We start from the raw sequence: 49,128 nt of genomic DNA on the forward strand, positions 1-49,128 counted from the left end.
ACAGGCATCTCCCAACCAGCAAAATCAACCAACTTACCGCCAAGTTCGACGTGCAAGTCATACAAGGGGGTGCGTTTGAGGGCGTCAGACATGGCAGAGACCTTTCCTAAGTCCTTGGCAATATTGCCGCATGAATTGCAACGTTATCTCGGTAGTGCCGCCAATTGACACCAAGGTTCCTAGGACTGTGCAGCGTGTCAACAGGCTTCGACTGCTGGTGGTCTTTTGGTCCCCCGAGGCTGGCGTTGCAGAGGCATGTATACAGCCGCATGCAGCAGCTTTGTATCCTATAGGAAACTTTTTTCCGTTAGGCAACATCGCATGCGACGTGCCATGGGCAAATTTCTACGGCGAGCAAAAGACAACCGAACCATCAAACTGATTTTTAGCCGCTTTCTGCCAAAGGGCTCTGGCACCGACCCTGAACCTGCCCTAAGACTTCGCGCAAGAGGGGACGTAATGGCACATATCACACTGGTTCGTCACGGGCAGGCCAACACCACCGCACGTGACGAAGTAAACTATGACAAGCTCAGCGATCTGGGCCATCAGCAAGCCCGTTGGCTGGGCGCGCATCTACAGAACACACAAGCGTTCTACCCGCGCGTCTATTGCGGAACCCTGTCGCGCCACGTGGAAACCGCCGCCAGCATGGGACTGCCCGAGCCTTCCCGTGATCCACGCCTCAATGAGGTTGAATACTTCACCATCTCGAAATTGTATGAAGAGCAACATGGCATCCCCGTGCCGACCGACCGGGAAGGGTTTGTCGAACATCTGCCCCGCACTTTTGCCGCCTGGGCCAGAGGTGAGATTGAGGAAACGCCCGAAACCTTTGAGGAGTTCGAAACACGCGTCTCGGACGCTTTGCGCGACATCGGCACCGAAGGCGGTCCGGCGATTGTTGTAACCTCGGGTGGGTTGATCTCGATGGTTGTCAGGCAGGCCATGGGACTGGACATACCTGCGATGGCGCGGGTGGCTCTTGCCATCATGAATACCTCCATGCATCGTCTGCACCCGATTGGCGCGCAGCTAAGCCCGGTTCTGTTCAACGCAGTCCCGCACCTGGAAGCGCCAGACAGGCAGTTTGCCCAAACGCATCTGTAACCCAAGCCCGGAGGTCCCCTGATGCAGCTCTATTATGCCCCCCGCACTATTTCGATCGCCGTTGCCATCGCGTTGGAGGAGGCCGGTCTGGACTATGAAGCGGTCCGTCTGGACTTCGCCGTAGGCGACCAGACCAAACCGGCTTACAAACAGATCAATCCAAAAGGCCGTGTGCCTGCATTGGCGGTTGATGGCGGCATCCTGACTGAAACCGGGGCGTTGCTGGAATATGTCGCTACGGCTGCGCCCGACGCAAATCTTGTCCCCGCCGATCCTGTCATGGCGGCCCGTATGCGCGAAGTGATGTATTATCTGGCCTCGACCATGCATGTAAACCACGCACACAAGCTGCGTGGGGCCCGTTGGGCCGACAAGAAATCCAGCTGGAAAGACATGACCGCCAAGGTCGCCCAGACCATGACCACGTCCTGTGAGTACATCGTATCAAACGGATTGCGCGGGCCCTTTGTGTTGGGCGATACGGTCTCGCTGGCGGACGCCTATCTGTACGTGGTGTGCAGCTGGCTGGAAGGCGACGGCGTGGACGTGTCGGCCTTTCCCAAAATCCTCGCTTTCCGCGAGGCGATGGAGGCGCGCGCCTCGGTTCAGGCGGTGCGCGCCGCAGGGATGATTTGAGTAAAGGACGACGCATGACACATCTCTGGGTCCGGGCAGAGCAACGCCAGAATGAAGAACGGGTCGGATTGACCCCAGAAGGCGCGGCGTCCCTGATTGCGGCAGGCATCCGGGTGACCATCGAGGAAAGCCATGTCCGCGCTATTCCGATAGACGGCTACAAAAACGCAGGCTGCGAGATTGCGCCCGAAAATTCCTGGCCCGATGCCCCCCTTGATGCCATCATCTTTGGTTTGAAGGAATTGCCAGAGGACGGCACCCCCCTGCCCCATCGCCACATCATGTTCGGTCACGCCTATAAGGGTCAGCATTCGGGGCGTTCACTGTTGGATCGGTTCAAGACCGGGGGCGGAACGCTTTATGATCTGGAATACCTTGTGGACGAGAACGGCCGCCGCGTCGCAGCTTTTGGCTACTGGGCTGGTTATGCCGGTGCGGCTGTCACCCTCAAGACGTGGGCGGCACAGCAGCGCGGAGAGGAGTGCGCTCCGGTTGGTGTTTACCCAAGCAAAGACGCCCTGAACCAAGAACTTCTTGCCGAACTGGATGCAACGGGTTCTGATCGACCCCGCGCCATCGTCATCGGTGCCTTGGGACGTGTTGGCGCGGGCGCGGTTGATCTGTGTGAGGCAATGGGTGTCACTGTCACTAAATGGGACATGGCCGAAACCGCCAGCGGTGGGCCTTTCCCCGAAATCCTAGATCACGACCTGTTCCTGAACTGCATCTTTGCGCGCCCCGGCACCCCGGTTTTTGTACCACGGGGTGCGTTGACCGCCCCGCGAAACCTGACAGCCATCGGTGATGTCGCTTGCGACCCGGACAGCGATTACAACCCGGTTCCGGTTTACGACCGTGCCACCACGTGGGACGCCCCTGCCTTGCGTGTTGCGAGTGATCCGGTGATGGATGTCATGGCGATCGACAACCTGCCCTCGATGCTGCCGGTCGAAAGCTCTGACGATTATGCAGCGCAATTGTTGCCATCCCTGTTGACCCTGACCGATTTGGACAGCGGCGTTTGGGGTCGGGCAGCGGCGACCTACAAATCTCATATCGAAGGGATCTGAACGATGACCATCCATTGGTGTGGCACCGGCCTGTCGGCCATCCCCGGCCTGCGTCGCCTGATTGAAGGCGGACACAAGGTCACTGTCTGGAACCGGACCGTTGAAAAGGCCAAGGCCGAAGTCGGAGACCTGACCGACGACATTCGTGCCTTTGACATCGACGCACTGGGCGCAGTGCTGAAAAAAGGCGACGTTATCGTCTCGATGCTGCCGGGCGATTGGCACGTACCGCTGGCGGAACTCGCAATTTCCAAAGAGGCCAATTTTGTCTCATCCTCTTACATCGCGCCCGAGATGCGCGCGCTGGACGACAAGGCGCGCGAGGCCGGTGTGGCGCTGGTGAATGAGGTCGGGCTTGATCCGGGTATTGACCATCTGATGGCGCATGCCCTGATCGCCGACTATCGCGCCTCGGACGCGTTTGATGCGAACAACCACCTGAGCTTTATCTCGTATTGCGGCGGCATTCCGAAAAACGCCAACCCGTTCCGGTACAAGTTCAGCTGGTCGCCTTTGGGTGTGCTCAAGGCCCTGCGTTCGCCGTCGAAATCGATCCGTGATTATGCACCGCTGGACGTCGCCCGCCCGTGGGACGCGATCAGCAGCTATATCGCCCCGCTGCCCACACCGGAAAGCTTCGAGGTCTATCCGAACCGCGACTCTCTGCCTTTCATGGAAGAATATCAGTTCGAGGATCACTGGACCGTCAAGGAATTCGTCCGCGGCACCTTGCGCCTGAATGGCTGGGCCGATGCGTGGTCGGACGTATTCAGCGAGATTGAAACCGTGTCCGGACCCGAGGGCGACGCGCGCCTGAAGGAAATGTCGGACCAGTTCTGGGACGAAAACGCCTATGACGAAGGGGAACCGGACCGCGTGGTTCTGTGCGTGGGACTGAAGGCCGAGAAAGACGGCGCACCCGTCTGGCACAAAACTTATGTCATGGACGCGTGGGGCGACGCGCGCGGGACGGCAATGGCGCGACTGGTATCTATCCCGGTCTCGCTGGCAGTTGAAGCGGTCCTAAACCGTGCGATCGCCGTCGGTGTCCATGCAGCACCCAGCGATCCAAAACTGGTGCAGGGCTGGATGGCCGAGATCGACAAGCTGGCGCAGCATTTGCAGGTCGTCGATCACACCGCCTAAATTCACATCAAAAAAGCCACTCCTGTATGTCGGAGTGGCTTTTATCTTCGTCTCTGTCGCCGGTATCAAACCTGGCTATCGCCACAGCTTCAGATGAACCGTTGGATCGTATCGTCAAGATCGCTGCGGTTTATGCCCAGCTCTGACAATTCCTGATCGGAAAAGCTGTTCAAATACTGTGCGGCCCGCACGATATCGGCGCTGATCGCACGTAGTTGCATGGCGCGGTCGAACAATTGCAGGGCACTGGTCGTGGGCGTCAATTGCTTGCTTGGCGGGATGACATCAAACATTGGTACTACCTCATAACTGGTTACGCGGGTGCTATCTCCGGCACCTGATTACTGCCGATAAGGCGCGCCGTGATAAACGCTTTGATAGGCGCGTTGCTTGATTTCAGCCCGAGGGACGCCGATGTCGCTCAATTGGCGATCGTTCAACGCCTCCAGGTCGTGGACTGTGTTGGCGAAAATCCTGCGGCGGAAATGCTCGGTTCGGGCCTCTGCATAATCCGCAAACAGCGTGGAAAAAACGTTGCCGTTCGGGGTTATTGTCTGTGTCGCTTCCATGGTCTTCTCCTCCTGAATTTGGATTGCGGTTGTGGTCACAATTCAAATAAAGGAACCGGTTCTTAAGGAGAGGACACCGAAGCATTAAGCTCTGTTAACAAAGCTTGCCTGGCGTGATCTTTGCTGGAGGTATTCGGCTTGGAGGATTTTGGCCCAAGATGATCAAAGGGCTGTAGGATGCCGGATACGCGGTATTCAGGCATCTCTTGGTAGTTTCGCGAGGCATGGTGCAAAGCACGGGCCGCTACCATCGCAGCGGCCCGTGGAAATTTTAGACTTCGTCCGGGTTTGGAACGATCAGCGTCGGGATTTTTGATCGACGCAAGACACGTTTTGCCACTGTCCCAAGGAAAGTGTGCGAAAAACCGTGGTCATGCGCGCCGAGCACGATCAGATCGCACCCCATCTCGACCGAGCGGCGCAGGATCACCTCGGCCGGGTGCCCGTCGGTGACCTCGATCGAGGACACCTGTTCACGGATCTTCGCGTCATCGCCTTCGAACTGTGCCCAGAACTTGGCTTGCCGTTCGGCCAGCACCTTGCGCACCATTTCATGGCGACGCTGGGCCGCGGTTTTACGCGTCTCTTCGTTCAGGATGAACATGTCCATCGTGATCTTCGCGTCGTCCGACAGGGGCTCGTTCACGTGCAGGACGTGAATTTCCGCCCCTGTTGCCATGGCAATGCTGGCCGCATTGCGCATGGCGTGACCCGAGTTCTCCGACAAGTCGGTCGCGAACAGGATATTTGTCACCATTTGTTTCATAACATTATCCTTTCAGGTCAGTAGCCCAACAGCCTGGGCAGCCATAGCGACAGCTCAGGGAAGAACGCAATGATGAAGATCGCGATGGTATTGGCCGCCGCAAAGGGCAATGCGCGCAACGAGATCTGCTCGATCGTGATATTCGAAATACCCGATGCGATGAACAGGTTCTCACCCAGTGGCGGTGTCTGGAAACCGATACCCAGCGTACAGACCATCACCACACCAAAGTGGATCGGGTCGATGCCAACCGAATAGGCCACCGGCAGCATCACCGGAACCAGGATCAGGATCGTGGCCAGCGTCTCCATGAACATGCCGACGAACAGCAGGAAGAAGATGATCAGCGCCCAAATCACATAGAGGTTGTCGGTAAAACTGAGCATCGAGTCCGCGATGATCGCAGGGATCTGGTTTTCCACCAGAAGGCGGCCGAACACGGTTGCGGTGAACAGGATCAGCAGAACACGCCCCGTCAGCCAGGTTGTGGCTTCAAGCGACTGGAACAGCGACTGCCAAGTAAGTTCACGGTAGATGACGACGCCAACGACCAGGGTATAGAAGATCGCGACAATCGCAGCTTCGGTCGGGGTGAAGAAGCCGGTATAGATACCGCCCAGGATCACCAGTGGGGCCATCAGCGACCAGAACCCACGGTACATTTCGCAAGCCACGTGACGCATCGACCAGCCTTCGGCAACGCCTTTGTAGCCGCGCTTTTTCGACATGAAGTAGTTCAGGATCAGCAAGCTGGTGGCGATCAGGAAGGCCGGAACGAAACCCGCGATGAACAGTTTCGAGATCGAAACCGACTGAAAGGTCCCGAATTTCTCGACCGCTTCAACAGGCGGCGCCATACCGAGCGCGGCAATGCCGAAGATCACCATCGGGATGGAGGGAGGAATAATAATCCCGAGGCCGCCAGAAGAAGCGGTAATAGCAGAGGCATAGCCGCGCTCATAGCCACGGTCGATCATTGCTGGGATCATCAGCATCCCCACGGCCGCGGTTGTTGCCGGGCCCGAGCCCGAAATGGCGCCAAAGAACAGACAGGCCATAACCGTTGCAGCCGAAATACCGCCGGTGAATGGACCAGCCAGACTTTCCGCAACATTGATTAGGCGTTTTGAGATACCGGCGGCCTCCATAAGAGCCCCCGCCAGAATAAATGCAGGCAGCGCCATCAGTGGGAACGCACCCACCGAGGTAAATGCAATCTGCACGAACTTGATTGGGTTTTCGCCCAGGTAAAGGAACGAGAACAGCGATGCCACACCCAGCGCAACCGTGATCGGAGCGCCGATGAGCAGCAGTAGAAGAAACGATCCAAATAGGATTGTGACGATTTCGGATTCCATGGTTTTTCCTCCCTGCCTCAGTCGTGCTTGGCTGCTTCGGTGGCAGCTTTGATTTCATCAAGGTCGATCTGGTCAGGATCATGGATGTCTTCACCTTTGATCAGGCGGCGATAGTTCACCTGAATGATGCGCACGGTCATCAACGCAAAGGCCAGAGGCAGAACCATGTAGACATACTTCATCTCGATACCCAGGGTCTGGGATTTCCAGAACTTGTTCATCTTGTTGAAGACAAAGTCCGTCGCCAGATACAGGAAGTAGACGTTGAAAAAGAGCCAGAAGAGATCGGCAAAAGCCTCAATATACTTGATGTAGCGTTCGGGCAGGAACTTGAACTGGAAGGTCACCCGGTTATGCGCGCCTTTCAATGCCGCATAGCTGGCGCCAAAGTAGACAAACCAGACGAACATGTAGACTGACAGTTCTTCGATCCAACTGACCGAAAAGCCGAAGACTTCACGCGCTATGATCTGTGCAAACAGCAGACAGACGAAGCCGGATAACAGGATCCGGCAGATGATACTTTCGATATTGTCCAGAAATTTCCAGAACATTTCGGAATTCCCTCCTCCCTGAGATGAAAAGAGCGCCGAAGCGCTCTTTTCCTTTTCGCTCTTTGGCGATTATTGCTGGACGGGCTCGCGACCGATGGCCTCAAGGACCGTGTTCAGTTTTTCGACACCACCGATGGATTCGTAGAACTGCGGCCATACGGCACCGGTTGCCAGTTCGATGAACTCGGCTTCATCGTTCTCAGGATCGATGATTGCCATGCCTTTTTCGGTCAGCTCTTCTTTGATCGCAGCTTCAGAGTCACGCAGGAACTGCGCGGAAATCTGAGTTGCTTCCTGACCGGCTTCCAGAATGATCTTCTGATCTTCTTCGCTCAGACCCTGGAAAACAGATTCCGAAACGATCAGCGGTTCGATCGAGAAGATGTAACGCAGGTTGGTCACGTGGTTCTGGACCTCGTAGAACTTCATTGCGTTGATCGTCAGGTAAGGGTTGTCCTGACCGTCGACGACTTTGGTTTGCAGACCGGTGAAGGTCTCGGACCATGCCATCGGAGTCGGGTTGATGCCCCAGGACTTGTACGTTTCGATCATGATCTCGTTCTTGGGAACGCGGATGATCAGGTCCTGCAGGTCAGCAACCGAGCTGACGGGCTTTTTCGAGTTGGTCAGGCGGCGGAAACCTGTGTAGGTCCAGCCGATGATGCGCACACCTGCGTCACGAATGGTGTTTTCCACCAGTTCCTGACCGATCGGGCCTTGGGTCAGCTTTTCAGCATCTTCCAGGGACAGGATCACATAAGGCAGAGTGAACACACCAACCGAAGGCGAGAACGGCGTGATGTTGTTGATCGCCAGCAGCGACATGTCCAGCGTGCCGATTGCGGCCTCGTTGACGGTGTCCTGCTCGGAACCCAGCTGACCGTTCAGAAACAGTGTAGCTGTGTGTTCGCCACCCGATTTTTCTTCGAGTGCCTTAACGAAAGCCAATCCGAGGGCTTCTTGTGCGCTGCCCGCACTATCGCCAACAGCGATCTTAAAGTTTTTCGCGTCGGCTGCGCCCGCTACCATCAGGGCTGCGACCGAAACGGCAGCAGTCATGGTGCCAAGCTTTTTGATGAATGACATAGATGTCCTCCCAGTTTTATCATGTTTCGAGGTGCGCGCTGACCTGGGGAGAGATGGCCAGTCCGATTCTGCCTCGGCTTTTTCAGAGTAGCTTGTGAAATGTGTTTCTATGTTGCCTTTCTTTGCGCGATAGGTTTCATATATATCAAACCTTACGAATTGGGAGCAAAATGGTTGCCTCACGCATCGGCGACAGCGACATCCGATTGCTGCGCGTTTTCAAGACGGTTGTGGAAAGTGGTGGACTGTCTGCAGCCGAAGTTGAGCTGAATATCGGCAAATCGACGATTTCCAAACATATTACCGACCTGGAACTGCGATTGGGCTTAAAACTGTGCACACGCGGGCCTGCGGGGTTTGCCTTAACAGAAGACGGCGCAAAAGTGCTGCAGGCAGCAGATCACCTGCTTGTGTCCGTGTCGCAATTTCGAAACGAGGTCAGCGAGATCAAGGAACAGTTGGGGGGAACGATCCGCATTTCGCTGTTTGATCAATGTGCATCAAACCCGGATTCCCGGCTTGCCCGCGCCATTCATCGGTTCAACGAAGCCGCCCCCTCGGTTCAGATCGAATTGTCTCTTGAGCCGCCAAACGTGATCGAAACCATGGTTATCAGCGGTCAGCTCGACATCGGAATTATTGCGCTGCATCGCCCTTCGACAAGTCTGAACTATGCGCCGTTATATGGCGAGAACATGTTCCTGTATTGCGGCCGGGAACACCCCCTGTTCGAAATACCGGACCGGGAACTCAGGACCAGTGACCTACTCAGGTACAATTATGTTGGGCTCAGCGTGAACTCTCCGAACCTCATTGTCGGTCAGCAACTGGGCTTTCAACGTTCAGCAAAAGTTCAAAGCGAGCAGGCGCTGGCCATACTTATCCTGTCGGGGCGATACATAGGTTATTTGCCTGATCATCTTGCGCAGGATTTTGTGGACCAGGAAAAAATGCGGATGGTGTTGCCAGGCGAAACGCAATATCGAACCCGGTTTGCTGCAGTGACCAGAAAGCAACCTGAACCGACGCGGGTGACCAAACTGTTTCTGGAAGTATTGCAGAGCGAACATTCGAAACCCTGACAACTTCTCGGTCGACACAATGCATGCCGGTTGTGGTCGAAGCGAAGCTTTTCACTTCCTATCAGCACTGAAACGCAAGGTTGGGGTCGCGTTTTTTGTACCGCCAAATACTTGTGACTTTCCGCCACATCACTAGCGTTCGCCTTCCTCTCACTTACATGTGCGGCATCAAAATGAGGCGGACACATGATAGACGACGACCCCCAACCCGCAGGGTATTATAACACGCACGACATATGGACCTTGGACCCCACGCCTGCGGACCAGTTGGTCTATGACGCCTTTGCCTCGGGCGTTGTCGATCTTTTGCAGGTGTTGGATGACAACAAGACGATGATGTCACGGGACGTTTACGCAAGATTTTTCGCCTCGCTATTGGATCTTTCCCGTACTTTGGGAGAATACGAAGACGGCTGGAAGCCGGACTAAGCGACGTTTTCCCAAAACCCAGTGTTCCAAAGCACCGTATGAGGCGGCGGATCAAGCACCGCCTCGTGCCTGAAGACCAATTAGCTTGCGGTTGCGTTCCCAAGTGTATTCAGCAGAGTGTTCAGATTGTGCTGGAACATCGCAAGGTAGCTGGTGGCAGGGCTACCCCGTTCCGACAAGGCGTCCGAGAACAGCCGTCCACCAATCACGATTCCGGTTTCATCCGAGATCTGCTGAATCAAAGTGGGGCTTGTGATGTTTTCAACAAACAACGCGGCAGCACCATCCGCCTTCAGTTGGTCAATCAGAACAGCAAGATCCTTGGCTGATGGCTCTGCTTCGGTGTCGATGCCAACCGGCGCAAGGAAAGTCAGGCCGTAGGCGTCTGCCAAATATCCAAATGCGTCATGTGCGGTCACAACCGTGCGGCGATTGGCGGGCAGACCTGCCAGCTTTGCCTTGGTTTCTACATCCAGCGCCTCAAGCTGCGCGATATAGACCGCGGCATTGGCAGCGATTTCTTCGGCGTGCTCGGGCATCGCCTCTGTCATCACGTCGGCGACATTGGTCACGTAAATCATGCCATTCGACAGCGAATTCCAGGCGTGGGGGTCGATTTTGCCCTCGACTGTGACAGGCGTGATGCCGTCGGTGGCAACGTGCACGGTTGCGTCAGTGCCCGATTCAGCGATTAGGGTATCGGACCATGTCTCAAAGCCCAGACCGTTGACAAAGATGATATCCGCCCGGGCAACGGCCTTCGCATCTGCAACCGAAGGCTGATACACATGCGCATCCGCATCCGGGCCCACGATTGTCGTAACCGTGGCCAGATCGCCCACGACCTCTTCGACCATGTCGCCGAGGATCGAAAAGCTAGCGACGATCTTGACGTTGTCTTCTGCCGCAACGGCCGGCAATGCAGCCAAAGCAAACGACACAGAGGCAATGCCGGCGTAGAGTGACTTTACAAGAGTCATTGTGCTCTCTCTTCTTGTTGAATTTGGGCAATGGGGATGTCTTTGGAAACAGACGGTTTGCGCATCCGTCTGCCAAAACCAAGGGGACCGAAAATAGCCGAGAACAGAAAGAACCCACCGGCAACCAAAACGATCGCCGGGCCGGACGGCGTGTCCGGGAACAAGTAGGACAGGGTCAGGCCGATCCAGCAACTGGACAAGGCAAACACAAAGCCCAGGACCAGTTGCCCGGTGATCGTACTGGCCCAATAGCGCGCCGCAGTTGCGGGCAGGATCATCAAGCCAACGGCCATCAACGTTCCCAGTGTTTTGAACGCGGCCAGCAGGTTCAGAACCAACAGCAGCATAAAACCCTGATCTACCAACCACGGTCGGCGCGTCTGCGTTTCGAAGAAAACCGGATCACAGGTGCTGACAATCAGCGGACGAAGCAGAACGGCGAATGCCAACAATGTTACCGTCGCCACCCCTCCGACAAGGATCATCGACGCGTCGTCGATCCCAAGGATTGATCCGAACAGGAAGCTTTTTAATGGGACTGCGGACCCTGCTGCAGACAGAATAAAGATACCCACCGCCAGTGCGATCAGATACAGCGAGGCAAGGCTGGCATCGCTGCGCAGGATCGTCCGGCGTGCGAGAAAGGCGGTCAAAATGGCGACGCCAACACCCGCGATAAGCCCTCCGACCAGCAGTGACATGACTGACAAGCCCGCCGTGACAAAGCCGATGACGATGCCCGGGGTAATCGCGTGGGCCATGGCCTCACCAGCCAGCGATAGGCGACGCAGAACAAGAAATGCCCCCACCGGCGCGACCGAAGCCGACAAAACCGTGGTTGCCACAAAAGCGCGACGCATGAAGGCAAAGCTCCACATTTCGACGATCAGGTCATACATTGGCGTGCTCCGCTGTTGAATGGGTGCCACGGAACATCCAGGACGCCTGACTTTCCGAGAGGTATCCTTGTGCAACCAGCCGGTCTGGTGTCAGAACGTCATTCACCGGTCCATGGGTCGCCTCTTGCCCGCCCAAAAGCAGCGCGTGGCTGCAATAGTCCAGTACCGAGGAAAGATCGTGCACCACCAAAACCACCGCGCGCCCCTCATCGCGCCATCGGCGTATAATCGACAGCAGATGCGCCTCAGTACTTTGGTCGACGGCGGCAAACGGTTCATCCAGCAGGATCAGCGGCGCGTCCTGCATGATAACCCGTGCGAACAGCGCGCGCTGCAGTTGCCCGCCCGATAGCATATGCAGAGGCCGGTCAGCGATATCCAGTACCCCGGCCTCATCCAGCGCGGCGGCCATCCGGTCACGTGCCGCGGCGTCCAGCCCGGTACGATAACCAAACCCGCGCCAAGCACCCATCGCGGCAAGATCCCTCACACGGATGGGAAATCGGCGGTCGAACTCGGTCATCTGCGCCAGGTACCCGATGTCACCAGGACGGCCCTGCGGCCAAGTCAAACTGCCCGAAAGCGGATCCATCAAGCCCAGCAGCATCTTTACAAATGTGCTCTTGCCCGACCCGTTCGCACCAAGAACGGCCAGGGTTGTCCCGGACGCGATATCCATGGAGAGGCGGTGAAACAATGTCAGGTCGCGGTAGCCCAACGTCAGATCTCGGATTTGTAAAACGGCCGACATCAAATCACCGCGTAAATCGCGAGCCACAAGATCGCCGACAGCGCCAGAGCCCCCGTGACCAGCACCGGAACACTAAATTCCGTCAAGCACTTACCCCTTTGGGTGTCAGCTTTTTGCAATGACAACGGCAACGCCTCCTGTGTTCGGACAGGGGCAAAGCGAGCGCAAGTTCGTGCACGGTACGGACCGCTTGAAACATTGTCATCTCCCTCTGGGACACCCCGCCCAGGTTCATAAATTTCGGATGGCAGGTCTCCTGACTTGCGGGTCAAAGCTATCCCGATCCTTCCCAGGCTATTGCCCAGTGGACGATCTCGGGTCGCTCGCCGCCTACAGTTGCGGGGGCAGTCACGGAATTGGTCTTTTCACAGAACCGCACCGTATTCCCTTTTATCCCTGACCGCAGAATACAGTCGGGAACCATCACGTGGACCAAATACGAATTGATTTGATTCGACAAGAGCGCGAACCAATCGGTGATGGCAATTTGTACCAGGCTCCAATCAGCCAAAAAAATTCTACGATAAGGGTGCTAGCAATGGCAGTGACTTCGCGGGGCTCACTCAGAAGTTTTCAGCCTGGGTCTTGCAACGACCGGAACGCATAAACCTGCCAATACTTTGTTCGATTGGCTGCGGCGGCTCAAAGTTCCTCGACACACTCTTGACGACAGATGCGCTTCGAAAGCTCACAGGCCCGAGCACAAAATACAAGAGTGGGTTTTGATTAAATGCTGTAACGGAAAGAAATTGATGGCCTTCGCAGCATTGCAGTTTTACCAGTGGTTCTTTTTCATTCCGGCATAAGCCTGTTCAGTGGAGGTTTTTTAGGCGTAGACGTTTTCTTCGTTATCAGCGGATATCTAATAACCTCTATTATCCTTGATGATCTTGGAAAAAATAGCTTCTTTCTTTTGAAGTTCTACGAGCGTCGGGCCCGACGGATCTTGCCTGCCCTGAGTGTCGTCGTACTGGTGTGTATTCCTATCGCTTGGTTTACCATGCTGCCCGATCCACTGGAAAACTTCGGCCAGAGTGTCGTGGCCACGATGTTCTCTCTGAATAATGTTCTTCTCACGCTAACAAGTGGATACTGGGACCTCGCGTCCGAGTTCAAACCTCTGGTTCACGCATGGAGCCTGGCAGTTGAAGAACAGTTTTACATAGTTTTTCCGCTTTTGCTTATGGCCCTGTACCCGGTACTTAAACACAGAACGGATCTGCTGGTTTGGGCTATCATCGGGTCCAGTTTCCTGGCGAGCGTACTGTTGGTTCAAACCCACCCGGAGAGCACATTTTATCTTCTGCATACACGCGCCTGGGAACTCGGATTCGGTGCATTGGGGGCCTGTTGGGAAAATAGGCGCAAGGTTAGAGCGAGCAACAGTCTTTCGCTACTTGGCCTTATTGCGGTGATTGCATCTATGGTGATCTTTGACGGGACCATGCAACACCCGTCATACCTGACAGCCGTTCCGGTCGTCGGGTCTTTGCTCGTTCTCCTCTATGCAAAGGAAGGCACTTTTGTCGCCAAACTGCCGAGCATCAGAATTCTGGTTGGCATTGGCCTGATCAGCTACAGCCTGTATCTCTGGCACCAACCAATTTTCGCATTTGCGCGCATTGCTAGCTTTGAAGAACCCAGCCCGTATTTTCTTGCCAGCTTGATACCATTTGCATTCCTTTTGCCCTATCTGACCTGGCGTTTTGTCGAACAACCGTTCCGCAACAAAAACGCGATCTCTCTTTCACGCCTTGTTGTTTCGTGCACCGCAGTGACCGCAACGCTGTGTGCTGTTGGGCTTTCGCTGTATCTCGGACAAGGCTTCCCTACACGCGTTTTCGACACGGATCGAGAGGTCGCAGCGGGGATGCACATTGGGTATAATCACCGCATCAGCCAGTACGACGCAGAAAAGTTTGATACGAACAGCGGCATCAACATTTTGATTGTCGGGAACAGTCAGGCCCGTGATTTTGCGAATATTCTCATTGAGATGGGCATAATGAAGGATGCAAATCTAATTTATCGCGACGCACTCAATGTTTGCGAGCCCAGGCTTTGGGACGATGACACAAAATCTTTGATACAAAATGCTGACGCGACTTTCTTGCCAATCGTCAACCTTTCCGGCGCTTGCAAACTCTTTCTTGAAAACGGGCTTGCCGCGCAACACAATATCGTCTTCGTCGGCCCCAAACACTTTGGTTATAGTCTCAATGCATTCACCTTACTGCCCAGGTATGGTCGGCCAAACTATACGACTAAGGTATTCGAAGAAATAGTTGAGGCAAACAGGCAGAATGCGTCGGTCATACCGGCTGGTTTGTATGTCGATATCATCAGCTACGCGACCACAAATGGGAATCAGATCCATGTTTTCGATCAAAATGGAGACATTATTTCTGCGGACCGAGTGCATATTACCCAAGCCGGAGCCCAATTCTTTGCTTTATTGATGAAAGACCATCCAGCGTTTGAGATCTTTTTCTAACGCTGGGTCTGCGCATGTTCTGTCCTGATCAAAAGAAACAGATATGTGCGGCTTTAAAGTCTAAAAGGAGAGCGATGGCCTTCTTCCAAATCGAGTTGCCGGGCGGTGCCATTTCCCCAGCCTCCCGACAATAGTCTCGATCCGAGTACCCCCGGCGTTTGCGGTCATCCGAAGTTTAGATCAGGGAAATGCGCACCGGATGTAACAGTACTTCCGTCACGACGGCGGCCCGGCCCCAAAGCAAATGCTGCCCCACCGGAGGCACTTAGGGAGCAAAAGCCCCCACATTCTTCTCCCAAACATCGCCAAACAACCCAGCGGCAGGGCATTGCGTCCTTGAATTTGGCTCTGTGTCCCTAAACGTCACCAGCAAAACCGCCCCTTGACCTGACCGACCGGGTAGCAAGTCAAATCTGGCGATTTGAGATGCGATTGGGCTCTAAGCAACTCCGCAACCGCTTCGAGATGTGAAACTGGCAGGACATGCACGACATCATCGGAGTCGCGTTTACAGACGCGTTGGGCCGCATTCGTTACTTTATACCTACATCCCGCTTTGGGTTTGAGCGGTTCAAGGACAGCCATGCACTGTGAAAAATTCTGGACAATTCGCGTTTCAAATCCCTTTCGGAGGTATACCCACACTCACAACTGTATCCTGTTGCTTCCACAATGCTTCCAGTCAGTTTGGACCTAACGCAAAAAGCCTCGCGTTATGCGAGGCTAAGTATTTGATATCCGACCTTAAAGTTTGGTTGCGGGAGCAGGATACCAACGATGTTTGCAGTCTCTGCTCTTCAGTACCGCATAGGCGCAATTCACATTCTTGCTCAGGTTCTTCTTAGTCGCGTGATATGTGTCGAGACTGTTGCACTTATGCACTATCGTCCGCTTCGCGCTGGCAAACGGACATCCGACAGAAACAGTCAGATGACCGCTTCGAGCCCGAATCGGACGTATTTTCGTGCCTCCAAAAATGTTATTTTGGAACAAAGGGACAAACTGTCTAAGTCACAAGACAGTGTTGATCGAAGTTAAAGCCTAAACTCGACTAAAGGCTTCCTCGATACTCAGGAGTCGCACGGTCAAAAACAAAGCCGCCCACAAAGTGAACGGCCTTGAAGCATTGGCACAGGTCAATTGGTCAGAGAAGCATTGCACTCACGCGCCGCTTCAATCGCCTTCTTGGTACCAGCAAGGCTTATGTCGAAAGCAAAATTGGACTCCGGCATTACAATCATCGTTTCGCGTTCCATCACGTCTGTGACGAAGTCAGGATTGTTAGCAAGGAGATAACCGCCCTTGTACCCGTCTGCCAAGTTGGGTGGAGCTGCTTTCGTATCGCCATAGTACAATTTGTTGTCCATGAGCAGCTCAACTTTATCATCCTTAAATTCGATGTCCGCCTTTGTAAAAACACCCATGTAGCCGAAGTCTTTGTCTGGGGTCAGACCCATTTGAACAACGTTGGTATTCTCATCTACCCGTTCGATCAGGCAAGTATTTCGGCTCTTATCCACAAAAATATTCCAGCCGGATTCCTCGCCGTAGTTTACGAACTCTGCGTTGTCTTTTGGCAGAATGTTTTTGTCCTTGGCGTGTCCTACGGTTGCTCCGCATGCAAGAACAGCAGCGGCAACAAGCATCATGGCTGTCATTTTCATAGGAACACTCCCATTAAAATATCGCATAGTGAAGATATGAGAATAAACCGTTAACGCGAGTCTTCAAACCAAAAAAATGGCTGCGTCTTTTCCAAAGGCTTGAAAAGCGTTTGATAGAGCGACCACCTTATGCAACAGGACCGAACCAGATCTAGAAGGTCCGGTCGGTCGCTCTGCCAACGGAAACTCATTACAACCCAATCCCCAAGAAAACCTGCATCGTTCGGAGGGAAACCGAGTGAACAACGCGGGCAGTAGTTTAGGGGTGTTGTTTTTACGGTACTGACCGAAAGATGGATCAATGTGCCCCGCGTCACCTTTATCTGGGATGATAGGCGACGCGGGGATTTAGTCTGGTCATGGGACTGGCCAGACTATCTCGAATGTGTGGTTCATCGTGGGTCTAAGCTGAGTTGGCATGAACACTAGATCTGTACACTATTGTTCAAATTCGAAACCCTACGATTGCAAGGCGCGACTACAATTCTGACGCGTACCTGTATGCATATATGTACATGCACGTTTAAATCACGCGAGAGCAAACTTCTTGGCGCGCGTAAAATTATTTGAATTGTTGCTTTTTAGATTCAAGTATTCGAATGCGTAGCAAATTTGTATTACCTCTGTTGCTCGCGCATTCGCCAGACTTGTCTGGTTGCCTCCTGGAGACGCAAGTGAGTGGTGTCGCCAGGAGGCCATTATTTTCGGTTTAATGGGTCTAATAGACAAAGCCTTAAATTCGACGTGCACAGCAAATCTATGACCCCTCCACGCAAACTTTAGTTTCGTTCGCAAAACCGTGGTTCCTCCATTTTGAGAGGTTCTCTATATCGACAGCGGCCCAAAGATCTGTGGTGTTCGTCACAGTGAAATATTCAAATATAAACATAAATCTGGATTTGTTGCGTCTGAGTGTGCTCTCTTCGACCGTTAAAGAAGTAGGGGACAGATAGATGAGACGAGCACTGAGAACGTTGACGATCTGGTCATTCATTTGGTTCACGGCATTAGCGAGCGCTTTTCCTGCCGGCGCGCAAGAGACTGAGGCGGACCAAGAGGCTGTGGAAGTCGAGAATGACAATCTTATAAATGCAGTCGTAGATGAGATGATTGTTGCCGACGATCTCGAGATCCTACTTGTTCCCTTAACCGCGGAAGAGCTTTCCCAGATCGCTGGTACTTGGCAGAGTTATGTGCGCTCGCGGCTCGAAGAAGTCGCGCAGGTAAACTTGCAACTTCGGTCGGCGAGCGGAACTCGGGAAGACAGCTTGCGATCTCAGTTGTCCTCCTTGAACGACACTGGATCAGACATTCTCAACAACTATCGCCTGGTGCTCGACGCATGGACCCTGAAAGGCGCAAAGGCGGAAGAACTAGAACCCCATACTGACTATATTCTCGCATTGAAAACAGGAGCCCTAAAAACAACCGATCTTCAAACACTTTTTCAGAACGCTTGGGCGTGGTTGTTCTCGTGGGATGGGGGCGTTGGCCTGCTGATGGCTGGTTTGGGCGTTTTATTGGCAGTTTGGGCCATGATGTTCATTGCTCGAATGGTGCGTCGGGTCACTGAACGGGGTCTGAATAAAATTCCAACTATCTCCAGAATGCTGAAACGCTTCATTGCCACCGCCGTGTACTGGGCCGTTTTCGTCCTTGGTATACTCGTCGTTTTAGCTTTGTTCGGAGTTAACGTTACACCGCTTTTTGCCGTGCTCGGCGGTTTGTCGTTCATCCTAGGTTTTGCATTGCAGGAAACGCTGGGAAACCTCGCAAGCGGTCTGATGATCATGGTTCTCAAGCCATTCGACACTGGCGACTATATCCAAGTAGGCGGCTCTTCTGGGTTTGTGGATGAGATGTCGGTGGTTTCAACCAAGATCAGAACATTCGACAACCAGATTATTATAGTTCCCAACAGCAAGATTTGGGGGGATGTCATTACCAACGTAAGCGCATCCGAAGAACGTCGGGTCGATCTGGTCTTTGGTATCGCCTATTCGGACAACGCTGCCCAAGCAATTGAAGTGCTCAAAGACTTAGTTGCGCGTCACCAGCTTTGTCTGAAGACACCAGAACCAGAAATTTTCGTGGGTGAGTTGGGAGACAACTCCGTCAACATCTTTTGCCGTCCATGGTCCAAGTCAGATGACTATTGGACCGTCTATTGGGACCTAACCGGTCAAGCAAAAGAGAGGTTTGATGAAGAAGGTATATCTATACCATTCCCGCAACGCGATGTGCACATAATCCCCGCAGAAGGAGCAAAATAATGAGGGCTCTTACACTTTGGTTACTGCCACTTCTATTCGTCTGCGGTGTCGCGTTTGCTCAGTCTGAAGAAATCCTCGCACCAACTGAAGAGAGAGATGATCCCGAGTTTATTGCGCCGGTAATAGTGGATGGTGAAGAATTGTTCTTGGTACGCGGGTCGAGTGCGTTGCCCGCAACCGAACGAGCGAGAAAGATTGAGGAGCGGATCGCTCAAGTCGCCGATGCATCCACGAAAGCTTCAGTTCAGCTTGAGATTTCGGACGCCGAATTTGGGAAAATGATACGCGTTGACGGGCAGATGGTTACGATAACCACCCAAGCTGATGCTGAGCACGAACAAATGGCTATTGAAGTTCTGGCTGGGCTTCAAGCTGAGGCGATTGAGCTTGCAATTCTTCAATACCGAGATGCTAGGTCCAATGAAGGCAGAGTAGATAGTGCGATGGCTGCATTTGCTTGGACGGCAGTCTTTGCCCTCGTTTCGTATGCGTTTTTTGCGAAGCGACGGAAGCTATTGGACTACATCAGAAACAACTTGGAAAAGAGAGCTGAAGGCGTCGAGGAAGCCACCAAATCAATCTTGAGAAGCCGGGCAATCGCGTCGATTATAGTCTATTCGATCCACATATTGATGTGGGTCCTGTTTCTGTTCTTTTTCTACTACTACCTTTCATTGGTGCTACTCTCCTTTGCTGAAACACAGGGCATAGCCCAGATCCTCTTGAAGTACGTCAGCGAGCCGCTCGTAACTGTCGTTTTGGCAATTGTTGGATACGTCCCGAACCTGATCATGCTCGCAATCATCGCAGCTGTGACACGGTTGGCAATTCGCGGCCTCGACTTGTTCTTTGAAAACCTTGAAAATGGTGCTTTCGAACTCAAAGACTTTGAAGATCATTGGATCGCTCCAACCAAGATGTTGTTCAGAGCTTTGGTCATCGTCATCGCGCTGGTGTTTGCCTACCCGTATATCCCTGGTTCCAATTCCCGAGCCTTTCAGGGCTTGACGATTTTGGCGGGTATCATGGTTTCGCTCGGTTCGAACACGGTTGTTTCAAACATGATGGCCGGCCTTTTTGTCATCTACAGGCGCAGTACCAACGTCGGTGATCGCATTCAGGTTGGCGACAAGATTGGGGATGTAACCGAGATCAAGTTAATGGAAACACTCATTAAATCGATAAAGAACGAGATGATAAGCATTCCAAATGCACAGCTGCTCAATTCCGAGGTCGTAAATTATTCGCGCAAAGTGGATGGCCGAGGGCTGTTGGTCCACACGACAGTAGGTATCGGATACGAGGAGCCACCAAAGAAGATAAAAGCGATGCTGATAGAGGCAGCTCATCGAACTCGAGGGTTAAGAAAGGCTCCTGAACCTTTTGTGCTTTGGACGCAGCTGGCTGATTATGCAATAAATTATGAGATCAACGCATACACTTCGCGCGGATCGAGCCTGCCCAAGATTTTGTCCGATTTGCGCGAAAACATTGTCGATGTGTTTAATGAAAACGGAACACAGATCATGACACCGTCTTACATTGCAGACCCGCTGGAACCCAAAGTTTCGACAGAAGAATGGGACGGCAAGCTTGCTCATCACGTTGAATAAACCGCATTCAGCCCTAAGCGGACGTTCGCATGAACGCATTAGCCTACTGTTGCTGCGACAGGAACTGCCGGGCTTTTACCGCAACAACGTCGGATTAGGTATTTTTCAGTTCTCGGGCGTATACCAAATTGGCGAAGTGTACGCGCGTTCCTGCGTTGACGTGGGAACCTCCGCGGGAAGTTCGTCTCCGAACCGAACAGCATCGTAAATTGTCCACCTCGGTGTGGGAATTTCCAAGACTCGGGCATAGAAGAAAGCCCGTACTGAAGGATCGAACTCAGGGTCTGTCCAAACAGTGATCAGCTCTGGAGACCCTATGGAATTGGTAAACGTGCCCGTTGCAACATCCACGGTGTTCCCCACCGCTGGCAGGTTGCCGTCCGCATCGGGTTCTCGGTCTCCCGACCAAGCCACGTCATAGACCCGCTCTACAGTTTCGCCGCTGGAATTTAGCCAACCTTTCACAATCTGAACACGGTCGAGATTGCCGGAGAACGGATCTTTCAGCGCAGCAACCAAGAAGGTTGGGGCGTCCGCGCCTTCTGTCGCGTCTGCGAGGTCCCCACCCATCGGAACGCCTTTTTCATATCCTATTTCTGCGGGCAAACGAGACCTTGCATCAGCTTCCGTAAAGTCCCAACCACCAAAGAAACGGACCGCGATGCGACTACCGGTTGTCCCGTAAACCTCTTTCCGTTCCATGGCGTCGAATATGGCTTCGCGTGTGTTGTCTTCAGCCCAAACTGCTGCGTAGCCAGAGGCCGCCATTTCCCACCCGAGAATCCTCAAGGCATCGAACTCGCCAACGACATGTTGCCAACGGCCGGGTTCTGGTTCGACGCCAGAGTGTTTGCCAAAGAAATTGTCTTCTTCCGCTGTTGCCAAAGCCGTATGGCTGTCGGTAGAGCCCACCACGCCAAATTTATACGGATTAGTACCCAGCTGAGCCTCTAGTTTAAGACCGTTCTTCAAGGCCTCACGGGCATACTCGTATTGGAGCATCCAGTCTTCCTTGGGCGTTGGGCCGAGGTTGGATTTATCCCAAGTTTCATAGTCTGCGAATTCATCGTTTGGGCTTAAAAACGGGTGCGTTTCTCCGTCACCTTTGATTTGGGTGATCTCATACATCGGCTCCCACTTGGCACGCCGCTCTGCGTAATCCGCCGTCAACGGTTCACCCGTTTCAGGGTTTGTCTCAACCGGAAACATCAGGCCGTTGGAAACGTTGCCGTTGTGGGCAAGGGCCAGTACACGACCGCCAGTCTCTTGCTCATATGTTTCCATCCAGTCCCATAGCCGTTCTGGATTGAAGGTTTCCGCGGTTGTGAAGGGCAGCATTTGCCGAGCGCGAATGGCATCATCCCGGTAGATCACGTTACGATGGAGGTTGTTTCCAGCTTCGGTGGACGTCCACTCGTATCCGATGAACGCAGTGAATGTGCCGGGCGCGTTGTGATGATCCGCAGTTTGCGTGAACTCGTCCCACACGGATTGTACAAACCTGCGATCTGAAACAGCCTCGGGAAGTGCCTCGCCGGTGATGCCAGCAAAGGTTTCAATGACTTCCATAGTCGCTCCAAGTGCAACGTCTCCGCCCGCATTAAGCCGTTCGCTCCAGTCTCTGAGCGTTGCATCGCGCATCAGCGTAGAGTTTCCCGCGATGATTTCATTCATTGCACCCATGGCATCAGAATGATCGGATACAACAAGCCAGTCGAGCGGACGCGATAACTTCACACGGAGGCCATGCGATGTGGTGACTTCCTCACCACGTGCAAACCTATAGGCATCGTCGGGGTTCAGAATGACGCCAAATCCGCGCGCATCGAGCGAATTTGACGTGTGCAGGTGAGTGTCACCCCACAGAGGTCGTGTAGGAAAGTCTCGACCTGCATAAGGTGAGAAATCAGCAGGCGCGGGTTCGCGCATATCATCAACCGATATGGTCATCTCTCCGACTTGCCCGCCTTGTGCGGCCTCTTGAGCATTTGAAGAACTTGATATGAATGCTGCAGAAACTATTGCTGTCGATGTCGTCAGAAAAAACTTCATTTGAACCTCCCAGCCGCGCTGAATGCCAGCCTATGCCAACATCTGATCTGACTGTTCGTCAAGGAAAACAACGGTTTTTCTTAGATGAGCTCAGAAGATCTCAGGAGAGGCTCGACTAGCCCGGGGCCGCAGCTTCACCCTTACCTCTGGCGCTCAGCCACGGTGAAAAAGCACCGCAATGAGACGACGTTATTGACGACTGGTGACTTGGTTCGTCAGTCTTGAGCTCGTGATCTTGATTGGAGGCGATATCATGAAGTGGTTATTGCGAACATTCCTACTGTCCTTATCTCTTCTATTTTCCTCAGCTGCTTCAGCACAGGACAAACCCAACATCGTATTCATATTTCTTGATAATTTTGGCTGGGGTGAACCCGGATTCAACGGTGGGGGCATTATCCGCGGTACAGCGACTCCCGAGATGGACGCCCTGGCAGCGGAAGGATTACGACTCACGAACTTCAACGTGGAAAGCCAGTGCACGCCGTCCCGTGCAGCGACCATGACAGGACGGTACGGCGTTCGCAGTGGCAACCATACAGTCCCTCTTGGAGGTGGCGTCTACGGTCTGACTCAGTGGGAAATCACGATGGCCGAGATGCTGAAGGAGGTAGGATACAACACGACCATGTACGGCAAGTGGCATCTTGGATGAACCGAAGGGCGCTATCCAACGAATCAAGGATTCGACGAGTTTTACGGCGTTGAGACCACTGACGTTACAGTCTGGCGCACGCTTCCGGGTTTTGCCGATGCCAACATGGAAGAGCCTGTAGTGATGCAGGGTGTTGCAGGCGAGCCAGCAACCATCGCTCAAGACTACGATCTGGACTATCGCGGCGAAATAGATGGCGACCTGACGAAAAAGGCCATCGAGTTTATCGAAGCGAAGAGTGCCGAAGACGCGCCGTTTTTCATCTATCTTGCTTATACTCAGACCCACTATCCAAACATCGCGTCCGAGGAGTTCGAAGGCGCCACTGGAAACGGCGTCTGGGCCGACATTCTGCTTCAAACAGATAGCTATATCGGACGTATTGTTGATGCGATTGAGGCGGCAGGCGTTTCCGACGACACCGTGGTGATATTTACTGCTGACAACGGCCCCGAAGCTCTTCCGGTTGGGAACGCCAACGTCTCGCCAGTTCCTGCGGTACATGGTACGGCCGGGCCTTGGCGCGGTACTCTGTTCACCAGCCTCGAAGGAAGCATGCGTGTACCCTTTGCAATCAAGTGGCCGGGGAAGATCCCTGCCGGTTCTGAAAGCAACGATGTTGTCCACTCAATGGATCTCTATCCGACACTTGCGACTTTCGCAGGAGGCAAGGTGCCTGATGACAGGGCTTTTGATGGTGTCGACCAGTCAAAGTTCTTTCTTGGTGACCAACCAAACTCAAACCGAGAAGGCGTGATCGTCTACATGGGTAAGCAGATATTCGGCGTAAAATGGAAGGATTGGAAAGTTCTTTTCAAAGAGAATACGACGGCTTTTGGTGCAACGGAGTCTTACGACACACCAAGGATCTACAACCTTTTGAATGACCCACACGAGCGTGAAAGCGTACTCTTCCCGCACACATGGGCGGCCGAAAAGGCGCTGCCGCAGTTGCAGGAGCACATTGCAACCTTCGAGGAATACCCGCCAATCCCACCAGGAACGCCTGATCCGTACGAACCAACCAAAAACTGAACGGCGGCTTTGTCCGCAACTCGGCCGTAGGTCCTGTTCAAACCGATGGCCGGTTCCAGTCGCATTCTGGGCATTCGACAATGGCGCTCTGATGGCCGCGTCGACCCGGCGCGCCTCTGGGTTTGAAATCGGAACTCTGCTAAGTCGCTGAGAGAAGCGCATCGAAGGAGCACATCATGGAGATTCACCGCGCCGGGGACCGGCCCTCTCAATTTCCCGGCAATGAGTATTTCACCGGTACGGTTCGCTTTGATCCCGTTGTGACAGGGAATGATCCCTCGCCGGTCAAGATTCTTACGGTGACTTTTGAACCCGGCGCACGGACAGCTTGGCACACGCACCCTGCCGGTCAAACGCTGCATGTTTTGTCGGGCTTGGGCCTGGCTGGGTCTGAGGGGCAGCCAGTGCAGGTGTTGCGCCCTGGCGATACGGTGTGGTTCGCGCCAGGAGAGCGACATTGGCACGGCGCGTCGCCAGACTGTGCGATGACCCATCTGGCTGTGCAGACGTCTGTCGAGGGCAAGACTGCGGATTGGATGGAGCATGTCTCGGACGAGGATTACAGCACAGCCCGCGCAGAATGAAGCGTTTGAGCCCTACCGAGCAAGTCGCAGCATAGTAACCCTTTCTACGCCCATTCAAAAAGGGGTTAACGAATTTTTTCATCTCGTGACAGGCGCGGCCCTCGTTTCGTCCCTGAGGGGTCCGCACAGCGCGTTTTCACTCTTCTGGATTTCTGGCCCCCTCAGCCACCCATTTACCCTGCAAAATCCCCTCGCTGCAGAACGTCTCTCGCCCGTGCCATTTTCTGCGCGTTGGCCACAACCTCATGCGCTCCGTCGCGCACCGCCTCATCGAACAGAGAAGGCTCCTCGTACCCACATGCATTGCAGGCAGCCTTCTCACCCGTAACCACCGCATCCAGCGATCCGCATTCCGGGCATCGTGCCTGGACGTCATCGTTGAACATATCGCGACCTCTCCTTCCTTTACCTATTGCCAGAACCGGGTCCCCCCGCCATCATCGCTGATTGGCGCATCCGCTTGAACTCGTCTGGGGTGACAGTTCCGCTGCTGACATCGATACCTTTTGGGATCCGCGCTCTCTTGTGTCCGATCGCGCGAACGCTGCCTCTTGTGATCTCCAGACAGGTCGACCCGTAGCATGTCAGCCCGCTTGTGTTGATTTGGATGGCAGTCTGACCGTTCGCGTCAGTGACCAATGGAGCCTGTGTAGGTGGGCTGCACGCTGAAACCAGCAACGCAAACCCAAAATAGATCCATCCGTTCATACGAAATTCCCTTTTTCTCTAAAATAGGCTGGCAGCTGTTCAGTCAAATCTGTCGGGTATCAGCTTCGAGCGCATCGAAGACGCTCTTGAAATATCATCGCATGATCGCATCGAGTCCAAAGCGGACCAGCACCGAAACCCGTAATGTTCTCGCACGGACGAAAATCTCAAACGTCGGTCAATTTTACCATAGTAGCAGGCTTGCTTTTTGCGCCTCGAAACCTTTTGGCGTCGGAAAAAGCGAGCGCATCCTGGCAACAAGTTCGATCTCACCATCCAGCATCTTTCGGACAGTGTTCAACCAGTTATTGAAGGTTTCAGATTCCCAATGATCTTGGACCGCGGCTTCGTTTCTGAACACTTCGTAGAAATAGAAACGATTTGGGTTTGTCTCATCCACCATAATATGAAACTGGAAAACATCGGGTTCTTCACTGACAACATTTTGCGCTTGGAAGATGCTGGCGTCCAAAAATGGCTGCCGATACTCAGGTTTTACGTTGATCACGAAGAACCCACCAAACATTGCATCGTCCATATTTGTCTCCCTCATTGACCTAAAAGCGGCGAAGGTCGCAAAACACACCTGTCCTGCTGGATAGCGTTAACCTACAGCACTGCGATACCCACGAACCTAAGCGGGTATCCTTTCTTTATCTGCTTCACCCCATCCTAGCGCGCGTGCAAGTTCGTGTGACATTGTGGTAAGTGTATGGCCAATCTTTTCTCGCTTCGAAGGTGTAAACACCCGAAGAGACGCCGTAGCGCCGATTGAAAGCGTCGCACCAACACCTGTCTTGGTCAGCGTTGTTGCGACAGAACTGATCCCGTGCTCGAGCTCTTCAACACATACGGCATACCCTTTGGCTCGAATGACATCGAGTTCCGCGGCCAGATCCTTAGGGTCTGTAATCGTCCGATCTGTGTACCGCTTAAGCTGCCCATCCAATCGGTCTTGAGACAGCAGCTCAGGCGACACGGCGGCGATTGCCTTGGCGCAAGAGCAAGCGTGCATTGGTCGTTTGCCCATACCTGGATGAAGAAAAGACACGCCCGTCTGCGGTGTCTCCACATGAATAATCTCAACCCAATGGCCCCGTAGCCGAGACAAGAAAAACGCAGCGCCATAGTCATTAGCGGCGCCAGAGAGGACAGGCGCAATCACCTGCAAAAGAGCGGGATCAGAGTGATCGCTCAACGTGATACGCTTTAGCCTAATCCCAATCGCGAACTCACCGCGGGTTGGTGATTCAAGTAGGCCGGACAAAACAAGGTCTTGAACCAGCCTGTAGGCCGTCGGTTTAGGTATATCGGACTGGGCACAGATATCCGCTACGGACGCACGTCCTTTTTGACCCACGATTTCCAAAATCAGCGCTAATCGTTCGAGATGCATTTTTCTCACTTTATGATAACTAAGTTTTCGATATACGATACAATTTAGGGAATCAAGGGAGGAGCATACGATGGATGGACAATGCTGTGGACCGGGCTTCAAGAGTCCGCAAGAAGCCATCAAAGCCCCCCGAGAAAAGCTACTCTACACGATCGCCATCTACACCGGGACAGGGATTCAGAAACCTGATTACCTTGCTACAGTGGATGTCGACCCTGACAGCTCGACCTATTCTCAGGTAATCCATAGGCTGGAAATGCCGGGGATTGGGGACGAGCTTCACCACATGGGGTGGAACGCCTGTTCGTCCTGTCACGACGACGGCTCGATGTCCCGCAAATACCTGATCCTGCCGGGCGTACGCTCTAACAACCTTCATATCGTTGATACAGCCACTGACCCGCGTGCGCCGCGGTTGCATAAGGTCATCGACGGGGCCGAAATCAAGGCCAAGACAGATTTATCGGGCCCGCATACGGTGCATTGTTTGGGCTCGGAAATCATCATTTCCTTCCTTGGAAATGCCAAGGGTGAAGCTCCTGGAGGCTATCTGCATCTCGATAAAGAGTTCAACATCGTCGGTCGCTGGGAAACCTCGATGGGCGAGATCAAATTCGGCTATGACTTCTGGTACCAACCACGCCACAACGTGATGGTCAGTTCCGAATGGGCTGCGCCCAATACCTTCATGCCGGGCTTCGATCTGGAAGAAGTGGGCCATCTGAAATATGGGCGCGAGCTGCATTTTTGGGATTTCGAAAAGCGCGAACCGGTCGAAAGCTTCTATCTGGGTGAAGACGGGCTGTTGCCACTGGAAGTCAAGTTCCACCATGACCCCGACAGCACGCATGGGTTCTGTGGCGCAGCTCTTTCGACCAATGTGATCCATTGGTGGCAAGACGATGCAAAAAAGTGGCAGTGGGAAAAGATCATCGACGTGGGAAACGAGATGCACCCCGAATGGCCGATCCCGTTGCCGGGGGTTATGTCGGCGATCCTGATTTCGATGGACGACAAATACTTGTACCTGAACAATTGGCTGCATGGAGATATGCGCCAGTATGACATCACCGACCCGCATAATCCCAAGCTGACCGGCCAAGTGTTTATGGGGGGCCTTTTGGGTAAAGCTCCGATCGTTAACGGGGTCGAGGTCGCGGGTGGTCCGCAAATGTTCCAACTCTCTCTCGACGGGCGAAGGCTTTATGTCACGACCTCGCTGTTCTCGACTTGGGATAACCAGTTCTATCCCGAGATCCGCGAAAAGGGCGGGGTTATGGTGATGATCGATTGCGACCCTGAAAACGGTGGTATGAAGATCAACGAGGATTTCATTGTGGACTTTGGCAAAGAACCGAATGGTCCATCGCGCTGTCACGAGAGCCGGTATCCGGGCGGTGATTGCACAAGCGACATCTGGCTATGACTATGTATACCGTGACGATCGCGAACAGAGATGGCGCGCAATACTGTGTGGATGCGCGGCGTCCACTTCTTGAAACGCTGAGAGAACAGGGCGTCGACTTGCCTTTTGGGTGCAAGTATGGCGGCTGCATTACCTGCGCGGCAAAACTAAAGACTGGCGCGATCGATCAACGCCGACAGGTTGCGCTGAATAATCGGCAAATCGCGAACGGCTATGTGATCCTTTGCGTGGCACGTCCGACATCCGACATCACGCTTGAGATCGGGGTCGAGAGCCATGACAAGCTGTACCGCAATCCGTTTCTCGACCCTCTCAAACCCCACGAACTCAAGGCTGACATTGCGACGCCGAAGGAAGGTTAACCGATGCCCGAAGCAGATATCGACCACATCTACGACTACGACCCCAAATACCTCGCCGACATCCTGCAGTCGGTTAAAACCATTGCAATGGTGGGGGCTAGCGCGGACAAAACGAAATTCAGCTATGGCGTTCTGCGACAGCTGAGTGAAATCGGCTATGATATTCTACCGGTGAATCCTAACCCGAATGTTTCGGAAATTAGAGGGCTCAAAGTCTACCACTCACTGGAAGAGATCGACAAACATGTTGATATGGTAGACGTTTTCCGCCCGAAGGAAGAATTATATGCCTTTGCCGAGAAGGCTATCGCAATCGGGGCAAAAGTTCTTTGGGGTCAAATCGGTGTGTACGACGACAAAGCAGCGCAACTCGCCGAAGCGGCGGGCCTTAAAGTCGTGATGAACCGATGCCCCAAGATTGAACTCTTCCGCCCATTTTGGAAGCCGCGCTTGGACCTAAAGATATGATGGAAATTCGATTGGTAGCGGCCTCCTCAGCATCCAATGAGGGTGCCAATTGAGATATTGTGCTTACGGAAGAGAAGACAAGTAATCCTGTCACTCTACACAACCGCCTAGTCAAAAACCAAAAATGTCCGATTTGTTTGGAGAACTAAAGGCCGCTTTGTCCGCAGAGTGGTCATTCGTCGCAACTCTCTCCAATATCTGCTTCGCGGACAAAGCTGCCTTTCGTGTCGATGTTGTCAATCACAGCAAACAGACCCATTCCAGACGTTGACCGCAACCCGGGGTGCTGGAACGAAGACTGCAAGGGCGTCAAAATGCGCTTGAATTGCGACTTTTTAATCCCTTGGCGGTGGATGTTTGCTAGCAACCAAAGGACAATTCTCTCTTACGCTGCGCGTCTCTGATCAAAGCTGCAAGTCGATAGAAGCCATGAGCCATCTTGGTGTATGGTACGAGCAGGAAGAACGTCAGAACCGAGCCAAGGTGGATGGCAAGCAGCGCGGGCATCAGAGCAGTTGAACCGAGGACGTAAAGGACCAGCCCGCTCAGCCCGACAAAGCCGAGCAATTGGACGAAGCCGATTTCGCCGCCCCATGCAGACGGGTCGCCAAGCTCGCGATCCGACTTTTGCTTGAGCAGAACCATGGCTGCACAACCTAATGTCAGCAAAACACCACCGGAAACGCCGAAGAGTTTTGGCAGAGACCAGAACCCGTAGGGCGCGTGCAACCCGAACCCGTAGTGCATAACCGTCGCCACCGAGGTCGACGCAAAGCACAGCAGGAAGCCGTACATGATGGCGTGGTGAATGTGGCGTCGGGCCTGACTGAAGCGGTCTTCGTCCTCGAAATTGCAACCCTCGCCGTGGCCTGCGGCCAAGTCTTGCATATTGCCAGCGCGTTTGAACGCAGCTGTCAGATCAGACATTTGGATGGGTTTGCCACCGACCTCCGCCCAATAGCGCCTCAGGCTGATAGCCAAGCTAAAGAGTGGCAACAAGAATGCCGGCGCAAAGATTGCAACCATCACATTGTGGGACAGGACTGCATAGAACCCCTCTCCTCCGCTGGAACCGATAACGCGAATTGCCCCGAACAGCAGGGCAAAACCGATGACCAGGGCCAGCGCGATCGCGCCACCATGCGTATGGAACCGCCGCGCCAAAGGCTGCGGCCAAGCAAAGCTCTCCCAACTGTCCCGCCGCACTTCAGCCAGAACTTTCGGCAGGTTTAGGTCAAACTCGTGCGGTGCCGTATACTGACAAGCGTAGTAACACCCTCTGCAGTTGTGGCACAGGTTGGCCAGTTGCGTGATGTCTCCATCCGAGAACGCGCGTTCCGCGTGCAGCGACGGGAAGACCGAACAATAGCCCTCGCAATAGCGGCAAGCGTTACAAATCTCGGCCTGACGGCGGGCTTCTTGGATAAGTTCAGTTTGCATAAGCAGCGGCCTCACGTCCTGCGATGCGTCCAAAAACGGTTCCGATGGTCATACCGAAACCGGCCAGATACCCCTGCCCCAGGATCGACCCGGCCATGGTCTCGCCGGCGGCCCAAAGGTTTTTGATCTTTCCGTTGGCGGTCGAACATTGCGCTGTGTCGTCGACCTTCAGGCCCAGATAGGTGAAGGTCACACCCGTGCGCAGCGAGTAGCCATAAAACGGAGGCTCGGTGATCGGACGCGCCCAGTTCGTCTTGGGCGGCGTCAGACCCGAGGTCGTGACCCCGTCCAACTCAGTTGGATGAAATCCACTGGTATCGCCGCATGCATCGTTGAATTCAGCAACGGTCGCCTTTAGCTTGTCGGCGGGCAGATCCATCATTCCAGCCAGTTCTTCCAGGGTGTCCGCCTTCAGCGGTGGAAAGACCGAGGGCATAAACAGGTTCAGTGACTTGGCATCGATGATCACGTAGCCAACTTGACTCGGCTGCGCCGCCACCAAACGTCCCCAGATCGCATAGCGCTTGGGCCAAACGTCTTCGCCCTCGTCATAAAACCGCTCGGCATCCTTGTTCACGACGATTGAAAACGGCACGCAGTCCAGTCGGGTAACGATGCCGCCGTCGAACTTCGGCGCGCGCCCGTCAATGGCGACGGCGTGGCACTGGGTCGGATCGCCGACGCTGTCCACACCTTGCTCCAGCAGATCGGACAGAACCACGCCACGGTTATAGGGTGTGCCCCGGATCAGGAAATTCTTGGCAGGCTCACCCCATGCACGGGTCAGCCAATCGGTATCAGCCTGAAATCCACCTGAGGCAACGATGACAGCTTTGGGCGTGATGCGATGTGATTGGCCTTCATAGGTGTAATCGACCCACTCGATCCGATCATCGTTCAACTCCAGATGCGTGACAGCAGCTTCGTACAGAACATCGACACCCAGACCCGCCGCAGTTCGGTAATAGGCGTTCACCAGAGACTTCCCGCCCCCCATGAAGAAGGCGTTGGTCCGCGCCAGTGACAGTGTCCCGGACAGGGATGGTTGGAACCTGACGCCGTGTTCTTCCATCCACGGAAGGCATTCCTCGGAGGTTCGGATCGCGAGGCGAGCAAGATGTTCGTCGGTTTTGCCGCCAGTGACCTTGAGCAGATCTTCAAGATACTCATCTTCACTGTATTCTTCGATCAGCGGGCCCAGAGGAGCGCTATGCATACAACGAAAATTGCGTGTATGGCGCGAGTTTCCACCACGATAGGGTTTTGGCGCTGTCTCGAGAATCAGAACACGGGCGCCTGCCTCGGCAGCAGTCATCGCGGCGCAGAGGGCAGCATTCCCACCGCCGATCACAGCGATATCATAAGCTTCCTTTTGGGTGGCCATATCCTGTCTACCTATTGATTTTTGTCGGTTGTCCGGTCGCGTTCTTGCAACGCCCGAATACGCATCCGTTGTGCAGCCTGAATATGCGCGCGCATTTCTGTTTCAGCCGCTGCGCCATCACGGGCCTTCAAGGCCGCCATGACGCGCTTATGCTCTGCCACTGCTGTCTCGGCCCGATCACCGTCCAGCAATTGCGATGGCCCAAGGATCAATAGCGCTTTTTGCAAAGACAACATAGACTTGGCAAGAAACCGGTTCTTTGCTGCGTCCAAAAGTGTGGCGTGGAAAATCCGGTTTATCCGAGCCGCTTCCGAGCCTGTGCCAGCCTCAGCCAAGCGATCATTCAAAACGCCCAGCTCGTCCAACTCGACATCCGACGCTGCACGTGCCGCTAGTCGTGCCGCCGTTCCCTCGAGCACCGCGCGCATCTCATAGAGCTCCATTACTTCGGCATAATCGAGACTGCGTACAGTTGCGCCCTGCCGTGGCACATGAGTTACTAGCCCGTCGGACTCCAACTGCCGGATAGCTTCGCGCACAGGGGTGCGACTGACGCCCAATCGTTCTGACAACTCAATCTCGCGTAGGCGTTCGCCAGGCTGAAGTGTGCCATCCCGAATCTCATCCAGCAGGTGTTGATACGCTGAATTGCCTTGTGGGCCAGGCTGATAGGGGTCGTCTTGAATGGTCATCGAGCGCTCACTTGTCTTCTTGCGTCCAGCTGTATACATTTGGATACGTTGTGAGTCAATATTATCGAAGGCCGCGCCTTGCCCACCCAAAACAAAACACCCTCTTTCCTGACAAAGCGGGCCGTAACACTGGTCCTTGCGCTTCTGGGCACCGGAGTATTTTGGGCGTTGAACCTGCCGCTGCCCTTTCTATTCGGCCCAATGAGCGCGTGTCTGATCGCCGCCCTAGCACATGCCCCTATGGAAGGTTTTGGTCAGATATCGGTTGCAGCGCGCACCATACTCGGCGTTGCAGTTGGGGCTTCGATTACCCCTGCCCTTTTTGTCGAATTGCCGAAGATGGCCGCGTCTATAGCACTGGTCCCGTTCTTTATCCTGCTGATCGCGCTGGTAGGCGTGCCATTCTTTCGCAAGATTTGGGGCTTTGACTCCACGACCGCGTTTTATGCTGCCATGCCAGGCGGATTGCAGGACATGATCATCTTTGGCGCCGAAGCAGGCGCCAACCCGCGTACGCTATCCCTGATCCACGGTACGCGCGTGCTGATCATCGTGACACTGGCCCCACTGTTTCTGACAGTGTTCTACGATGCCCAGCTCACCAACCCAATCGGAGAGCCTGCGCGCGACCTGCCAATACATGAGTTGGCGCTGATGGTACTGGCCGCCCTTATAGGCTGGAAAGGCGGTGAGAGGATCGGCCTGTTCGGGGCATCCATCCTCGGCCCAATGATCCTGACAGCGGCTCTGTCACTGGGTGATTTCATTCATACCCGACCGCCTCGCGAGGCCATACTTGCAGCGCAATTCTTTATTGGCTGCGGGATCGGTGTGAAATTCGAGGGCGTCACTTGGGTCGAACTCCGCCGGGTGGTTGCTGCGGGCTTCGCCTATGTCATCGTCCTTGCCATCTTGGCCGCCGCTTTCACTGCTGTTGTCACCACGTTGGGGCTCGGTCAACCTGTCGAGGCATTTTTGGCGTTTGCCCCTGGCGGGCAGGCAGAGATGACGGTTTTGGCCATCGTATCTGGCGCGGATCTGGGCTTTGTCATAACGCACCACCTGACAAGGATTGTGCTGGTGATCATCGGCGCGCCCATAGCAGCCAACCTCATCCTGCGATGGTCCAAACCTCGGGATTGATCATGTGAATGGGAGTGCCTTCAGCATAGGCGTTCACCTGATCGAAAATGTCGGAGAATTGCAGATCGAACTCGTCCTCGGTCACAAAACCTATATGTGGTGTCGCAATCAGGTTTGGGTGCGATAGCAACGGATCATTCGGGTCAATGAGCGGCTCGGAATCGAAGACATCAATTGCGGCCTTCCCCGGGCGACCGGCTTTCAGCGCGTCCAACAAAGCACCCGGAGCGATCAGCCCGGCCCGGGAGGTGTTCACAAACATCGCGCCCGGTTGCATCTGCGAGAAATCTGACGCTGTGATGATACCTTGCGTGTTGGGCTTCAGGCGGACGTGGACCGAGACAACATCGCTGTTGGCAAAGAACGCTTCACGGCTTGTGGCAATCTGCACGCCGTCGGCCTGCGCGCGTGCCCGGCCATCGTCCGAGGACCACCAGACCACATTCATCCCGAACGCCTCGGCGTAGTCAGCAACAGCGCGGGCGATACGGCCATATCCATACAGCCCCAGTTTCCTCCCCCTCAGGGTCTTGCCAACTCCGGCCTGCCAATGTCCGGTTTTGACCGAGGCCATCTGCGCAGGCAAATCGCGCATCCCCGCCATGATCAGCGCCCATGTCAGTTCGGCTGCGGCATATGAAGGCATGCCGCCATGCATGTTCGAACACAGCAGCACTCCGTTGTCCGAGCACGCCTGCACATCGACGTGTGGATATACACTGCGCTGACTGATCAACTTCAGGTTTGGGAGTTTTTCAACCAAATCGCGGGTGATCTTGGTGCGTTCGCGAAACAACACCAGCGCCTCAGCCTCCTGCAAGCGTTCAGCCAATTCGCTGGTATCCTCAACATGATCTGTCCAGACCTTCACCTTATGGCCAGATAGCTTTTCAAAACAGGGCAGGCCCTGCAGTGTGTCAAACCAGTCATCCAGAATGTGTACTTTCATCGACTTTCTATACCCTACTCGGTGCTCAGATTTCTTGGCGTCGGCACAAAATGAAGTGTGTCGAGTGCTTCAAGCGCATTGCGAACCCGTTCACGTTGATCCAGCAAATGGTTGAATTGCTCGTCACACCCGGCAATCGGAGTCGGGTAGTCCGAGATATCCCTCCGCAGAGCCGCCTGCGCCAGCCTGAGTTCCTGACGCGCGATATCAAGGCATTCGGAATAGTCGTCCATCGTGATATCCTCATGATGTATACCATAGTATACCTAATGAGAATTGTCATTTCAACTGCCGTTCCACTCAGATTCCGGCACATAAACATGCCCGTCCGCCAATTTACGCGCAGTCCTCACCAGACCGGCAGAAATTACGTTGAACTCCCCGTCGTTCGAGAAGTCCACCAGAACGTCGATCTTGCCCGAGGCGTGCTCCAACACAACTTCAGCCGGGCTTGAACCCGGGCGATCAAGCAACCCGTCTGCGACGGTTCCGGGCGTCAAAGCGCAAGATGCCATGCATTGCGCACCCGTAACGGCCATTGTTGGGTGGGTTTTCCATGGCATGAAATACCGAACCGCAAGGGTTCCACCCTCTCTGGCGGGTGCCATCAGGCCGAATTTGGGAGTTACAGATTTCGATACGTCCCCCATACCCATCAGTTTCCCGGCTTCGATCCGTACTGCCTCCATCCGGTCAAAGAAAGCCCGGTTGGTATTAAGCTCTTCAACGCTTTCATACCCTGTCAGTCCGAAATCCGCTGCCCGGGCTATGGCCATTGGCATAGCGACATCCATGCAAGTCAGCTCGATCCCCTGCACTGTATCGCGCAAATTTCCTGTGGGTAGAAATGAACCTGTCGCCGAGCCCACAACGCCCATAAAGCTCAGTTGCACGGGTGCAGAATGACCGGGAACCCCCGCGATTTCCGCATCGCCCTCGTAGACCAACTCACCGCCCGGGGTCTGTACTTTTGCAACGACACGGGCACCCGTATTTACAGCGCGAATGCGGATTTCGGTCTCATCGCCGTTGGGCTGAAGCAATCCCATTTCGATCGCAGCTGGACCAACTCCGGAGAGGATGTTCCCGCAAGTTGGTTTAAAATCGACCAGCTTCTCATCAACAGAAACCTGCGCGAAGAAATAGTCGATATCCGCCCATTCGTCCTCGCTGACGGATAGCATCGCCACTTTGGTCGTCACTGCGTTACCACCACCGATCCCGTCGATGTTGAGCGCTTGTCCGGCCCCGAGGGCAGCAACCAGCACATCAGCCAGCTTGTCCCTATCTTCAGGCAGATCAGAGCGTCGAAAATAAGGCCCTCGGGAAGTGCCGCCGCGCATGAAGACATATGGGATTGCTGTCTGGGTCATTGCGAACCCTCCTTTACAAACCTTTGAAATTTCTGATTTCAGCGCTGCCCGACCCGCCAGATTGGCAGGCCGGGCATCCGTGGAGCGCCTACTTGAGTGGCCATGGCAGGTTCACCATGTCTTGCAGCAGACCCGGCGGGAAATCCCGGTTCAGGGCACCAGCCATGAAGCACATGAAACCGATGCCGCAGGCCGTCAGGAGCAGCGTCATCTGCCAGCTGGACCCGGCGCGAATGCGGAAGAATGCGATCAGGAACCCGATCAGGGCGAGGATGAACCCCACAACCCAGGTGGCCGCGATCAGACTTGCGAACCACGCGAGCGTTGACCAAAGTCCATGTGGCGCGCTTGCATCCTCGCCGGCAATTTCCTTGTCGGCAAAGATTGCATCCCCCTCGGGTCGCCGCATCATCTGGATCAACAGAATGACGCAGCAGAACAGCGACACGCTGCCGATCACCAGCGGGATGATCTTGTCGGTCATGTTGTAGTCAGGGATCATGTTGGCATTGACCAAAGCCACGATCAGATAGGCCATGATCACCAACAGGAAGATCAGCGGCGCGCGCTTGCTGCCGGATTTGACCTCACCTTCGGCCATGATCATCTTGGCTTGACGAATGCCCAGAATGACCGAAACCACGGTGACCACGATCAGTATGATAACGATCGGGCTGAAGACATACTCCATGCCTTCGCCAAAGCTCTTGCGGAAGCGGAAAGAGGCAATCTGGAACGCCTGGTTGGTGAACTTCTCAACCGGGTTCGACAGCACGAACCCAATCAGAAAGGCCGGGCGCGACCAGTCGAAACGGCGCAGGAAAATACCAATCAGGCCGATGACGAACAGGGCCAGCAGGTCTTCGAAGTTCTGACCGGACTGGAATGCCGCGAAGCTGATCAGCATGAACAGAAACGGCGCCAGATAGGTGAAACGGATTGTCGTAAGCTTGGCTATCCCACCCGAGGCCGCGATACATAAGATGGTGCCCACCACGTTGGCGAGAGCCAGCAGCCAGACAATTGAATAGGTGATGTCGAGATTATCCTTGAGCATGCTAGGACCGACCTCGATATCGCCGGATCCCAACAGTGCGACGGCGCCGATAAAGATCGCCATCGAACCCGATCCGGGGATACCAAACAGCAGCGTTGGGACGAGCCCCCCGCCCTCCTTGGCATTGTTCGAGCTTTCCGGCCCGATGACGCCACGCACTTCGCCTTTGCCGAAGTTGCTTTTGTCTTTGGTCGATTGAACCGAATGGCCATAAGCGATCCAGTCAACAACGGAGCCACCAAGACCAGGAATGACACCGACAACCACGCCAATGATCGAACAGCGGACCGACAACCAGATGTTCGCAGCCCAGTCTTTGACCCCATCAAACCAACCAGCTCCTAGCAAAGCGCCCTTGGCAATGGATCGGTCTTGACGCAGCAGCGAGACGATTTCCGGCACCGCAAAGATACCCAAGCCAACGATGACCAATTTCAGACCGTCGGTCAGGTAAGGAATGTCATAAGTGGCCATACGAAGTGAGCCGCCTGCATCCGCCTCGCCGATCGTGCCAACCATCAGGCCCAGCCCAGCAGCGGCAACGCCTTTTAGCGGGATACGTCCGGCGAGAATGGCGACCATCGACAAACCAAGAATGGTGATCATCAGCATCTCGGGCAGACCGAATGCCAGAACGATGGGCCGCGCGACCAAAATGAACATGGTCAGAAAAGTTGCGCCGACCAAGCCGCCAAACAGCGATGAAGCAAAGGCCGCTGACAAGGCCCGCGCGGCTTCGCCTTTCTTCGCCATCGGGAAACCATCCAACACCGTAGCCTGCGAGGCAGAGCTACCTGGGATGCCCATAAGAACTGACGCGAAGGTGTCAGAGGTCGGCACAACGGCGACCATCCCGATCATCAACGCCAATCCAAGGATCGGGTCCATACCGAACATGAAAGGCAGCAATAGGGACAGACCAGCAATACCGCCAAGCCCAGGGAAAACACCTACGGCCAGTCCCATGACGACACCGAGAACAAGATATCCCAGAACGATAGGTTGCAGGATCAGACCCCACGCGTCACTAAGCGCAGGAACAGCTGTGGCGAAAACCTCCATAGCGGCCGCCTTTCATAAATTGTCTTGTGTTTGGAAAAGCGCGCGCCCGACATTGGGGCACGCGCGGTGGTGTTTGGGCTTAGTTCAGCTCGACACCATAGGCTTCTTTGAGCCAGTTCAGAACGTAGGCTTTTGCGTTGTCGTCGACGTTTGTCGCGGTTTGCAATGCCGCTTTAGAGCCGTCACCTACGAACACTGGGTATTTGCCCACGCGCTTCGAGGAGATGTCGGCAAAGTCGCCGCGCTCCGTCACAGCCTGGAACGCTGCTGTGTATGCGTCGACCACTTCCTGAGGTGTATCACCCGGCAGGAAAGCCAGCTTCTGAACCGGGAACCCGGCTACAAAGAACGCTTTCCACGCATCCCATGCCTCACCGCTGGTTTCACAGCCATCGGTGGCTTCGCACACTTCTTTGAAAGTCGGGATATCCGGGAAAGTCGGGTCGCGAACGATGTTGCCGTCTGCATCCAGAGCACCCCAGGTCATCATCGGAACAGCCTGACCGGATTCAACCAACGGGGCCGAACCACCCAAGTAGCCGGACGAGGTCTGATAATCGATATTGGCTTCGCCACGTTCGAACATCAGACGACCGTCTCCGCGTCCCTTGATGCCGAAGACCGGCTCGACATTCATGCCAAGCATTTGCCAGGCCAACAGCGGGACAAGGTCAAGACGCGTCGCACCCTGCGAACCGTAGATGAAGTTGGTGTCCTTCAGAGCATTCGCCGAGCCATCAAACTTCGCGCCATCCTCTGCGTTCAGGTAAGCAACGCCACCGGTTCCTGATGCCATGACAGGAATCCAGTCATTGTATTCATAGCGCACCCGCGGATCACTAAGCAGATATGGGAATTGAGTTGAACCGGAGGTGCCAAACAGCAGCGTACCGTCGTCATGGCTCTGCTCCTGGAACCAGTTCGCGCCCTTGGTCGAACCAGCGCCCGGCATGAATTTCACCACTACGGTCGGTTGACCCGGCAGCGCTTCGGACAGAAGCGGCGCAAAGAAGTTGGCCCATTTGGCAGACCCGCCGGTTTCCGAGAACGGGATGACCCATTCCACAGTCTTACCCGAGAAATCAACCTCGGCTGCGGCAGGTGCGGCGATACCGGCGGCGGCGATCAGCCCCACGACGGCGCGACGGGTGAAGTTGGAAATGGTCATTGGTTCCTCCCTGTTGACCAGACAACCACGTCAACGCCCTCGGCGCTACCGTGATCGCAAATAGAACTGTGGGGTTGATTCCCCCTCCCATCTGGCAATCATGGAGTGCCAACCTTGCGCGAAACTTGCAGGAGACCCGATGCGGATCGTCATCGTCGAAGACAACGAGACCCTCGCCAAAGCTATTGCCTATCGCTTACGTGACCGAGGTCATGCAGCAGAAGTGCTTTTGGATGGCTATGAAGCTGACTTGTATCTTGCGCAAGAGGGCGCAGACTTAGTTGTTCTGGACATCAATTTGCCTGGACAGTCGGGACTGGAGATCCTGAAATCTCTTCGCAATCGTGGTGACGGCGTACCGGTGATCTTGCTTACGGCACGTGCCGAAACAAGCGACCGGGTTTCGGGGTTGGATATGGGCGCTGATGACTATCTGGTTAAGCCATTCGAAATGGACGAGTTGGAAGCACGTATCCGGGCGCTTTCTCGACGCAAGGAACTCGACTACGGAGCAAAAGAGAGCATCGGCGCCCTGGAATTCGACCGCGCTGCCCGTCAGGTAAGTGTACAGGGCGAGGTTATGGATATTCCGCGGCGGGAAATCGCGGTACTTGAGTGTCTGCTGGAACGCAGGGGCAGAATTGTTCCCAAAAGCCAACTAACGGATTACGTCTACGGCGTGGGTGCCGAAGTCGAGGCCTCCGCCGTCGAGCCTCATGTGTCGCGGCTGAGAAAACGTCTTCAAGATCTGGGTATTAGAATAAAGACAGCCCGTGGTCTGGGGTATCTGCTTGAGGTGCAGAAGTGATCAATCACGGCTCGCTCAGGTTAAGACTTTTCATTCTTATCCTAACCCCCTTGGTGTTAATTGCCGCTCTGCTTGGTCTTTGGCGCTTTATGATTGCGCAGAATACGGCTCAGGAATTGTTCGACGACAGCCTGTTATCTGCAGGTCTCGCAATATCGCGAGATGTTGCGATTTCGGGAGGTGATGCGCTGTCACCAACGACACGCAGCATGATCCGTGACGCATCAGGCGGAGAGATTTTTTACCACGTAACGGGCCCCGGCGGCATCTATGTGACAGGCTATGCCTACCCCCCGGCCGCCACCAACCCGTCTGCTGAAGAGGCGTACAAACCGCAATTTTTCGAAGCGCTCTACCGCCAAGAACCAGTGCGCGTTCTTAAGATGACGGAACGCGTGACCATAGAAAATCTAATCGGAGATGCGACGGTTACAGTCTGGCAACGTATGGCGGATCGCAACGCTTTCGCGAATGAATTGTCAATCCGCGCAGGAATTCTAATGGGAATTCTGCTGGCCACCCTCGCCATAGTGGTGTGGTTCGGCGTCGCGCGCGGCCTTAGGCCCTTGTTGGATTTGCAGGACGCAATTGACCTGCGTTCACCGGATGACCTCAGTGAGATCAAGCGCCCTGTTCCAGCCGAAGTTCAAGGAGTTGTCAGAACCCTGAACCGGCTGTTTGGGCAGGTGGAAAAAAGTATCAACGCCCATCAAGTGTTTATATCCGAAGCTGCACATCAACTGCGGAATCCAGCGGCGGCCGTGCAGTCAATGGCCGAAGCGCTGCAGGATGCGAAAACGTATGACGACCGGGAAAAACGTATCTCAGAACTTGTTGCGGCGGCAAAAAACTCAGCAACAGTTGCCGAACAGCTGTTGTCACTTGAGAGGCTCAGGCAGCCGACGCACCAAGACCAAATGGATAAAATTGACTTTCGTTCGGTCGTGGAAGAGGCCTGCGCTGAGATGGGAGTTCACATCCTCGCAAAAGGTATCGAGTTTGATGTCACGATGCCTGAGACGGCAGTCACAGTATCCGGCGATCGGGTCTTTCTGATTGAGGCTTTAAAGAACCTGCTGGACAACGCAGTCAAACACGGTGGCCCAGAGTTGAGCCAAATCTCAGTTGTGCTGCGGTGTGATAATAAATTCCTCAACCTAACCGTGGCGGATGACGGAGCTGGCCTTTCGCCAGACCAAAGCGAAGTCGCATTCAATCGGTTTTCTCAGTTGGAGTATTCCGAGGGCAGCGGATTGGGGTTATCAATCGTCTCTGCAGTGGCGCAGCGCCACGGAGGAATTGTCGAAATCAACCGAGTCGAAAGAGGAGCTAGCATTACGCTTGAGCTTCCCATAGTCCTGTAAGCTGTTTCTAATTTCACTCGGAACCCAAAACCAGTCAAAGTCAACGCGAGTTTTTGCGATTGCTGCGAAAGTCAGGTTTTCGCCCTGAGCGAAGAACGCAGCTCTCAAAATCTGTATCTATGTCGTCTTTGGGCTCAACCTGTGCTGCACCCCAACATGTCGAGGCTCTATCACTCCAAAGTCAGCGATCTTGCCAACGCCCTCAATGAGCCCGGCGTACGCAGCGAAGCTGCTGAGGCGCTGCGCGCTCTGATCGACAAAGTGCTGCTGACACCTTCTGAAGATGGATATGACATTGATCTGCATGGAGATCTTGCCGGCATCCTCGCCTTAGCGTCTGACAAAAAAGCAAAAACCGCCCAAGCCGACATGGCTGAGGCGGTTTCGCAATTATCGTTGGTTGCGGGAGTAGGATTTGACCTTTGTCGAACAATTACGGTTCTGAGAAAATCGATTAACAACAAAGAAAAATACTAAGTTGAGCCTATGTTCGTTCAAAGCCATCCAAAGTAAAAATTGGATCGGTTGTCGATCAACAGCTAACTTACGGGACTTTGCGGCCATCCGCACAATTGGTTAGGAGGACAGAAGTCAGCCCACAGCAGACCTTCCGTAGACATCCGAGATTGGCGGAATCGGACTTCCTCCCTGTATTAGTTGGCTAAAGCAAGTAGGCCACCAAGCTGCCGTTCGCCGCGTGTGGAACACCGATCACCACGAATGGCAGCTTCGTGCAAAAACCTAGCTTTGCAAGTGTAGCGCTCGAACCAGCACTGTTATTCGAAGTAAGCGGTGGACGCAGTTGTACAGCGGTATGAACTAGGCCTCCATTTTCGTCACGCAACTACCGCAAACTCGCTACACTCATTTGTGTCGAACCGTCTTTGTAGAACGACTAGTATCACGTGTTACTTATCCATTCCCTCGCGGAGTTGAGAGCAAGAGGCTCTATCAATTGTGAGTAAACCTATGAAAATATGTTCTGTTTCCGCCAAAACAGAGCTCCTCGTCTCCAAGGTCTTCATTTTGACTTTGTGGGCGATAGAACCTCTTTTTGATCCAAAAGCGTGCAGCGCCGCAGATACAGCTAGATCAACCTCTTCGGGGTCTACTCCGATTTGTAGAAGCAGTTTTCGTTGGTCGGCCGTTGTGACGCCGTGGTTCGCTTGAACATCGAGTGTTAAATTTGAGACCGCACTTGAAGCAAAGCAATGAAGGTTAGATGCAACCGATGCTCTTATTTTTCGCCTAGCAACATCGTCGTCAACTTGCAGCATCGCCTCAGACGCAACAAGACTGAGCATCGCCCGACATACTCGATCATTCTTTTTGAGCTGCTGATGCGCTTCACGGGAAATTAGTGTAACGATTTCCTCTATGTACTGTTCGAACGCTGCGTGAGCTAGAAGCACGTAGGATTGTACTTTCAGGTGGTCCAGCGCAGATACACATTCTGCTTTCAGGAACTCGCGCGAGAATCTTCTGAATATTCTTTAGAGACGCTTTCAACGCCTTGTAAGGATCAGTTGGGGATTTCATTCGCAAACGCCGGCTGCTTCAGTTGAATTCCTGTCATTTCAGCAACCTTGGTATAGAAGCTATCAAATCTTGTTCGCGTTGAGGCAACCGATTTGGTTGTAGTCTCTACAGCTCTTCTGAAGTTATCGGTCGCCGAGACTTGTTCGAATCCCGCAACAAAATCCGACGAGTTTTCAAGCGCCCACGTGCGAACCCCCTGATTTGCCAATACTCCAACAAGGACATCAAAAAGCGCTCTATTGAACCTGCTTTCATATTCACCATCGACGAACTTTCGACAAAATTTCTTTTCGGGGAAAATCTGAATTCCCGCGGCGATGGCATCGTTCATTATAGACAAACGAGAGCTAACTACTTCAACTTCGCTTTCGTCATCGGCGAACGAGCTGTTGTATCGAGTGCATAACTCATCGAGAAATTTTTTAGATCACCGGCGTAGACCAGATCCGGATCAGAAAAAGCCAGAAACCGAGCAGCTAGCTCGACATCGTTCATGCGTGGGTCAGGACTTTTCTTAGAAATTAGTTGATGCAAGGGACCGACTTGGTCTGTCCATTGAATGATGAACTTCAGAAAATCCCCTGGGTACAGCGACATCCGCAGCTCCATAGGAGACAACTTCACGGAGCCTGAATTCAGGCGATGAAATATCTCGTAGAGTATTCTGTCATCTTCCCAACCTCGTATTACCGCTGTTCTTTGAGTTGGTTGAGGAGTTCAAATCGCCAATCGTCGTTTTGTTCGACTTCTTCCCAAGTCTGACCCTCAAGATCAGACAGGACTCGTAGGTTTTTTAGCCGGAACTTTTGCCCACTAGGAAATTTCCCATCTATGAACTCTTTTATGGTCAGCAGTCTTTGTTTGCCGTCCAATACCAAAAAAGGACTTACTGCTGCCACCACTGGCCGAAAGCAAAATCTGTGGAATGGGAATTCCGAAAAAAAGAGACTCGATAAAGCTAATTTTAGCCTTGGGGGACCATACATTACGCCGTTGAAACTCGGGGGATAAATTAATTTGACTGCCTATTTGTCGGTACAGCGTCTCGATGGTCCAGTCGGTCGGCGAGATTAGAAGTGATGCGAACTCCGCAGCCGTAACATTGGAACTCTCCCCTTCTTCGGTTGGTTCCAAATCCTCAAACGGTTCGTCTCTGTCTTGGTAAGCCAAACTGATCTCCTGCATACTTTTGGCCACCCTACTTCCAATTTGTTGGCAGTCAATCAATCGACTCTGGTTGCGGTCTCGTCGAGACCAATCGAATGTCAGCTTAGGGGCCCTAGCGGCCGGCTGCACGAGCGGCATCCAAGCGACGTTGCAACGACGGCTTTGGGCTCAAAATCCTTGTTCAGTCTCACTGCAGAGAAAGTCGGCAGCGAGCCCTTAGTAACGAATGCTGCACTCGGAACCAATGTCAGTTACCGGGTCAGTGTGCTTTACGTCGGGTGGGATTGGGCGGCAGTGATATGTAAGCGCTACATTACGTATAGAAAGTCGTCGACCCGTGCTAAGGTCAAGCCTCCACAAGGAACTAATCTATGTACCGTGTCCGACTTTTTGCCACTCGCCACGCACGCACATTTGAATGGATCTACAAGCGTGTCGAGCAGGTCATGGTGGCGCTGGACCCCCTTATCGCAAAAATTGGCTACAACCGTGTCGAGCGCCCGATTGCCCTTATCGAGAAGGGAGTGAAGACACTTCTTTTCGATTGCAAAATGTGCGGCCAATGCGTGTTGTCCTCAACCGGCATGTCCTGTCCGATGAACTGCCCCAAACAGCTGCGCAATGGCCCCTGTGGCGGGGTGCGGCAGGGAGGGTATTGCGAGGTGAAGCCTGAAATGAAGTGCGTTTGGGCGCTGGGCTGGGACGGGGCCAGCCACATGAAAGACGGGGCCGCGAAGATCAGGGAGGTTTTGCCACCTGTCGATCGTAGTCTGCAAGGCTCTTCCTCGTGGTTGCGCGTAAGCCGCGAAATGGCGACACTGAACCGCGAAAAACGGGATGCGGCCCGCATGGCCCTTGCTGACGCCTTTCCAGAGGCACGATTGCAGGAACCAAGCTCGGCTCCTCTGGCAGACGAGCCACCCAAGGCCACGACCTCGGGGCGCGGCACATGAGCGATACCTCACCCATCGAAAACACCCTGCTGCCCTATGCCAAGCCGCCTGAGGGTCATGTCTCTCACAGTCGGCTTGAGCGTGTTTTGCGCTCGGGCCGCTTTGCCGTGACGGCTGAATTGAACCCGCCCGACAGCGCCAATGCGGCGGATGTTTTTGATGCGGCCCAGCCCTTGGGAGAGGTCGCGGATGCGATCAATGCCACCGACGCATCGGGGGCCAATTGCCATATGTCCTCCATCGGCATTTGCGCTCTGCTGACCCGCGCGGGCTATTCTCCGGTTTACCAGATTTCCTGCCGCGACCGGAACCGCATCGCCATTCAGGGCGATGTTTTGGGGGCTGCCGCGCTGGGTGTCAGTAACGTGCTTTGCTTGACGGGCGATGGCGTGGGCGTGGGCGATCAGCCCGGCGCGAAACCGGTGTTCGATTTTGATAGCCTCAACCTGCTGCGCACCCTGCGCACAATGCGCGACGAAGGTGTGTTTCTGTCGGGACGAAAACTGTCCAGCCCACCGCAGCTGTTCCTCGGGGCGGCAGAAAACCCGTGCATCCCACCTTATGAGTGGCGTGCGGACCGCCTGACCAAAAAGGTCGAGGCCGGGGCCGATTTCATCCAGACCAACTATATTTTTGACATTCCCCTCTTTGAGGCATTCATGGAGCGGGTGCGTGATGCCGGCATGGACAAGCGCGTGTTTGTCATCGCCGGGGTCGGCCCTCTCGCCTCGGCCAAGGCGGCGCGGTGGATGCGCAGCAACGTGCCGGGCATTCACATCCCCGATGCCATCATCGACCGGTTGGAGGTGGCGCAAAACCCTTCGGATGAGGGCAAGAAAATATGCATCGAGCTGATCCAGCAACTGCGCGAGATTGTGGGCGTCTCAGGCGTGCATATTATGGCCTATCGGCGCGAACACCTTGTCTCCAGCATCATCCTTGAATCGGGTGTTCTGGCAGGACGGCGCAGGCGGAAGAAAGGTTAACCTGTCTGGTCGAATAACCATTGCGTGTCGTCATTGAACTTTCGGAACAGCCGACCACTTGCAGCGATTGGCAGACTTCTAACCGTGCTGCTTTTCGCTGCAGACGCAATGTGCGGATTGCTGCCGTTGGGGCGGGCGCGGCGAATTCACACTTTGTTTGCGTCCTGTGAATTCGCCAACTAAACCTCGAAGGTCTGCAATGGTCGACAAACCCGACGAATGCAAACGCAGCAGTCAAATAGACCGGGAACGGCAGCTTTGGGCTCGGAGCGGACATTCGAAGTCAACAATAAGGAGCCAAGGTCTGCTATGCGGACGAAGCCGCCGGATTGGGTCGCCTGCTTAACTTTGCTTTCTCAGATTGGAAGGCCTGCTTTTAGCCATCCATCCCGCCATTGCTCCGAGCATTCGGGAACGCTGAATATGGGGAGCTTCGTTTGTTCTTTAATGTCGAGATCCGGACGAAGTTCCTTCAGTTCAGATACCGCAGCCCTTGCTGACTCAAGGTCTCCGTTTTGAGCCAAGGATGCGATGAGCATGAGATGAGTAATCACGAATTTCGCCCTAATGGCCAAGGCGTTTCGATTGGCCTCTACAGCTTCAGCATAGCGGCCAAGTTGGAAAAATGCGGAGGCTTGCCCTACATAGGCTGCGTGCCGCATCGGATCTTTCGGGCTGAGATTGATCGAGTGTGTCGCGTGTTCGAGGGCTTCTTCGGGTCTGTCGAGAAAATTCAGATTGATGCCGGCGAGCATGTGAACGGTCGCAGCATTTGGATTTTCGGCTAGTGCTTGTTTGAAAACTGCGCGAGCTCGCGGCAAGTCTTGTGCAAGCATAGAGATTGAGTGTGCGGCGTAAGCCAACGCGATTCCATCCGCGCGGTCACTTAACAACACACGTTCTGCTGCGGTTACGGCTGCTTTAGGCCCTTCATCAATCGGCTTAAGTCCCTGTACCATCCTTTGGATATGCAGCCACGCAAGCAATCCAGCTGCCGACGAATAATCAGGATCGCGCTCCAACGCCAGACGTGTAAGGCGAATAGCCTCACGGTTGTCTTCGTCGGTCAGCAGGTGAAAATGTGACTGAGCCTGGAGATAAAGTTCATACGCGTCGAGGTTTTCTGTCGGTTTCGCCCGAGCGCGGACCGTCTCGGCATGGCGAACGGACGGTTCGATTGCCGTGACAACTTCCTGTGTGACCTGATCTTGAAGGTCAAAAACATCGTCCAGCATCCCATCGAAACGATCGGCCCAAATATGGCTGCCATTCTCTGCATCAATTAACTGTCCTGTTATCCGCAGACGCTGACCCGCGCGCCTTACAGACCCTTCAAGCACATATCTCACGCCGAGCACCTGCCCGACTTCGCGAATGTCAGTGCTCTTTCCTTTGAATGTAAAAGACGAGTTTCGCGCCACGACCATCAGCCAACGAAACCGAGACAACTCAGTTATGATGTCCTCGGTAATCCCATCGGCGAAAAACTCTTGTTCAGTGTCGCCAGACATATTGTCAAACGGCAGCACAGCAATACCGGGTTTCTCCGATTTGACAGATGGACTTGTAGCCGCCGAACCGACAGGCCACTGCCACACGCCAACGGGGCGGGCAATGTTCTTCAATTCGGCCTGCTGGCCGCCAGAGAACGAGGCGGCGGCATTCCTGTCTAGGCTGTTATGTGCGGTGTCTGAAATCAATATTTGCCCCGGTTCCGCTAATGCCTCGAGACGGGCAGCTATGTTGATACCGTCACCGAATATGTCATCACCTTCCGAAACGACTTCCCCGGTATGTATGCCGATGCGGATTTGGATTTCCTGTGGTCGGTCAGCAATCTGAACAGCAATCGCGCATTCTGTCGCGGCTGATGCGGAGCGAAACTCAACAATCCATCCGTCGCCCATGCTTTTGACCAGTCGCCCATCATGGGCTGCTAAAGCGGGTATTAGATGATCCTCACGGAAAGCCTTGAGCGCTTTGAGTGTTCCGTCCCTATCCTGATCCATCAACGCCGAGTATCCGGCGACATCAGCCGCCAGCACCGCAGCAAGCCTCTTTTCCATGTTTCTCTCCCCGCTTGTTGGAAGCTAGCTTGTAGAAAGAGCAATGTCAGCCCGGTAGTTAGAGCAAAGGGGTTCCATCAAGAAAGCGCGACCGCTTTGGGCTCTTACCGTTGGTAGATACTAGCGGCAGAGAATGGCAGCAGGGAACCCAAAGCTACGTGCAGATGTGCTTGATCTTACGGAAGTATCACAACTACCTTTCCAGTATGTTTGTCCGTTTTGTCAGCAATAGACCTCATCCCAATATCAACGCAGAACTCGGTATGTTTGCGGCCCGCGACCATGTTGATTTTTCTAAGCAGAAAGGGAGCATTCAGAGAGCACATGAAGAAGCATTCTACTGGTTCAGCGCAGATGGCGGTGGCGGGTTAACCTATCCTCGGCTCAAGGGAAAGGTTCGCACACCCGACGTTAGAAGGTCGCTGTTTTGGTTTCGGGAAGATGCCAAATTGTTCCGTCGTGAGGCTGGTAGCGTTGTTGTACGGGCGCGCGAACTGGCAGCCGTTCTAACTCTTTCGGGGTGTGAGATTCGCGAAATAAGAACGAGAACTCCGGGTAAAATAATCTGGGAAGACAGCCGCCAAGTGCTCGCGCTGCCAAACTTCGAAAGAGTTCCTAGAGCGTTTTGAGCTGGGTTGTCGAACGGCAACTTCGTCCGCGCAGCAGACGCTCAGGAAAACTTGCCGACTGACCGCTTCGAGCCCATAGTGACGGATGCTGCGATTTGGTCGAACGACATGGTGTGATCGCGGTGGTCGCTCTCCTTGGGCAAACGAGGCCTGATATTATCAGCCTCACCAATCAAAAGCCG

Annotated in this window: 47 protein-coding genes, 1 pseudogene and 1 riboswitch; of the genes and pseudogenes, 21 read left to right on the forward strand and 27 right to left on the reverse strand. The window is 54.2% G+C overall.

The features are described 5' to 3' along the window. The first annotated feature begins 459 nt into the window (after positions 1 to 459). Genes AC2FJF_RS22975 through AC2FJF_RS22990 form a run of 4 tightly spaced genes read left to right on the forward strand, consistent with a single transcriptional unit; the run spans position 460 to position 3,962 of the window. Positions 460 to 1,110, forward strand: a complete 651-nt coding sequence (locus AC2FJF_RS22975) for a histidine phosphatase family protein (protein ID WP_496727347.1) — start codon at positions 460 to 462, stop codon at positions 1,108 to 1,110. Positions 1,111 to 1,131: 21 nt separating this feature from the next. After that, positions 1,132 to 1,746 (forward strand): glutathione S-transferase family protein, encoded by a 615-nt coding sequence (locus tag AC2FJF_RS22980; RefSeq protein ID WP_496727348.1) that lies wholly within the window; start codon positions 1,132 to 1,134, stop codon positions 1,744 to 1,746. A gap of 14 nt (positions 1,747 to 1,760) precedes the next feature. Further along, positions 1,761 to 2,816, forward strand: coding sequence for a saccharopine dehydrogenase (locus AC2FJF_RS22985; RefSeq protein WP_496727349.1), 1,056 nt, complete (start codon positions 1,761 to 1,763; stop codon positions 2,814 to 2,816). A gap of 3 nt (positions 2,817 to 2,819) precedes the next feature. Further along, complete coding sequence (locus tag AC2FJF_RS22990; protein ID WP_496727350.1) at positions 2,820 to 3,962, forward strand: saccharopine dehydrogenase family protein; 1,143 nt, start codon at positions 2,820 to 2,822, stop codon at positions 3,960 to 3,962. An 89-nt stretch (positions 3,963 to 4,051) separates the two neighbouring features. Here the strand turns inward: AC2FJF_RS22990 and AC2FJF_RS22995 are convergent, their stop codons facing one another. The 6 genes from AC2FJF_RS22995 to AC2FJF_RS23020 form a co-directional block, all read right to left on the reverse strand. Next, positions 4,052 to 4,255, reverse strand: coding sequence for a hypothetical protein (locus tag AC2FJF_RS22995; protein WP_496727351.1), 204 nt, complete (start codon positions 4,253 to 4,255; stop codon positions 4,052 to 4,054). 48 nt (positions 4,256 to 4,303) lie between these two features. Continuing rightward, entirely contained in the window at positions 4,304 to 4,531 is a 228-nt protein-coding gene (locus AC2FJF_RS23000; protein WP_496727352.1) for a DUF1127 domain-containing protein, read from the reverse strand. Between the two features lie 271 nt (positions 4,532 to 4,802). Then, positions 4,803 to 5,297, reverse strand: a complete 495-nt coding sequence (locus AC2FJF_RS23005; protein ID WP_058277392.1) for a universal stress protein — start codon at positions 5,295 to 5,297, stop codon at positions 4,803 to 4,805. 17 nt (positions 5,298 to 5,314) lie between these two features. Further along, positions 5,315 to 6,655, reverse strand: coding sequence for a TRAP transporter large permease (locus tag AC2FJF_RS23010; protein ID WP_170566409.1), 1,341 nt, complete (start codon positions 6,653 to 6,655; stop codon positions 5,315 to 5,317). Between the two features lie 17 nt (positions 6,656 to 6,672). Next, entirely contained in the window at positions 6,673 to 7,209 is a 537-nt protein-coding gene (locus tag AC2FJF_RS23015; protein WP_496727353.1) for a TRAP transporter small permease, read from the reverse strand. A 69-nt stretch (positions 7,210 to 7,278) separates the two neighbouring features. Further along, on the reverse strand, positions 7,279 to 8,295 hold the full coding sequence (locus tag AC2FJF_RS23020; protein ID WP_496727354.1) for a TRAP transporter substrate-binding protein: 1,017 nt from the start codon (positions 8,293 to 8,295) through the stop codon (positions 7,279 to 7,281). Positions 8,296 to 8,465: 170 nt separating this feature from the next. On the opposite strand from AC2FJF_RS23020, the gene AC2FJF_RS23025 reads away from it, so the two are divergent. After that, positions 8,466 to 9,377, forward strand: a complete 912-nt coding sequence (locus AC2FJF_RS23025) for a LysR family transcriptional regulator (protein WP_496727355.1) — start codon at positions 8,466 to 8,468, stop codon at positions 9,375 to 9,377. A gap of 186 nt (positions 9,378 to 9,563) precedes the next feature. Beyond that, positions 9,564 to 9,806, forward strand: a complete 243-nt coding sequence (locus AC2FJF_RS23030; RefSeq protein WP_496727356.1) for a hypothetical protein — start codon at positions 9,564 to 9,566, stop codon at positions 9,804 to 9,806. Between the two features lie 80 nt (positions 9,807 to 9,886). Here the strand turns inward: AC2FJF_RS23030 and AC2FJF_RS23035 are convergent, their stop codons facing one another. Genes AC2FJF_RS23035 through AC2FJF_RS23045 form a run of 3 tightly spaced genes read right to left on the reverse strand, consistent with a single transcriptional unit; the run spans position 9,887 to position 12,436 of the window. Beyond that, complete coding sequence (locus tag AC2FJF_RS23035) at positions 9,887 to 10,786, reverse strand: metal ABC transporter solute-binding protein, Zn/Mn family (RefSeq protein WP_496727357.1); 900 nt, start codon at positions 10,784 to 10,786, stop codon at positions 9,887 to 9,889. Continuing rightward, entirely contained in the window at positions 10,783 to 11,685 is a 903-nt protein-coding gene (locus AC2FJF_RS23040; protein WP_234416713.1) for a metal ABC transporter permease, read from the reverse strand. Before AC2FJF_RS23040 ends, AC2FJF_RS23035 begins: the two co-directional genes overlap by 4 nt. After that, on the reverse strand, positions 11,678 to 12,436 hold the full coding sequence (locus tag AC2FJF_RS23045; protein ID WP_496727358.1) for a metal ABC transporter ATP-binding protein: 759 nt from the start codon (positions 12,434 to 12,436) through the stop codon (positions 11,678 to 11,680). Before AC2FJF_RS23045 ends, AC2FJF_RS23040 begins: the two co-directional genes overlap by 8 nt. A 229-nt stretch (positions 12,437 to 12,665) precedes the next feature. Then, positions 12,666 to 12,876: riboswitch (cobalamin riboswitch) on the reverse strand. 308 nt (positions 12,877 to 13,184) lie between these two features. On the opposite strand from AC2FJF_RS23045, the gene AC2FJF_RS23050 reads away from it, so the two are divergent. Next, on the forward strand, positions 13,185 to 14,930 hold the full coding sequence (locus tag AC2FJF_RS23050) for an acyltransferase family protein (protein ID WP_496727387.1): 1,746 nt from the start codon (positions 13,185 to 13,187) through the stop codon (positions 14,928 to 14,930). 1,136 nt (positions 14,931 to 16,066) lie between these two features. On the opposite strand, the gene AC2FJF_RS23055 is transcribed toward AC2FJF_RS23050, so the two are convergent. Then, positions 16,067 to 16,594 (reverse strand): hypothetical protein, encoded by a 528-nt coding sequence (locus AC2FJF_RS23055; RefSeq protein WP_496727359.1) that lies wholly within the window; start codon positions 16,592 to 16,594, stop codon positions 16,067 to 16,069. 953 nt (positions 16,595 to 17,547) lie between these two features. Between AC2FJF_RS23055 and AC2FJF_RS23060 the strand changes: the two genes are divergently transcribed. Together AC2FJF_RS23060 and AC2FJF_RS23065 are read left to right on the forward strand one after the other, a co-directional pair. Next, positions 17,548 to 18,867, forward strand: coding sequence for a mechanosensitive ion channel family protein (locus AC2FJF_RS23060; RefSeq protein WP_496727360.1), 1,320 nt, complete (start codon positions 17,548 to 17,550; stop codon positions 18,865 to 18,867). Then, the gene (locus AC2FJF_RS23065) at positions 18,867 to 20,480 is read left to right on the forward strand and encodes a mechanosensitive ion channel family protein (RefSeq protein ID WP_496727361.1); all 1,614 of its coding nucleotides are present in this window, start codon (positions 18,867 to 18,869) and stop codon (positions 20,478 to 20,480) included. Before AC2FJF_RS23060 ends, AC2FJF_RS23065 begins: the two co-directional genes overlap by 1 nt. 105 nt (positions 20,481 to 20,585) lie before the next feature. Here the strand turns inward: AC2FJF_RS23065 and AC2FJF_RS23070 are convergent, their stop codons facing one another. Next, entirely contained in the window at positions 20,586 to 22,532 is a 1,947-nt protein-coding gene (locus tag AC2FJF_RS23070; protein WP_496727362.1) for a DUF3604 domain-containing protein, read from the reverse strand. A 253-nt stretch (positions 22,533 to 22,785) separates the two neighbouring features. On the opposite strand from AC2FJF_RS23070, the pseudogene AC2FJF_RS23075 reads away from it, so the two are divergent. Continuing rightward, positions 22,786 to 24,222: pseudogene (locus AC2FJF_RS23075) on the forward strand (arylsulfatase). Between the two features lie 176 nt (positions 24,223 to 24,398). Then, positions 24,399 to 24,806, forward strand: coding sequence for a (R)-mandelonitrile lyase (locus AC2FJF_RS23080; protein WP_496727363.1), 408 nt, complete (start codon positions 24,399 to 24,401; stop codon positions 24,804 to 24,806). A gap of 173 nt (positions 24,807 to 24,979) precedes the next feature. Here AC2FJF_RS23080 and AC2FJF_RS23085 read toward each other — a convergent pair whose 3' ends face one another. The 3 genes from AC2FJF_RS23085 to AC2FJF_RS23095 form a co-directional block, all read right to left on the reverse strand. Next, positions 24,980 to 25,192 carry a hypothetical protein gene (locus AC2FJF_RS23085; RefSeq protein WP_496727364.1) on the reverse strand — a complete coding sequence of 71 codons (213 nt, stop codon included), beginning with the start codon at positions 25,190 to 25,192 and terminating at the stop codon, positions 24,980 to 24,982. A gap of 506 nt (positions 25,193 to 25,698) precedes the next feature. Then, positions 25,699 to 26,052, reverse strand: a complete 354-nt coding sequence (locus tag AC2FJF_RS23090) for a putative quinol monooxygenase (protein ID WP_058284100.1) — start codon at positions 26,050 to 26,052, stop codon at positions 25,699 to 25,701. A 96-nt stretch (positions 26,053 to 26,148) separates the two neighbouring features. Further along, a complete protein-coding gene (locus AC2FJF_RS23095; protein WP_496727365.1) occupies positions 26,149 to 26,910 on the reverse strand; it encodes an IclR family transcriptional regulator in 762 nt (253 codons plus the stop codon). A gap of 70 nt (positions 26,911 to 26,980) precedes the next feature. On the opposite strand from AC2FJF_RS23095, the gene AC2FJF_RS23100 reads away from it, so the two are divergent. Genes AC2FJF_RS23100 through AC2FJF_RS23110 form a run of 3 tightly spaced genes read left to right on the forward strand, consistent with a single transcriptional unit; the run spans position 26,981 to position 29,166 of the window. Next, entirely contained in the window at positions 26,981 to 28,336 is a 1,356-nt protein-coding gene (locus tag AC2FJF_RS23100; RefSeq protein ID WP_496727366.1) for a selenium-binding family protein, read from the forward strand. Then, a complete protein-coding gene (locus tag AC2FJF_RS23105; RefSeq protein WP_170377340.1) occupies positions 28,333 to 28,698 on the forward strand; it encodes a 2Fe-2S iron-sulfur cluster-binding protein in 366 nt (121 codons plus the stop codon). Before AC2FJF_RS23100 ends, AC2FJF_RS23105 begins: the two co-directional genes overlap by 4 nt. A 3-nt stretch (positions 28,699 to 28,701) precedes the next feature. Beyond that, complete coding sequence (locus tag AC2FJF_RS23110) at positions 28,702 to 29,166, forward strand: CoA-binding protein (RefSeq protein ID WP_496727367.1); 465 nt, start codon at positions 28,702 to 28,704, stop codon at positions 29,164 to 29,166. 360 nt (positions 29,167 to 29,526) lie between these two features. On the opposite strand, the gene tcuB is transcribed toward AC2FJF_RS23110, so the two are convergent. Genes tcuB through AC2FJF_RS23125 form a run of 3 tightly spaced genes read right to left on the reverse strand, consistent with a single transcriptional unit; the run spans position 29,527 to position 32,682 of the window. Further along, positions 29,527 to 30,606: a tricarballylate utilization 4Fe-4S protein TcuB gene (gene tcuB, locus AC2FJF_RS23115; protein ID WP_496727368.1), complete on the reverse strand. Its 1,080-nt coding sequence runs from the start codon at positions 30,604 to 30,606 to the stop codon at positions 29,527 to 29,529. Beyond that, positions 30,596 to 31,990 (reverse strand): FAD-dependent tricarballylate dehydrogenase TcuA, encoded by a 1,395-nt coding sequence (tcuA, locus tag AC2FJF_RS23120; RefSeq protein ID WP_496727369.1) that lies wholly within the window; start codon positions 31,988 to 31,990, stop codon positions 30,596 to 30,598. The genes tcuB and tcuA overlap by 11 nt, the downstream gene beginning before the upstream one ends. A gap of 11 nt (positions 31,991 to 32,001) precedes the next feature. Further along, positions 32,002 to 32,682: a GntR family transcriptional regulator gene (locus tag AC2FJF_RS23125; RefSeq protein ID WP_496727370.1), complete on the reverse strand. Its 681-nt coding sequence runs from the start codon at positions 32,680 to 32,682 to the stop codon at positions 32,002 to 32,004. Between the two features lie 78 nt (positions 32,683 to 32,760). Between AC2FJF_RS23125 and AC2FJF_RS23130 the strand changes: the two genes are divergently transcribed. After that, the gene (locus AC2FJF_RS23130) at positions 32,761 to 33,825 is read left to right on the forward strand and encodes an AbrB family transcriptional regulator (protein ID WP_496727371.1); all 1,065 of its coding nucleotides are present in this window, start codon (positions 32,761 to 32,763) and stop codon (positions 33,823 to 33,825) included. On the opposite strand, the gene AC2FJF_RS23135 is transcribed toward AC2FJF_RS23130, so the two are convergent. The 5 genes from AC2FJF_RS23135 to AC2FJF_RS23155 form a co-directional block, all read right to left on the reverse strand. Then, positions 33,794 to 34,774 (reverse strand): D-2-hydroxyacid dehydrogenase family protein, encoded by a 981-nt coding sequence (locus AC2FJF_RS23135; protein ID WP_496727372.1) that lies wholly within the window; start codon positions 34,772 to 34,774, stop codon positions 33,794 to 33,796. The two genes, AC2FJF_RS23130 and AC2FJF_RS23135, sit on opposite strands and share 32 nt — an antisense overlap. 14 nt (positions 34,775 to 34,788) lie before the next feature. Continuing rightward, entirely contained in the window at positions 34,789 to 35,007 is a 219-nt protein-coding gene (locus AC2FJF_RS23140; protein ID WP_496727373.1) for a hypothetical protein, read from the reverse strand. Positions 35,008 to 35,058: 51 nt separating this feature from the next. Further along, positions 35,059 to 36,147 (reverse strand): 4-oxalomesaconate tautomerase, encoded by a 1,089-nt coding sequence (locus AC2FJF_RS23145; RefSeq protein WP_496727374.1) that lies wholly within the window; start codon positions 36,145 to 36,147, stop codon positions 35,059 to 35,061. A gap of 88 nt (positions 36,148 to 36,235) precedes the next feature. Beyond that, positions 36,236 to 38,266 (reverse strand): tripartite tricarboxylate transporter permease, encoded by a 2,031-nt coding sequence (locus AC2FJF_RS23150; protein WP_496727375.1) that lies wholly within the window; start codon positions 38,264 to 38,266, stop codon positions 36,236 to 36,238. A gap of 79 nt (positions 38,267 to 38,345) precedes the next feature. After that, on the reverse strand, positions 38,346 to 39,434 hold the full coding sequence (locus tag AC2FJF_RS23155) for a tricarboxylate transporter (RefSeq protein WP_496727376.1): 1,089 nt from the start codon (positions 39,432 to 39,434) through the stop codon (positions 38,346 to 38,348). Between the two features lie 139 nt (positions 39,435 to 39,573). Here AC2FJF_RS23155 and AC2FJF_RS23160 point away from each other — a divergent pair, with 139 nt between their 5' ends. The 3 genes from AC2FJF_RS23160 (at position 39,574) to AC2FJF_RS23170 (ending at position 42,083) form a co-directional block, all read left to right on the forward strand. Beyond that, positions 39,574 to 40,242 (forward strand): response regulator transcription factor, encoded by a 669-nt coding sequence (locus tag AC2FJF_RS23160; RefSeq protein ID WP_496727377.1) that lies wholly within the window; start codon positions 39,574 to 39,576, stop codon positions 40,240 to 40,242. A 53-nt stretch (positions 40,243 to 40,295) separates the two neighbouring features. Then, positions 40,296 to 41,606, forward strand: coding sequence for a sensor histidine kinase (locus tag AC2FJF_RS23165; RefSeq protein WP_496727388.1), 1,311 nt, complete (start codon positions 40,296 to 40,298; stop codon positions 41,604 to 41,606). A gap of 156 nt (positions 41,607 to 41,762) precedes the next feature. Then, entirely contained in the window at positions 41,763 to 42,083 is a 321-nt protein-coding gene (locus tag AC2FJF_RS23170) for a hypothetical protein (RefSeq protein ID WP_496727378.1), read from the forward strand. Between the two features lie 431 nt (positions 42,084 to 42,514). On the opposite strand, the gene AC2FJF_RS23175 is transcribed toward AC2FJF_RS23170, so the two are convergent. The 4 genes from AC2FJF_RS23175 to AC2FJF_RS23190 form a co-directional block, all read right to left on the reverse strand. After that, on the reverse strand, positions 42,515 to 43,018 hold the full coding sequence (locus AC2FJF_RS23175; RefSeq protein ID WP_496727379.1) for a HEPN domain-containing protein: 504 nt from the start codon (positions 43,016 to 43,018) through the stop codon (positions 42,515 to 42,517). A 110-nt stretch (positions 43,019 to 43,128) separates the two neighbouring features. Beyond that, complete coding sequence (locus AC2FJF_RS23180) at positions 43,129 to 43,476, reverse strand: hypothetical protein (protein WP_496727380.1); 348 nt, start codon at positions 43,474 to 43,476, stop codon at positions 43,129 to 43,131. 20 nt (positions 43,477 to 43,496) lie between these two features. Continuing rightward, the gene (locus tag AC2FJF_RS23185) at positions 43,497 to 43,742 is read right to left on the reverse strand and encodes a hypothetical protein (protein ID WP_496727381.1); all 246 of its coding nucleotides are present in this window, start codon (positions 43,740 to 43,742) and stop codon (positions 43,497 to 43,499) included. Between the two features lie 216 nt (positions 43,743 to 43,958). Next, positions 43,959 to 44,330: a DUF262 domain-containing protein gene (locus tag AC2FJF_RS23190; RefSeq protein ID WP_496727382.1), complete on the reverse strand. Its 372-nt coding sequence runs from the start codon at positions 44,328 to 44,330 to the stop codon at positions 43,959 to 43,961. Between the two features lie 353 nt (positions 44,331 to 44,683). Between AC2FJF_RS23190 and AC2FJF_RS23195 the strand changes: the two genes are divergently transcribed. After that, on the forward strand, positions 44,684 to 45,265 hold the full coding sequence (locus tag AC2FJF_RS23195; protein WP_496727383.1) for a methylenetetrahydrofolate reductase C-terminal domain-containing protein: 582 nt from the start codon (positions 44,684 to 44,686) through the stop codon (positions 45,263 to 45,265). Further along, entirely contained in the window at positions 45,262 to 46,251 is a 990-nt protein-coding gene (locus AC2FJF_RS23200) for a methylenetetrahydrofolate reductase (protein ID WP_496727384.1), read from the forward strand. The genes AC2FJF_RS23195 and AC2FJF_RS23200 overlap by 4 nt, the downstream gene beginning before the upstream one ends. Positions 46,252 to 46,607: 356 nt before the next feature. On the opposite strand, the gene AC2FJF_RS23205 is transcribed toward AC2FJF_RS23200, so the two are convergent. Next, positions 46,608 to 48,317 carry an adenylate/guanylate cyclase domain-containing protein gene (locus AC2FJF_RS23205; protein WP_496727385.1) on the reverse strand — a complete coding sequence of 570 codons (1,710 nt, stop codon included), beginning with the start codon at positions 48,315 to 48,317 and terminating at the stop codon, positions 46,608 to 46,610. Between the two features lie 110 nt (positions 48,318 to 48,427). Between AC2FJF_RS23205 and AC2FJF_RS23210 the strand changes: the two genes are divergently transcribed. Beyond that, the gene (locus tag AC2FJF_RS23210) at positions 48,428 to 48,946 is read left to right on the forward strand and encodes a hypothetical protein (RefSeq protein ID WP_496727386.1); all 519 of its coding nucleotides are present in this window, start codon (positions 48,428 to 48,430) and stop codon (positions 48,944 to 48,946) included. Positions 48,947 to 49,128 lie beyond the last annotated feature (182 nt).

The sequence above is a fragment of the Ruegeria sp. CDSB013 genome (assembly GCF_059611165.1).

Excerpts from the sequence above, each read along its gene's own strand:
- AC2FJF_RS23180 (WP_496727380.1), bottom strand. The coding sequence starts at position 43,476 with ATGAACGATGCCATCGCCGCGGGAATTCAGATTTTCCCCGAAAAGAAA.
- AC2FJF_RS23025 (WP_496727355.1), top strand. The coding sequence starts at position 8,466 with ATGGTTGCCTCACGCATCGGCGACAGCGACATCCGATTGCTGCGCGTT.
- AC2FJF_RS23045 (WP_496727358.1), bottom strand. The coding sequence starts at position 12,436 with ATGTCGGCCGTTTTACAAATCCGAGATCTGACGTTGGGCTACCGCGAC.
- AC2FJF_RS23150 (WP_496727375.1), bottom strand. The coding sequence starts at position 38,266 with ATGGAGGTTTTCGCCACAGCTGTTCCTGCGCTTAGTGACGCGTGGGGT.
- AC2FJF_RS23105 (WP_170377340.1), top strand. The coding sequence starts at position 28,333 with ATGACTATGTATACCGTGACGATCGCGAACAGAGATGGCGCGCAATAC.
- AC2FJF_RS23145 (WP_496727374.1), bottom strand. The coding sequence starts at position 36,147 with ATGACCCAGACAGCAATCCCATATGTCTTCATGCGCGGCGGCACTTCC.
- AC2FJF_RS23100 (WP_496727366.1), top strand. The coding sequence starts at position 26,981 with ATGGATGGACAATGCTGTGGACCGGGCTTCAAGAGTCCGCAAGAAGCC.
- AC2FJF_RS23140 (WP_496727373.1), bottom strand. The coding sequence starts at position 35,007 with ATGGACGACTATTCCGAATGCCTTGATATCGCGCGTCAGGAACTCAGG.
- AC2FJF_RS23135 (WP_496727372.1), bottom strand. The coding sequence starts at position 34,774 with ATGAAAGTACACATTCTGGATGACTGGTTTGACACACTGCAGGGCCTG.
- AC2FJF_RS23095 (WP_496727365.1), bottom strand. The coding sequence starts at position 26,910 with ATGCATCTCGAACGATTAGCGCTGATTTTGGAAATCGTGGGTCAAAAA.
- AC2FJF_RS23185 (WP_496727381.1), bottom strand. The coding sequence starts at position 43,742 with ATGTCGCTGTACCCAGGGGATTTTCTGAAGTTCATCATTCAATGGACA.
- AC2FJF_RS23070 (WP_496727362.1), bottom strand. The coding sequence starts at position 22,532 with ATGAAGTTTTTTCTGACGACATCGACAGCAATAGTTTCTGCAGCATTC.
- AC2FJF_RS23170 (WP_496727378.1), top strand. The coding sequence starts at position 41,763 with ATGTCGAGGCTCTATCACTCCAAAGTCAGCGATCTTGCCAACGCCCTC.
- AC2FJF_RS23060 (WP_496727360.1), top strand. The coding sequence starts at position 17,548 with ATGAGACGAGCACTGAGAACGTTGACGATCTGGTCATTCATTTGGTTC.
- AC2FJF_RS23200 (WP_496727384.1), top strand. The coding sequence starts at position 45,262 with ATGAGCGATACCTCACCCATCGAAAACACCCTGCTGCCCTATGCCAAG.
- AC2FJF_RS23155 (WP_496727376.1), bottom strand. The coding sequence starts at position 39,434 with ATGACCATTTCCAACTTCACCCGTCGCGCCGTCGTGGGGCTGATCGCC.
- AC2FJF_RS23040 (WP_234416713.1), bottom strand. The coding sequence starts at position 11,685 with ATGTATGACCTGATCGTCGAAATGTGGAGCTTTGCCTTCATGCGTCGC.
- AC2FJF_RS22990 (WP_496727350.1), top strand. The coding sequence starts at position 2,820 with ATGACCATCCATTGGTGTGGCACCGGCCTGTCGGCCATCCCCGGCCTG.
- AC2FJF_RS23020 (WP_496727354.1), bottom strand. The coding sequence starts at position 8,295 with ATGTCATTCATCAAAAAGCTTGGCACCATGACTGCTGCCGTTTCGGTC.
- AC2FJF_RS23065 (WP_496727361.1), top strand. The coding sequence starts at position 18,867 with ATGAGGGCTCTTACACTTTGGTTACTGCCACTTCTATTCGTCTGCGGT.
- tcuA (WP_496727369.1), bottom strand. The coding sequence starts at position 31,990 with ATGGCCACCCAAAAGGAAGCTTATGATATCGCTGTGATCGGCGGTGGG.
- AC2FJF_RS23125 (WP_496727370.1), bottom strand. The coding sequence starts at position 32,682 with ATGACCATTCAAGACGACCCCTATCAGCCTGGCCCACAAGGCAATTCA.
- AC2FJF_RS23035 (WP_496727357.1), bottom strand. The coding sequence starts at position 10,786 with ATGACTCTTGTAAAGTCACTCTACGCCGGCATTGCCTCTGTGTCGTTT.
- AC2FJF_RS23085 (WP_496727364.1), bottom strand. The coding sequence starts at position 25,192 with ATGTTCAACGATGACGTCCAGGCACGATGCCCGGAATGCGGATCGCTG.
- AC2FJF_RS23055 (WP_496727359.1), bottom strand. The coding sequence starts at position 16,594 with ATGAAAATGACAGCCATGATGCTTGTTGCCGCTGCTGTTCTTGCATGC.
- AC2FJF_RS23000 (WP_496727352.1), bottom strand. The coding sequence starts at position 4,531 with ATGGAAGCGACACAGACAATAACCCCGAACGGCAACGTTTTTTCCACG.
- AC2FJF_RS23080 (WP_496727363.1), top strand. The coding sequence starts at position 24,399 with ATGGAGATTCACCGCGCCGGGGACCGGCCCTCTCAATTTCCCGGCAAT.
- AC2FJF_RS23015 (WP_496727353.1), bottom strand. The coding sequence starts at position 7,209 with ATGTTCTGGAAATTTCTGGACAATATCGAAAGTATCATCTGCCGGATC.
- AC2FJF_RS23190 (WP_496727382.1), bottom strand. The coding sequence starts at position 44,330 with ATGCAGGAGATCAGTTTGGCTTACCAAGACAGAGACGAACCGTTTGAG.
- AC2FJF_RS23110 (WP_496727367.1), top strand. The coding sequence starts at position 28,702 with ATGCCCGAAGCAGATATCGACCACATCTACGACTACGACCCCAAATAC.
- AC2FJF_RS22980 (WP_496727348.1), top strand. The coding sequence starts at position 1,132 with ATGCAGCTCTATTATGCCCCCCGCACTATTTCGATCGCCGTTGCCATC.
- AC2FJF_RS23195 (WP_496727383.1), top strand. The coding sequence starts at position 44,684 with ATGTACCGTGTCCGACTTTTTGCCACTCGCCACGCACGCACATTTGAA.
- AC2FJF_RS23005 (WP_058277392.1), bottom strand. The coding sequence starts at position 5,297 with ATGAAACAAATGGTGACAAATATCCTGTTCGCGACCGACTTGTCGGAG.
- AC2FJF_RS23010 (WP_170566409.1), bottom strand. The coding sequence starts at position 6,655 with ATGGAATCCGAAATCGTCACAATCCTATTTGGATCGTTTCTTCTACTG.
- tcuB (WP_496727368.1), bottom strand. The coding sequence starts at position 30,606 with ATGCAAACTGAACTTATCCAAGAAGCCCGCCGTCAGGCCGAGATTTGT.
- AC2FJF_RS23030 (WP_496727356.1), top strand. The coding sequence starts at position 9,564 with ATGATAGACGACGACCCCCAACCCGCAGGGTATTATAACACGCACGAC.
- AC2FJF_RS23090 (WP_058284100.1), bottom strand. The coding sequence starts at position 26,052 with ATGGACGATGCAATGTTTGGTGGGTTCTTCGTGATCAACGTAAAACCT.
- AC2FJF_RS22995 (WP_496727351.1), bottom strand. The coding sequence starts at position 4,255 with ATGTTTGATGTCATCCCGCCAAGCAAGCAATTGACGCCCACGACCAGT.
- AC2FJF_RS23205 (WP_496727385.1), bottom strand. The coding sequence starts at position 48,317 with ATGGAAAAGAGGCTTGCTGCGGTGCTGGCGGCTGATGTCGCCGGATAC.
- AC2FJF_RS22985 (WP_496727349.1), top strand. The coding sequence starts at position 1,761 with ATGACACATCTCTGGGTCCGGGCAGAGCAACGCCAGAATGAAGAACGG.
- AC2FJF_RS23160 (WP_496727377.1), top strand. The coding sequence starts at position 39,574 with ATGCGGATCGTCATCGTCGAAGACAACGAGACCCTCGCCAAAGCTATT.
- AC2FJF_RS22975 (WP_496727347.1), top strand. The coding sequence starts at position 460 with ATGGCACATATCACACTGGTTCGTCACGGGCAGGCCAACACCACCGCA.